Source organism: Afipia sp. P52-10 (genome assembly GCF_000516555.1).
Lineage (GTDB): Bacteria > Pseudomonadota > Alphaproteobacteria > Rhizobiales > Xanthobacteraceae > P52-10.
Genome location: NZ_AZSJ01000003.1, coordinates 2,691,254 through 2,748,924, shown reverse-complemented (window position 1 = coordinate 2,748,924; position 57,671 = coordinate 2,691,254). Strand labels below are relative to the sequence as shown.

At 60.9% G+C, this 57,671-nt stretch carries 49 protein-coding genes and 1 riboswitch (2 of these 50 running past the window's edge); of the genes, 17 read left to right on the top strand and 32 right to left on the bottom strand.

All coding sequences use genetic code 11. The features are described 5' to 3' along the window. On the bottom strand, positions 1 to 1,824 hold the 5' portion of the coding sequence (gene cyoB, locus X566_RS14170; protein WP_034467269.1) for a cytochrome o ubiquinol oxidase subunit I. 180 nt of this gene lie to the left of the window's left edge; 1,824 of the gene's 2,004 nt are visible here — the first part of the coding sequence; its start codon is at positions 1,822 to 1,824; its stop codon lies beyond the left edge, outside the window. Between the two features lie 17 nt (positions 1,825 to 1,841). After that, positions 1,842 to 3,026, bottom strand: coding sequence for a ubiquinol oxidase subunit II (gene cyoA / locus X566_RS14165; RefSeq protein WP_034468730.1), 1,185 nt, complete (start codon positions 3,024 to 3,026; stop codon positions 1,842 to 1,844). A 217-nt stretch (positions 3,027 to 3,243) separates the two neighbouring features. Between cyoA and X566_RS14160 the strand changes: the two genes are divergently transcribed. Then, positions 3,244 to 4,554 carry an MFS transporter gene (locus tag X566_RS14160; protein ID WP_034467266.1) on the top strand — a complete coding sequence of 437 codons (1,311 nt, stop codon included), beginning with the start codon at positions 3,244 to 3,246 and terminating at the stop codon, positions 4,552 to 4,554. 18 nt (positions 4,555 to 4,572) lie between these two features. Here X566_RS14160 and X566_RS14155 read toward each other — a convergent pair whose 3' ends face one another. The 12 genes from X566_RS14155 to X566_RS14095 all read right to left on the bottom strand — a co-directional run bounded on the left by X566_RS14155 (position 4,573) and on the right by X566_RS14095 (position 18,975). Next, entirely contained in the window at positions 4,573 to 5,961 is a 1,389-nt protein-coding gene (locus X566_RS14155) for an amidase family protein (protein WP_051444102.1), read from the bottom strand. Further along, positions 5,961 to 6,749, bottom strand: coding sequence for an ABC transporter permease (locus X566_RS14150; protein WP_081740190.1), 789 nt, complete (start codon positions 6,747 to 6,749; stop codon positions 5,961 to 5,963). The genes X566_RS14155 and X566_RS14150 overlap by 1 nt, the downstream gene beginning before the upstream one ends. A 49-nt stretch (positions 6,750 to 6,798) precedes the next feature. Then, positions 6,799 to 7,623 (bottom strand): ABC transporter ATP-binding protein, encoded by an 825-nt coding sequence (locus tag X566_RS14145; RefSeq protein WP_081740189.1) that lies wholly within the window; start codon positions 7,621 to 7,623, stop codon positions 6,799 to 6,801. Continuing rightward, complete coding sequence (locus X566_RS14140; protein ID WP_034467263.1) at positions 7,620 to 8,636, bottom strand: aliphatic sulfonate ABC transporter substrate-binding protein; 1,017 nt, start codon at positions 8,634 to 8,636, stop codon at positions 7,620 to 7,622. The genes X566_RS14145 and X566_RS14140 overlap by 4 nt, the downstream gene beginning before the upstream one ends. Before the next feature lie 38 nt (positions 8,637 to 8,674). Then, on the bottom strand, positions 8,675 to 9,985 hold the full coding sequence (locus X566_RS14135; RefSeq protein WP_051444216.1) for a M20 family metallopeptidase: 1,311 nt from the start codon (positions 9,983 to 9,985) through the stop codon (positions 8,675 to 8,677). Between the two features lie 229 nt (positions 9,986 to 10,214). Next, positions 10,215 to 10,958 carry a Crp/Fnr family transcriptional regulator gene (locus tag X566_RS14130; protein WP_051444101.1) on the bottom strand — a complete coding sequence of 248 codons (744 nt, stop codon included), beginning with the start codon at positions 10,956 to 10,958 and terminating at the stop codon, positions 10,215 to 10,217. A 70-nt stretch (positions 10,959 to 11,028) separates the two neighbouring features. Then, on the bottom strand, positions 11,029 to 12,783 hold the full coding sequence (locus tag X566_RS14125) for an ABC transporter ATP-binding protein/permease (RefSeq protein ID WP_160170475.1): 1,755 nt from the start codon (positions 12,781 to 12,783) through the stop codon (positions 11,029 to 11,031). Beyond that, complete coding sequence (fhuF, locus tag X566_RS14120) at positions 12,773 to 13,516, bottom strand: siderophore-iron reductase FhuF (protein WP_034467260.1); 744 nt, start codon at positions 13,514 to 13,516, stop codon at positions 12,773 to 12,775. Before fhuF ends, X566_RS14125 begins: the two co-directional genes overlap by 11 nt. 6 nt (positions 13,517 to 13,522) lie before the next feature. After that, a complete protein-coding gene (locus X566_RS14115; protein WP_160170474.1) occupies positions 13,523 to 15,625 on the bottom strand; it encodes a TonB-dependent siderophore receptor in 2,103 nt (700 codons plus the stop codon). 326 nt (positions 15,626 to 15,951) lie between these two features. Continuing rightward, positions 15,952 to 16,146: riboswitch (cobalamin riboswitch) on the bottom strand. A gap of 934 nt (positions 16,147 to 17,080) precedes the next feature. Beyond that, entirely contained in the window at positions 17,081 to 17,476 is a 396-nt protein-coding gene (locus X566_RS14105; protein WP_034467255.1) for a cupin domain-containing protein, read from the bottom strand. Between the two features lie 165 nt (positions 17,477 to 17,641). Then, complete coding sequence (locus X566_RS14100; protein ID WP_034467252.1) at positions 17,642 to 18,181, bottom strand: chromate transporter; 540 nt, start codon at positions 18,179 to 18,181, stop codon at positions 17,642 to 17,644. Between the two features lie 2 nt (positions 18,182 to 18,183). Beyond that, complete coding sequence (locus tag X566_RS14095) at positions 18,184 to 18,975, bottom strand: chromate transporter (RefSeq protein ID WP_206538696.1); 792 nt, start codon at positions 18,973 to 18,975, stop codon at positions 18,184 to 18,186. Positions 18,976 to 19,301: 326 nt separating this feature from the next. Here X566_RS14095 and X566_RS14090 point away from each other — a divergent pair, with 326 nt between their 5' ends. Next, entirely contained in the window at positions 19,302 to 21,446 is a 2,145-nt protein-coding gene (locus X566_RS14090) for a TonB-dependent siderophore receptor (protein ID WP_160170473.1), read from the top strand. A 597-nt stretch (positions 21,447 to 22,043) separates the two neighbouring features. Here X566_RS14090 and X566_RS14085 read toward each other — a convergent pair. After that, positions 22,044 to 23,201 carry an OpgC domain-containing protein gene (locus X566_RS14085; RefSeq protein ID WP_034467246.1) on the bottom strand — a complete coding sequence of 386 codons (1,158 nt, stop codon included), beginning with the start codon at positions 23,199 to 23,201 and terminating at the stop codon, positions 22,044 to 22,046. Between X566_RS14085 and X566_RS24730 the strand changes: the two genes are divergently transcribed. From X566_RS24730 to X566_RS14065, 5 genes are all read left to right on the top strand, one after another. Further along, positions 23,191 to 23,376, top strand: a complete 186-nt coding sequence (locus X566_RS24730) for a hypothetical protein (RefSeq protein ID WP_152539875.1) — start codon at positions 23,191 to 23,193, stop codon at positions 23,374 to 23,376. The two genes, X566_RS14085 and X566_RS24730, sit on opposite strands and share 11 nt — an antisense overlap. A 120-nt stretch (positions 23,377 to 23,496) precedes the next feature. Then, positions 23,497 to 24,030, top strand: coding sequence for a hypothetical protein (locus tag X566_RS14080; RefSeq protein WP_051444215.1), 534 nt, complete (start codon positions 23,497 to 23,499; stop codon positions 24,028 to 24,030). A 395-nt stretch (positions 24,031 to 24,425) separates the two neighbouring features. Then, on the top strand, positions 24,426 to 25,415 hold the full coding sequence (locus X566_RS14075; RefSeq protein ID WP_081740185.1) for a tripartite tricarboxylate transporter substrate binding protein: 990 nt from the start codon (positions 24,426 to 24,428) through the stop codon (positions 25,413 to 25,415). A 275-nt stretch (positions 25,416 to 25,690) separates the two neighbouring features. After that, a complete protein-coding gene (locus X566_RS14070) occupies positions 25,691 to 26,506 on the top strand; it encodes a nitroreductase (RefSeq protein ID WP_244434752.1) in 816 nt (271 codons plus the stop codon). Next, positions 26,503 to 27,297, top strand: a complete 795-nt coding sequence (locus tag X566_RS14065) for an enoyl-CoA hydratase/isomerase family protein (protein ID WP_034467238.1) — start codon at positions 26,503 to 26,505, stop codon at positions 27,295 to 27,297. Before X566_RS14070 ends, X566_RS14065 begins: the two co-directional genes overlap by 4 nt. Before the next feature lie 248 nt (positions 27,298 to 27,545). Here the strand turns inward: X566_RS14065 and X566_RS14060 are convergent, their stop codons facing one another. After that, the gene (locus tag X566_RS14060) at positions 27,546 to 28,745 is read right to left on the bottom strand and encodes a CaiB/BaiF CoA-transferase family protein (RefSeq protein WP_034467236.1); all 1,200 of its coding nucleotides are present in this window, start codon (positions 28,743 to 28,745) and stop codon (positions 27,546 to 27,548) included. Between the two features lie 153 nt (positions 28,746 to 28,898). Between X566_RS14060 and X566_RS14055 the strand changes: the two genes are divergently transcribed. Next, positions 28,899 to 29,078, top strand: a complete 180-nt coding sequence (locus X566_RS14055) for a hypothetical protein (RefSeq protein WP_034467234.1) — start codon at positions 28,899 to 28,901, stop codon at positions 29,076 to 29,078. 34 nt (positions 29,079 to 29,112) lie between these two features. On the opposite strand, the gene X566_RS14050 is transcribed toward X566_RS14055, so the two are convergent. Beyond that, positions 29,113 to 31,155, bottom strand: a complete 2,043-nt coding sequence (locus X566_RS14050; RefSeq protein WP_034467232.1) for a glycoside hydrolase family 113 — start codon at positions 31,153 to 31,155, stop codon at positions 29,113 to 29,115. 402 nt (positions 31,156 to 31,557) lie between these two features. Between X566_RS14050 and X566_RS14045 the strand changes: the two genes are divergently transcribed. Next, the gene (locus X566_RS14045; protein WP_343213074.1) at positions 31,558 to 32,895 is read left to right on the top strand and encodes an NADH:flavin oxidoreductase/NADH oxidase; all 1,338 of its coding nucleotides are present in this window, start codon (positions 31,558 to 31,560) and stop codon (positions 32,893 to 32,895) included. A 364-nt stretch (positions 32,896 to 33,259) separates the two neighbouring features. Then, positions 33,260 to 34,783 carry an ATP-binding protein gene (locus X566_RS14040; protein ID WP_034467226.1) on the top strand — a complete coding sequence of 508 codons (1,524 nt, stop codon included), beginning with the start codon at positions 33,260 to 33,262 and terminating at the stop codon, positions 34,781 to 34,783. Positions 34,784 to 35,033: 250 nt separating this feature from the next. Here X566_RS14040 and X566_RS14035 read toward each other — a convergent pair whose 3' ends face one another. After that, positions 35,034 to 36,833 (bottom strand): acyl-CoA dehydrogenase family protein, encoded by a 1,800-nt coding sequence (locus X566_RS14035; protein ID WP_244434751.1) that lies wholly within the window; start codon positions 36,831 to 36,833, stop codon positions 35,034 to 35,036. A 27-nt stretch (positions 36,834 to 36,860) separates the two neighbouring features. Further along, the gene (locus tag X566_RS14030; RefSeq protein ID WP_034467223.1) at positions 36,861 to 37,670 is read right to left on the bottom strand and encodes a 2-keto-4-pentenoate hydratase; all 810 of its coding nucleotides are present in this window, start codon (positions 37,668 to 37,670) and stop codon (positions 36,861 to 36,863) included. Between the two features lie 318 nt (positions 37,671 to 37,988). On the opposite strand from X566_RS14030, the gene X566_RS14025 reads away from it, so the two are divergent. After that, positions 37,989 to 38,972, top strand: coding sequence for a LysR substrate-binding domain-containing protein (locus tag X566_RS14025; protein ID WP_081740184.1), 984 nt, complete (start codon positions 37,989 to 37,991; stop codon positions 38,970 to 38,972). Positions 38,973 to 39,033: 61 nt separating this feature from the next. Here the strand turns inward: X566_RS14025 and X566_RS14020 are convergent, their stop codons facing one another. Beyond that, on the bottom strand, positions 39,034 to 40,023 hold the full coding sequence (locus X566_RS14020) for a tripartite tricarboxylate transporter substrate binding protein (protein ID WP_034467221.1): 990 nt from the start codon (positions 40,021 to 40,023) through the stop codon (positions 39,034 to 39,036). Between the two features lie 309 nt (positions 40,024 to 40,332). Here X566_RS14020 and X566_RS14015 point away from each other — a divergent pair, with 309 nt between their 5' ends. Continuing rightward, the gene (locus tag X566_RS14015; RefSeq protein WP_034467219.1) at positions 40,333 to 41,430 is read left to right on the top strand and encodes an NADH:flavin oxidoreductase; all 1,098 of its coding nucleotides are present in this window, start codon (positions 40,333 to 40,335) and stop codon (positions 41,428 to 41,430) included. Positions 41,431 to 41,712: 282 nt separating this feature from the next. Here the strand turns inward: X566_RS14015 and X566_RS25210 are convergent, their stop codons facing one another. Next, positions 41,713 to 41,997 (bottom strand): tripartite tricarboxylate transporter substrate-binding protein, encoded by a 285-nt coding sequence (locus X566_RS25210; RefSeq protein ID WP_051444096.1) that lies wholly within the window; start codon positions 41,995 to 41,997, stop codon positions 41,713 to 41,715. A gap of 316 nt (positions 41,998 to 42,313) precedes the next feature. On the opposite strand from X566_RS25210, the gene X566_RS14005 reads away from it, so the two are divergent. Both X566_RS14005 and X566_RS24725 read left to right on the top strand, forming a co-directional pair. After that, complete coding sequence (locus X566_RS14005; protein WP_051444095.1) at positions 42,314 to 43,099, top strand: IclR family transcriptional regulator; 786 nt, start codon at positions 42,314 to 42,316, stop codon at positions 43,097 to 43,099. A 286-nt stretch (positions 43,100 to 43,385) separates the two neighbouring features. Then, entirely contained in the window at positions 43,386 to 43,598 is a 213-nt protein-coding gene (locus X566_RS24725; RefSeq protein ID WP_152539874.1) for a hypothetical protein, read from the top strand. A gap of 117 nt (positions 43,599 to 43,715) precedes the next feature. Here X566_RS24725 and X566_RS14000 read toward each other — a convergent pair whose 3' ends face one another. Further along, a complete protein-coding gene (locus tag X566_RS14000; RefSeq protein ID WP_034467216.1) occupies positions 43,716 to 44,378 on the bottom strand; it encodes a Fe2+-dependent dioxygenase in 663 nt (220 codons plus the stop codon). A 97-nt stretch (positions 44,379 to 44,475) separates the two neighbouring features. On the opposite strand from X566_RS14000, the gene X566_RS13995 reads away from it, so the two are divergent. Next, the gene (locus tag X566_RS13995; protein ID WP_034467213.1) at positions 44,476 to 45,318 is read left to right on the top strand and encodes a hypothetical protein; all 843 of its coding nucleotides are present in this window, start codon (positions 44,476 to 44,478) and stop codon (positions 45,316 to 45,318) included. A gap of 200 nt (positions 45,319 to 45,518) precedes the next feature. Here the strand turns inward: X566_RS13995 and X566_RS13990 are convergent, their stop codons facing one another. Both X566_RS13990 and X566_RS13985 read right to left on the bottom strand, forming a co-directional pair. Beyond that, positions 45,519 to 47,033: a tripartite tricarboxylate transporter permease gene (locus tag X566_RS13990; RefSeq protein ID WP_034467211.1), complete on the bottom strand. Its 1,515-nt coding sequence runs from the start codon at positions 47,031 to 47,033 to the stop codon at positions 45,519 to 45,521. A 4-nt stretch (positions 47,034 to 47,037) separates the two neighbouring features. Then, entirely contained in the window at positions 47,038 to 47,487 is a 450-nt protein-coding gene (locus tag X566_RS13985; protein ID WP_034467209.1) for a tripartite tricarboxylate transporter TctB family protein, read from the bottom strand. 228 nt (positions 47,488 to 47,715) lie between these two features. Between X566_RS13985 and X566_RS13980 the strand changes: the two genes are divergently transcribed. Together X566_RS13980 and X566_RS13975 are read left to right on the top strand one after the other, a co-directional pair. After that, positions 47,716 to 48,759 carry a sensor histidine kinase KdpD gene (locus X566_RS13980; protein WP_034467207.1) on the top strand — a complete coding sequence of 348 codons (1,044 nt, stop codon included), beginning with the start codon at positions 47,716 to 47,718 and terminating at the stop codon, positions 48,757 to 48,759. Further along, positions 48,756 to 49,352, top strand: a complete 597-nt coding sequence (locus X566_RS13975) for a response regulator transcription factor (RefSeq protein ID WP_034467204.1) — start codon at positions 48,756 to 48,758, stop codon at positions 49,350 to 49,352. Before X566_RS13980 ends, X566_RS13975 begins: the two co-directional genes overlap by 4 nt. Positions 49,353 to 49,585: 233 nt before the next feature. On the opposite strand, the gene X566_RS13970 is transcribed toward X566_RS13975, so the two are convergent. The 8 genes in view from X566_RS13970 to X566_RS13935 are tightly spaced (at most 11 nt apart) and all read right to left on the bottom strand, a layout consistent with a single transcriptional unit that may run on beyond the window. Further along, the gene (locus X566_RS13970) at positions 49,586 to 50,977 is read right to left on the bottom strand and encodes a dihydroorotase family protein (protein ID WP_034467202.1); all 1,392 of its coding nucleotides are present in this window, start codon (positions 50,975 to 50,977) and stop codon (positions 49,586 to 49,588) included. A gap of 11 nt (positions 50,978 to 50,988) precedes the next feature. After that, the gene (locus X566_RS13965; RefSeq protein ID WP_051444093.1) at positions 50,989 to 52,371 is read right to left on the bottom strand and encodes an MmgE/PrpD family protein; all 1,383 of its coding nucleotides are present in this window, start codon (positions 52,369 to 52,371) and stop codon (positions 50,989 to 50,991) included. Then, complete coding sequence (locus X566_RS13960; protein WP_034467199.1) at positions 52,368 to 53,735, bottom strand: FAD-binding protein; 1,368 nt, start codon at positions 53,733 to 53,735, stop codon at positions 52,368 to 52,370. Before X566_RS13960 ends, X566_RS13965 begins: the two co-directional genes overlap by 4 nt. Beyond that, positions 53,732 to 55,138, bottom strand: a complete 1,407-nt coding sequence (locus X566_RS13955; protein ID WP_081740183.1) for an MmgE/PrpD family protein — start codon at positions 55,136 to 55,138, stop codon at positions 53,732 to 53,734. Before X566_RS13955 ends, X566_RS13960 begins: the two co-directional genes overlap by 4 nt. Continuing rightward, positions 55,138 to 55,821, bottom strand: coding sequence for an ABC transporter ATP-binding protein (locus X566_RS13950; RefSeq protein ID WP_034467196.1), 684 nt, complete (start codon positions 55,819 to 55,821; stop codon positions 55,138 to 55,140). Before X566_RS13950 ends, X566_RS13955 begins: the two co-directional genes overlap by 1 nt. A gap of 3 nt (positions 55,822 to 55,824) precedes the next feature. Further along, positions 55,825 to 56,580, bottom strand: a complete 756-nt coding sequence (locus X566_RS13945) for an ABC transporter ATP-binding protein (RefSeq protein ID WP_034467193.1) — start codon at positions 56,578 to 56,580, stop codon at positions 55,825 to 55,827. Next, positions 56,567 to 57,460, bottom strand: coding sequence for a branched-chain amino acid ABC transporter permease (locus X566_RS13940; RefSeq protein ID WP_034467190.1), 894 nt, complete (start codon positions 57,458 to 57,460; stop codon positions 56,567 to 56,569). The genes X566_RS13945 and X566_RS13940 overlap by 14 nt, the downstream gene beginning before the upstream one ends. A 2-nt stretch (positions 57,461 to 57,462) precedes the next feature. Beyond that, a protein-coding gene (locus X566_RS13935) for a branched-chain amino acid ABC transporter permease (protein ID WP_081740246.1) crosses the window boundary here: on the bottom strand, positions 57,463 to 57,671 show its 3' portion. The gene runs 730 nt beyond the window's last position; only the last 209 of its 939 coding nucleotides appear in the window; the start codon falls outside the window, past its right edge; its stop codon occupies positions 57,463 to 57,465.

Genomic DNA, 57,671 nt, shown 5'->3' with positions numbered 1-57,671 from the left:
GCTGATCGCGGCCAGCACGACGCCCGTGCCAGTGTTGCTCGGCATGTGGATCGCCTTGAAACCTTCCAGCGGGCGGCGATAACCGCGGCTCTTCATGTCCCACCACGCGTCGAGACCATGAACCACCGGCGTAAAGGCGAAATTGTAGGCAGGTGGCGGCGACGAAGTCGACCATTCGAGCGTCCGTCCACTCCAGGGGTCACCTGTCACATCCCGCAGCGCTTGGCGATTGCGGATGCTGACATAGATCTGCACCACGAACGCGAGGATGCCGAGCAGGATGAGGAAGGCACCGAAAGCCGCTATCCAGGTCCATATCTGCATGGACGGGTCGTCGAAGTGACGCAACCGGCGTGTCGCCCCCATGAAGCCCATGACATAAAGCGGCATGAAGGCGAAATAGAATCCGCTGAGCCAGAGCCAGAATGAGGTCTTGCCCCAGAATTCATCGAGCTTGAAGCCAAATGCCTTGGGGAACCAGTAGTTGATGCCAGCGAAAGCACCGAACACCACGCCGCCGATGATGACGTTGTGGAAGTGAGCAACCAGGAACAGACTGTTATGCAGCACGAAGTCGGCCGGCGGGACTGCGAGCATCACACCGGTCATGCCGCCGATCACGAACGTCAGCATGAAGCCAACGGTCCACATCATCGGCGGGTCGAAGCGGATGCGCCCGCGATACATCGTGAACAGCCAGTTGAAGATCTTTGCGCCCGTCGGAATCGAGATGATCATGGTGGTGATGCCGAAGAACGAATTGACGCTCGCGCCCGAACCCATGGTGAAGAAGTGGTGCAACCACACCAGGTAAGACAGGATCGTGATGCAGACGGTGGCGTAGACCATCGAGGTGTAGCCGAACAACCGTTTGCCGGAGAATGTCGAGGCGACTTCGGAGTAGATGCCGAACGCTGGCAACACGAGGATGTAGACCTCCGGATGCCCCCAGATCCAGATCAGGTTCACGTACATCATCGGGTTGCCGCCGAAGTCGTTCGTGAAGAAGTTGGTCCCGACGTACCGATCGAGCGTCAACAATGCCAGCACCGCCGTCAGAACCGGAAACGAGGCGACGATCAGGACGTTGGTGCAGAGCGACGTCCAGGTGAATATCGGCATTCTCATCATCGCCATGCCGGGCGCACGCATCTTGACGATCGTCGCGATCAGGTTGATGCCCGATAGCGTTGTGCCGACACCTGCGATCTGCAGGCCCCATATGTAATAGTCCACGCCGACATCTGGACTATAGGCGATGCCGGACAGCGGCGGATAAGCGAGCCAGCCGGTCCGCGCATATTCACCAATGAACAGCGAAATCATCGTCAGCACCGCGCCGCCGACGGTCATCCAGAAGCTGAAATTGTTGAGGAAGGGAAACGACACGTCGCGCGCGCCGATCTGCAGCGGCACCACATAGTTCATCAGCCCCGTGACCAGCGGCATCGCCACGAAGAAGATCATGATGACGCCGTGCGCGGTGAATATCTGATCGTAGTGATGCGCCGGCAGGTACCCCTCGGATGCCCCGAAGGCCATCGCCTGTTGCAACCGCATCATGATCGCGTCGGCAAAGCCGCGGAACAGCATGACGATGCCGAGGATCATGTACATGATGCCGATCCGCTTGTGATCGACACTGGTGAACCACTCGGTCCACAGATAACCCCATAGGCGGTAGTAGGTGACCGCACCGACGATTGCGATGCCGCCGAGTGCAACCACTGCGAAGGTGACGACGAGAATCGGCTCGTGCAGCGGAATAGCGTCCCAGGTCAGCCTGCCAAACACGGCCTTGAGGAAAGAAGGATCTGTCAGCATGTCAATCATGATTGTCTTCAGGAGTCCGACGGCAGGCGATCGAGGCGCAGCGAGAACGATGGTGTTGACGCCTTCAAGGGCGTGAAGGTCGGCAGCGGCAGTCCCGCACCTTTCAACCGCGACAGATCAAGGGCCGGTGTGGCCGTCGCGGCGACGGTCTGTTGCGCATTGCGCGCCGTGGCCTCCTCGACCGTACATAGGGTGTACACGTAAGACGGCTCCGCGCCGAACACGGCACCGCGCCGGACAACCTTATCGTAGGTCAGCGGCAGGATGTTACGAACACCCGCGAGCCCGAGACCACCCTTGGCATCGATCTCGGCCATCTCGCTCATGCACATCTTCGACGGTTCGACACACATATTGAGAATGGCATTGAACAATGCGGGATCGACGCTGGCATAACGGCGCACCGGCTCACGCTCGCTCGGCTTCTCGAGCCGCAGATAAGCGGCTCGATCGAGCCGAGAGCCTTCGGCCTTTGCCCTTTCGATCCACTTGTCGAAGTCGGCATCGGTGACGCCATGGAACGCGAAGCGCATGCCGGAAAAGCCGGCTCCGCTGTAGTTGGCGGAGAAGCCGCTATAGACGCCCGGCTTGTTGATCACCGCCTTGAGCTGGGTCTGCATGCCCGGCATCGCGTAAATCTGGCCGGCCAGCGCGGGAATGAAGAACGAGTTCATCACCGACGACGAGGTAATGTGGAAATCGATCGGCCGATCGACCGGCGCCGCAAGCTCGTTGACTGCAGCAATTCCGTATTCGGGATAGATGAAGAGCCATTTCCAATCGAGCGCGACGACCTCCACCCGCAGCGCCTTGGAATCGTCAGGAATGGGCCGCTCTGTCGCAATGCGGCCGAGTGGACGATACGGATCGAGCAAATGGGTGCCGGCCCAGGTGATGGCGCCGATGCAGATGATGATCAGCAACGGAACCGACCAAATGACGAGTTCGAGATGCGCCGAGTGATCCCAATCCGGCGAGTAGCGCGCCGACGTATTGGACTGGCGGTAGCGCCAAGCGATCACCGCAGTCGTTATCATCACCGGCACGACGATCAACAACATCAACGCCGTCGATTGCACCAGGATGTCGCGCTGCTGGGCAGCCACGTCACCGGATGGCGACAGCACCACCGCCTGACAGCTGCCCAAAGCGGCGAAGAGAGGCAGAAGGGCGAGATAACGGAACCGGCTCATCAGGTCCTGCCAAAACGGGAGTTTCATTACAACGCTCCGCCTAACGCTGTGACCCTGGAAGCGACATTGGACAATTTGCCCAATCCCTCCGTCGGGCTGCGAGTGAGAGAACGCATCATCACAAACTGCGCGCACGCTACGCGCCCGCGTGTTTCACGTTGAACAAGAGCCCAAGTTTGCAATAATGAGCACAGATATCACGGCATCTGCATCGTCGATGACAGAACACGGGCACGAAACGCGCGGCGAGAACGCTCACGATAGCGTGAATACCGGCGAAATCGCCATTGGCGTGATCATCGGACGGACATCGGAATTCTTCGATTATTTCGTTTACGCGATCGCCTCGGTGGTCGTGTTCCCGAAAATCGTGTTTCCGTACACCGATCCGCTGACCGGGACGCTCTATTCCTTCGCCATCTTCGCCCTTGCCTTCATTGCCCGGCCGATCGGCACTACGATTTTCCTGACGGTCGACCGCCTATACGGCCGCGGCGTCAAACTCACGATCGCGCTGTTCCTTCTGGGAACATCGACCGTCGCGGTCGCCTTCCTGCCGGGCTACGAGCAGATCGGCATGGCCTCCGCAGTTCTGCTCGCGATTTTGCGCATCGGTCAGGGGCTGTCACTGGGCGGAACGTGGGATGGTCTTGCTCCGCTGCTCGCGCTCAACGTTCCTCCGAAGCAGCGCGGCTGGTATGCAATGATCCCGCAACTCGCCGCACCTCTCGGCTTGATGGTCGCGAGCGCACTGTTTGCATTCTTCATCATCAAGCTATCGGCCGCGGACTTCCTCGCGTGGGGTTGGCGCTATCCGTTCTTCGTCGCATTCGCGATCAACGTCGTGGCCCTGTTCGCGCGACTGCGCATCGTCGTCACGCCCGAGTATTCGCAACTGTTCGAAAGCCGCGATCTCGAGCCAGAACCCGTGGTGCGCACGCTGCGCGCGGAAGGCCGCAACGTGCTGATCGGTACCTTCGCGCCGCTGGCGAGCTTCGCGCTGTTTCACATGGTGACCGTGTTTCCGCTTTCGTGGGTATTCCTCTTCACCCAGGAGGGGCCGGGCCGCTTCCTGATCATCGAGACAATCGCCGCCGGCTTCGGCGCATTGGCGATCGTCGCATCCGGACCGATTGCCGACCGAGTCGGACGTCGCACGCTGCTCGGCGCGTCGGCAGTGGCGATCGCCGCCTTCAGCGGCTTCGCACCGCAATTGCTCAATGGCGGCGACATCGGCGAAGCCGTCTTCATGATTCTGGGCTTCATCCTGCTCGGCATCTCGTTCGGGCAATCGTCGGGTTCGGTCGCATCGAATTTCTCGCGCGCCCATCGCTACACCGCCTCGGCGTTGACGTCCGACTTCGCATGGCTCTGCGGCGCGGGCTTTGCACCGTTCGTCGCGCTGGCGCTGTCGAGCCAGTTCGGACTGTTATCGGCCGGCGCCTACCTGCTGTCGGGGGCCGTATGCACATTGCTCGCCCTGACGATGAGCACGCGGCTCGACAGCCAGGACCAGCGCCCCGACTAGCGATAGGCCTGTCGCCCTTCAGACCCGCTCGAAGGCAAGGGCAAGCGAGCGCAGAACACTGTCCTCGCCTGCGCGGCCGGCAAAGCAGAGCGCCGAAGGCAAGCCATCGCCGCGACGCGCGCCGGGAATGGAAACTGCGCACATATCGAGCGGGTTCACGAAGTAGGTGTAGGTCCCCATGATGGTGTTGCGGGTCATCGGCTCCGCCAGCATATCCTCGATCGTGAAAATGGTCGGGATCGTCGGCACGACGAGAGCGGCAAAAGGTTCTAGCGCCATGGCGGCCAGACGCTGCAACCGCTTCAGCTCATACAGCGCCTCGAATGCCTCTCTGGCGCTATAGCCGAGGCCGGGCTCGATTGCCGCCAACACGGCCGGATGGATCGCATCGCGCCGCGTTGCGATGACCTCACCATAGTCACATAGGCGCTCCGCCACCATGGCGGATTGAAACACCAGCCTTCCGGCAGCAGCAAACGGGCTGAAGTCGATTTCAGTGAGCGCGAACCCGCATTGCTGGAGCCGCTCCAGATTTTCCGCAAAGGCAACGCGCGAATGTGTATCGCCGAAGAACTGCAGTTGGTCCTCGCGCGGGACAGCCAACATATTTCCCGGCGGCACGTGAACCGATAGATCGATTCGATCAGCATCCGCCCGACTGCACGGATCACGCGGATCGTATCCCGCGATTTGCTCCAGCACGTCGTAGGCATCGGCGGCGACCCGCGTGAACACCGGCACACAATCGAAAATGCGGCTGTTGTAGAGCAGCCCGTGCGTACTCACCAAACCGATCGTGGGCTTGAGCCCGACGATACCGTTGCACGCGGCTGGCACCCGTCCGGATCCTCCCGTATCGCTTCCAAGCGAGAAGGCGACGACGTCGCGCGCAACTGCGACGGCCGAACCGGAACTCGATCCGCCGGGGATGTAGCGACGATCGAGCGCGTTGCCGCACAGCGGCTCAGGGCTGCGCGTGCCATTCAGGCCGGTCGCGAACTGATCCATCGTATTCTTGCCGATCAGCACCGCACCCGCACGTTCCAACAATGCGACCGCATGGGCACTCTCCTGCGGCATGATCGCCAGCGCGGGGCAATTGCTGGTCGTCACCATGCCCGCCACATGGATGTTATCCTTGACCGAGAACGTCAACCCGAGCAACGGCAGCACTTCGCCGGCGCGTGCGCGCGCGTCGAATTCCTCGGCGCGGCGGATCGCCTGCTCGGCCGGAACAAGGGCCGTAAAGATTCCCTCGCCCGCAACCGCTTCCGCACGCCGGCAACTTTCAGCAACCAATGCCCTAGCACTGACACCTTGCTGACGCGCCGCCCGCACCGCCGCGAAGGTGAAGGACAACAACGGCAGATCTGTCGCAATGCGTTCGGTGGACGAGGCATTGTGCATTAGCGCTTACCTTCCCAATGAACGATGCGCCGCCCCAGATAGGCGATACCGCGGTCGGTCAAGAGTCCAATCACGCCGATCAGGACAATTCCGCCAAACAGGTAAGTCGTACGAAAGAAGCTGCTCGCATCGAGGATAACGAAGCCCAGACCCCGATCACCTCCGAGAAGCTCCGAGGCGACCAAAATCGTCAGCGCCGTTCCCATCGAAACGCGCAAGCCGGTCATGATCTGCGGCAGCGCCGACGGCAACACCACGAAACGAAAAATCTGCCAGCGACCCGCGCCCATGGATTGAGCCGCCCGCAGCGCATCGACGCTGCATGCCCGCGCGCCGGCCTGCGCATTGACCATCATGATCAGCATCACCGAAATGAAGATCAGCAGAATCTTCGAGATCTCGCCGATGCCGAACCACAGGATGAACAGCGGAATCAATCCGAGCGGCGGAATCGGCCGTACGATTTCGGATGGCACCAGCAAGAGCGCATCGATCGCCGGTACGCGTCCACGCAGAAGACCAAGCCCAGTGCCGAACACCGAGCCGGCGAGGAACGCCACCCCCACGCGCCATAGACTGGCGCCGATATGCGTCCAGATACCGATGCCAGAGTAACCGTGCTGAACCATATCCGCGAATGTCGCTACGACCTGCCACGGCGGAGGCAGGATTGTCGATGTCACCATTCCTTTCGCGGTCACAAGCGCCCAGACCAAAAGAATGGCAAGCGGCGATAGGATGGCGATAAACCAGTATCGTCGGCGCGCGCGCATCTGATCCGCATTCATACGATGGCTCCGTCCTTGGGCAATCTTGCAGCCGACAGCTTTACACCCATCAATGACGCATTCTCCGGTAGATGGCTTCACGCAGTTTCAGGAAGCTAGCGTCCAGCCGGTTGTCCGCGTTGGCCCGCGGCTGCGGCAGATCGACTGCGTATTCCTCGAACAATCCTTGCTTCAGCTCCGTCAGCAGAAAAATTCGATCACCGAGGAATACTGCCTCGTCGATACTGTGGGTGACGAACAGGATCGTACAGCCTGTGCGCTCGCGAATGCGCAGCACCTCCTCTTGCAGAACTTCGCGTGTCTGCACATCGAGCGCCGAAAACGGCTCATCCATCAGCATGATCTTCGGCTTCGCAGCGAGCACCCGCGCAAGGCCGACTCGCTGCCGCATGCCGCCGGAGAGCTGATAGGGATAAGCGTCCTCGAATCCGGAGAGCCCGACCAACGCCGCCATCTCGGCCGCCACGCGGCGGCGCTCGGCTCGCCCGGCTCCCGCACAACGCAGGCTGAAAGCGATGTTCTCCGCCACCGTCATCCAGTCGAACAGCGCGGCAGCCTGAAACACGACGCCACGATCGGGACCAGGTCCTGCGATCTCACGATGATCGACGAACGCCACGCCGGACGTCGGCTGGATGAAGCCAGCCACCAGATTGAGGATCGTCGTCTTGCCGCAGCCGGATGGCCCGAGCAGCGCAACCAACTCGCCTGGGCGCACTGCAAAGGACACATCGTTGAGAATCGCCCGGCCATCGTAACGGAAGCCGACATTCTCGAACGTCAGCATGGACCGCGCTGACGGAGCATCCAGCGCATCGGCGGAAAATCCACCCGTCCGTGCAACGACACTCAGGGCCTTGGCACGCAGGTTCATTGCTTGCTCGCGAGATAGACCTGCAACGATTTCGTGTTGAGCAGCCCCGCCCAGTCGGTTGGCGCTGCTTGGATGCGCTTCTCCGCGAGCAAGAATGCGGCGATCCCCTGCAGATGCTTGCCAAGGCGTGAGTTCGCCTCCTGGCCGGGCGGCCCCATGAAGTCGGCCGTCAAGATTTGCGCGAAGCTCGGATGCGCGACGCTTTGACCTTCCACCAGCTTTGCGAACTCCTCCGCGCTCATGTTGACGCGCTTGGCCTCATATTGCCGCACGTCAGCGGGCCTCCCCTTGTAGTCGGCCTGCGCCTGCTCCCATGCCTTGAGAAATATCTGCACGGTCTCGGGGCTACCGGAGGTGAACGCCTTGCGCGCCACCCAGACGCCGCCAGTGATCATGCCGAGGCTCTTGGTCGTGGCGATAACCTTGGCGCCCGCGCGCTCGATGGCGCCGACATTCGGCTCCCAAACGAACGCCGCATCGATTTGGCCAGCTTGATAGGCTGGCGGCATGTTGGCAGGCGTCAGATTGACCAACGTGACATCGGACGCCTTCAGATTCGCCTGCGCCAACGCTTGCAGCGTGTGGTAATGACTGGTCGAACCGATCGCCACGCCGATGCGCTTGCCTTTCAGGTCAGCAAGGCTGTTGATCTCTGCTTGCGGATTGGCGGCGAGGCGCACGTTGGTTGCATCGATCCGCTCCATGAACAGGATTTCGATCGGAAGTCCGTTGGCGTACCCCGTAACGGCAGGAAACTCCCCCATCCAGGCAAGATCGACCTCACCGGCGGCGAGCGCCGGCAGCATCGCGGGCCCGGCGGGAAACTGCGCAACTTTCACGTCGAGCCCTGCCTTCTCGAACAGCCCGGTGCCCAGCGCATAGGACAGGATGACGTTGATCTCGCCGGTCTGGAAGCCGATCTTGATGGGCTTCAGAGCCTCAGCTCCGGCCGGACCTGGCGATGCCAGAACAAGACCCAGCGCGAGCGTCATCCACCGAAACAATCCAGACATCGCTAATCTCCTTGAAACTTGGAACGGAAGCTCACGCATCATGCCGCCACTCCGAGCAGGTCAAGCACCGTGAGCGCGAGGATCTTCGTTGCCGCCACCGACTTGCTGATCTGGATGTATTCGTTGATCGGCGGCCAGCCGTCCTCGCCGGGGCCGAAGGTCACTGCGGCCTGACCGCGCTCGGCAAAGCGAATGGTGTCGTTGAATGCATTCTTGCGGTAGAGCATGGGCGCTTCACCCAGGATACGTTCGTAAGCACGGCCGAGTGCGACGGTGGGATTGGCGCCGCCATCCTGCTCCTGTGTGCCGTCAACGAACAGCGCGCCCGGATAAGGCCGCGCCGTCGCTTGCAGTGTAGGATCGGCGGCGGTCTGCGCATCGATCACCATCTGGATGTCCGCCATCACGCTCGTAGGCGTCATGCCCGGCAGGATACCGACGACCGCCAGCACCGCCCGCGCAACATCCGGCGTGAACTGCATCTCCCGCTTCTCCCCACCCTGCACGCGAATGATTGCCACCATCGGCGGCGTTCCGCCCGCGAGCGGCGCCGGCATATGCGTGAAGGTCATGGTTTCGAACGCGGTCAGCAAACGCGCCATTTTCGCCACCGCGTTGACGCCGGTATCCGGCCGCCAGAGATGACTCTTCACTCCACGCGTTTCGATCTCGATCAGGAAGTTGCCGCCATTGGCGACCGCAATGCCCATGCCCGAATGGCCGTCCGGTCTGGTCCAGCCGGTCGGCTCGCAGACGATGGTGTAATCGGCATCCAGCCCGCACTCATCGAGCAGGAAGATCGAGCCGTCTGGACCATTCTTCTCCTCATCCGCGGTGTAGACGCACTTCAGCGTCCCGTTCAGCTTTACGCCGCTGTCGCGAATGGCCTTCACCGCAAGCAATGTGCAGGCGAGATTTCCGCGGGTATCCGACGTGCCGCGAGCATAAAGCCTGTCACCATGGCGCGTCGGGCGAAACGGATGTCCGCCGGTCATCGTCCAGGCGCTCCAGTCGCCCGCCGGATAGGTGTCCAGATGATCGTTCAGGATCAGCGACGGACCATCGCCGGCGCCCTCGAGAATGCCGACGACGTTCGGCCTGCCCTCGCGCTTGGTCGGCAAGCTGACGTCAAAACCCATCGCCCTCAGCTTGTCGGCGACGAACAGCGCGGCGCCCTCCTCGCGCGCCGGCGGCTCGTCCGGATCGAGCGGATTTTCCGCGTCCGGCTGCCCCGCTGGAACAAGCTCACAGGTCAGATCGAGCCACGCCTGCTCGGTAATTCGATCCAGCACGTGCCGCTCCAGTTCCGTCAGATCGTCGCACTCCGCAGTCGTCAACAAATCTTGCATGGTCACTCCGAGGCCGTTCTTCCTCGGATGAGCAAGCCACGTGCCACTCGCGCGACGGAACGGCAGGCGCACGGCAAACATAAGTAATTAATTGCAACTAAAGGACAAAAGCGGCGCACGACACGCGCCGATGGCCTTTGTCAGAAAATTTCATTCGTCCGAGCAAAGCCGACGCATTGCGCATCCTCAGCTCAAACTGGCGAAGCAGCCAACCCCGCTCGTCGCGACACTAACCGTCCTCGGCTGCGAGTTCCGCCGACAACAGGTCGATCCGCTTGATCACCAGCAGTCCCCGCCTTTGGCGGAGAACGCCCGCCTTCTGCAGACGATTGAGACCGATCGTTACCCACTGACGCGTCGCGCCGATCAGATTCGCGATCTCCGCATGAGTGAACGCGGCAGCGACGACAATCCCGCCGTCGGTTTCTGATTCATCAAATCCATACGTCTGGGCGAGATGCAGTAACACATGTGCGAGCCGTTGCGACAACGAGCGCGTTCCGAGCATTTGCGCGAGCGATGAATAGCAACGCGCCTTGAACGACAGCGCCTCGATGATCGCGAGCGCGAAGTCCGGCAGCTCGCGAGCAAGATTGCGAAGCTCCAAGCCTGGCAGACATGTAACGACGCTTTGCCTCGCCGCCACCGCCGACCACATATGCGGGCGGCCGTCGAAGATTTCCGGGCCGCCGACGAAATTGCCCGGCAACCAATAGGCAAGTGTAATCTCCCGTCCGGCCGGCGCGGTGTAGAAGCTGCGGATGAGGCCGCTCTCGATGACGACGATCCCATCATGCGGATCGCCCTGGCTGAACAGAGTCTCACCACGCCGATACGATCGGACTTCACCGTAGGCCTTGATTCGCGTCCTCGCCTCCGGCGGCAAACGATCGATCAAACTTGCCTGGCGCGGAACAGTATGGTCGGTCTCCGACAACAGGATGCCAGCTGTTTTCGCTCCGACACTCGCCATGCTTCACCGGGACTGGATACTTTGGCGCGCTACAGTTCCCGGTTTTCTGCGCCGACGCAACCCGCAACAGTTACGAGCGTAGCCGACGACGAGGTTCCTCAGCAGTTTCCAGAACCAGCGGCGCACCATAGATGGCAACCAGCGCCGGATTATGGCTCACGGCAATGATGATCGCCGACGGCAGACGCCTGCGCAGCAGCCGATGCAACGCCTCTTCACTGGTAGCATCCAGTGCGGAAGTCGCTTCATCCAACAGCAGAAGATCAGGCCGCAGCAGCAATGCGCGCGCCAGCGAAAGCCGCTGCTTCTCGCCATCCGACAGGCGCCGATTCCAATCCACCGCGAAATCCTGCTGAGAAGCCAGCGCTCCAAGACCGACGTCGTCGAGCACCGCCTGTATTGCAGCATCCGAACAGGCTTCGACCGCTTGCGGAAATGCGAGCGCCTGCCGCAATGACCCGAGCGGCAGATAGGCGCGCTGCGACAGCGCCAACGGACGCGCGGCCGCCACGCGCAAGTCCCCATCCTTGAAAGGCCAGATGCCGGCAATGGTACGCATCACGCTGGTCTTGCCCGCACCGGAGATACCGGTGATCAGCAGGCTATCGCTTGCCTTCAGAGCGATTTGTTCGAGGGTTGCAACCACGCGTCCATCCGGCAGCCGTACGGTCAGCGCGTCCACTGTCACACCCACTGGCGCGTGATCGTCCGGACTGCCGTCGTCCCGGCTGCGCTCGGCCTCGAACGCAAGCTGCGCCGCCTCGGTGGCATCCATGAATCCCGACACGCGCTGCACAGTGGCCGCGAACTCGGCCAGCTTGAGATAAGACTCCACGAGATAGGAGAACGCGGATCGCACCTCGTTGAAGGCCGAGCCCGCCTGCATCAGCGCGCCAAGCTGCATGCCGCCGCCGAAATAGAGCGGAGCCATGACGAGATAAGGGAAGTAACGCGAGTAGTGGCGGTAGGTCGCGGTGAAGAAGGAGACGACCTTCTGCCGCCACATCAGCCGATACCAGTTGGCGGCGATCGCCTGGAACCGCACCAACAAGCCTTGCTGCTCGGCCCGTTCGCCGCGTTGCAGGGCTACCGGCTCGGCATTTTCACGCAGCCGCACCAGCGCGAAACGGAAATCCGCCTCCCGCTTCTCCTGTTCGTAATCCAGCGCGATCAGCGGCCGGCCGATCCAATGGGTGACGATTGTACCGACGACGGCATAGGCTAGCGCCGCCCAGACCAGATACCCGGGAATGATCCAGCTCTGGCCAAACAGCACCAGCGGCACCAGGCTGGACAGCGTCCACAGGATTGCCACGAACGATACGAGCTTCGCCACCGCCGCGAACAGACCGACGCTCAGCGCGAGGACCTGTTCGATGAAATTGCGGATGTCTTCTGACAGGCGCTGGTCGGGATTGTCGATCCCATCGGCGGCGAGAGACGCGCGATAATGCACGGCCCCGTCGAGCCAATGCGCCAGCAGACGCGCCGTCAACCACTGCCGCCAGCGGATCGTCAGCCACTGCGCGAAATAGCGCTGATAGACCCCACCCAGCACGAAGCCAATGCCAAGGACGCAGAATACCCAGAACTGATAGATAAACGCATCCCAGTTCCGCTCCTGCAGCGCCTGGAAGAATGCGTTGCGCCAGTAATTCTCAACCACGGCAACGGCCACCAAGAGAAGCTGTGCCGCAATCACGCAGGCAAGCAGCCCCCACGCGACCCAGCGTTCGCTGGAGCGGAAGTACAGCGCCGCAATCTTCGCAGCCTCGCGCAACAGCGGAAGCACGGCACGATATGCAGGTGCCGAGTCAGCAGCCAACAGCGGCCTCCCGCGCATCCTCGATCGGGCAAGCCTTGCAGAAGCGGCGATCCGGCAGGCGATATTGCAGGCAGCAGACCTTGCGCCGCCGGTGCTCGTGGCTGCGCTCCTCGTCAATGTAATGTACGGCCCGGAAGATCGGGTTGAGACGGCCGTCCGGCCAGCAAGGCGCCGCCAGCAGGTGATCCGCTGCCACAAGTCGCTTCGAACCGCCGGAAACCTCCTCGATCCGCCGCAGCATCGCTTCGAACGTGTTGCCGACATTGCTCCACAGCACACGTTTCGTCAGCCCCGTGCGTGCGGCCAGCAGCGCCACGAACGGCGTGAAGTGTCCGAACACAAGCTGCTCGAAGCGTGCGAACGGATCGGCAGTCACGCACGGGCACCCGCCGCCTCCGCACTTCAGCGCCACGGTTCTGACGTCGTCGCCGATGACGAAACGGACTTCACCCAACGCCAGCGGCAAGCGCCACGCCAACAGCACGTCCGCCAGCAGAAGCGGCGGCAGCACCACATTGAGGTGCCACTTCATCCAGATCGACAACGTTGCCCGGCGATCGAAACGGGCAAACCGCTTGGCGAAACGATCATGGATCGCCCCCTGCATTTCGGCATCCAGCAGCGCGGTGGCAGGCACTGACGGACGGTCATCGTCGGGACCAGCGAGATAGCCAGCGAAGGGAGCATAAGCCCCCTTCGTCAAGACCTCTATCTCGCCGAATACATCCCGCATGATGCCTCAGAAGCGCACGCGCACGGCGCCTTCGATGATGCGCCCTGCCCCGTAGTAGCAGTTCAATGCATCCTCGCACACACCGACATAACGCTTGTCGGCAATGTTCTTGGCGTTGATCGAGACATCCCAGCCAGCCAGCGACGCCGTGAGCACGCCAAGCTGATAGCGAAGCGTCGCATCGAACAACGTAAACGACGGCACCGCAAACGTATTCAGCGCATCGCCGAACGAGGCACCGACATAACGGACGCCGCCGCCGACAGTCAGGCCCTTCAACGTGGTGGCGTCATCGAACGTGTACGTGCCCCACAGCGATGCCTGATGCCGCGCCATGCCTGCCGGATCCTTGCCGACACCACCCGCGGTGTTGGTCTTGGTCACGGTCGGATCGAGGTAAATGTAACCAGCGACGACATTGAACCCATGCAGGTTCGTGGTCTTGAACTCGATCTCCGCCCCCCGCGCACGGATTTCCTGGGTCTGCACGGCAAATCCGGGATTCTTCAGGTCTACGGTCAAAAGATTGCGCTGGGTGATATCGAACACCGCACCGCTGACGAGCAGGTTCAAGTGCGGTGGCAGATACCGGATACCGGCCTCGATTTGCTCGCCGGTGCTCGGATCGAACGGCTTACCCGTGACGTCCGCACCGGAGACCGGTGCAAACGATTCCGAGTAGCTCACATAGGGGGCCACTCCGGACTGAAACGCGTAAATAAGACCGCCATGAACAGTCGAGGCGCGGTCGCGTTTCGGCGTCCAGTCCGGTTCACTGAACTGGCCGGTGGCCGTGTTCAGCACCTTCGTCTTTTGGTCGAGGCTGGCCCAGTCCCCGCGTACGCCGCCGATCACCGTGAAGCCGCCGACCTCGATTCGATCCTGCACATAGATGCCAGTCTGACGCTGCACCTGATAGCGCTTCTGGGTGAGCGAATTGGCAGCGAGCGGTTGACCGTAGACGGGGTCATAGAGGTTCAGGAGATATTGCGAGGCACGATTGACCGCCGTGCCCTGGTCGTTCGGCGAGAGCGAGTAATCGACGCCGAACAGCATGTGATGCCGGAACGGCCCGGTGTTGAAGTCCGCCTTCAGCCGGTTATCGACCTGGAACAGATCGATCTGGTACGGCTGATAGGTCATCTGCCTCACCACACTGTTGCCAACCAGCGCGCCGCGGCTCTGCACCTCCTTGAGCTGAATGTCGATGTTCTGATAGGCTAGATTCTGCTGGAACGAGAACACCTCATTGAAGCGATGATTGAACTCGTAGCCGATCCGGGCCGTTTCCTTCGAGGTGTTGTGATAGGCCGGTTCACCCAGGAACAACTTGCGCGAAATGTATTGACCATTCGCACCGGGCAGAATGGTGCCGACCCGCGGCAAGGGCTGCAGCACCGTCAGCTTCGGATCGTACTGGTAGTGCGCGAGAATGGTGAGGCTGGTCTGGTCGTTGCGCACCGTCACCGATGGCGCAAAATAGACCCGCTCGTTGCGGGTGTAATCGATCTGACCGTCGCCGAACCGGCCAAGCCCCACCAGCCGATATAGCACCGATTTATCTGCATTCACCGGCCCGCCGACGTCGAAACCACCTTCGAGACGTCCGTAGCTGCCGGTGCGCAGCATGAACTCGCGAAACGGTGTATCGGTCGGCCGCTTGCTGGTGAGATTGATCAGGCCGCCGGGGCTGCCCTGGCCATACAGGGTGGAGGCCGGTCCCTTCAGCACATCGACGCGCTCCAAGCCGTAAACCTCATAACCCCAGCTGCTGTCATGCAGCTTCAGCCCGTCGAGAAACTGAAACGCCTCGAACCCGCGCACGCGATTGTATTCGCGCGTGAGATTGCCTTGGCGAAAATAGGTGCTCACGCCCGCAGTGTAATTCAACGCCTCCTGCACCGTCTGCGCACCGCGGTCCTCAACCTCTTTCGCGGTCACAGTGGAGACCGACCGCGGCAGCTTCAACAGCGGCGTATCGGTCTTGGTTGCCGTGTCGGTGCGGCGGACGACATAGCCCTTGCTGTCGTCACGAACCGCATCGCTATCAACCACCAGCGGCGGCAACTGTTCGCTCGCGCGCTGCGCCAGCACTGGACTCGTGAGCATGGCCGCCAGCGCTGCCGACGTTAGCATGCGCGAAGTAACGCCCCGCAAACCCACAGGTCTCTTACAACTCATTGATCTTCCAACCCCAAGCGCACAACCTGCGTCAGACGGCCCTTACGTCAGACAGGTTCCGCGATCCTCTCCGCGCATGGCTCAACCCACACGCGGACACCGCAAGACGGACAACCATTCATGTTCGTGCAAACAAACGAGACAAGGCCCACCCGCGGCAAACGTGACACGTCACCGCGAGAGGCCGTCTTCCAGGCATACACAAATGCCGAAGAGAGAAAGCCCGCATCGATTCACCCCGACCGATACGCCCGCGCGCGACCATGGCTGACGGCAGGTCTCCTGGCTCGCGGGTCGTCGCTCCTGCCGCCTTCCCGGATGAAATCCAGTGGCATTCAAGGCAAGACACTCGCCGCTTACAGTTGCGGGGGCAGCCGCGGCTTTGGAGGCAAGCTCCGCACCGCATTCCCGATTAATCCCTTGCGGGAACCGTCGGTTTGCACAGTACGTAGCCGCTGCATGGCTTGTCAATCGACAGGCCAGCGGCCTGTGGGACAAAGTCGGGATAGCCCCTTGCGACTATCAGCAGCCGCGGCCGATGCTCTTGAGCTTGCTCGAAAGTAGGCTGTCGAATTCTTCGGACGACGGCTGCGTGTATGGGCCGTTGCCGTGGCGACCGCCGCTCCGCCCTGCATGCGCGCCATGACCGGCTGTCGCATGCAAGGACGCCATCCCATGATCGCGGTCACCGCGAGCCAGCGCCGGATCAAAGGCGGCGAACACAAGCGCTGCGCCGAACGATAACCAAAGACATCGATCGCAACATTGTCATCCTTATCCGCTCCAGGACCGAGCACACCACGCGGACGACACCCATGCGGCACCGCACCCCGTCACTTCAGCATAGACCGGCGACGAACGCGCTAGCGATTGGCAAGCATCAAATATAGATGAGTCCAACCAGGCAAACGCGCTTCACGATAAGTTGGCTTTGCGGCACGGATGGCTTCGCCGTTTCGACACAGTAGAGGACCACCTTCAATGCGCCTCGATCAAGGCTTCTCTTCGAACGGACGGAGGTCACCATGCTCACGCCAATCCCGATGCCACGGCTATTGTTTGCCGGCATGACAATATCAGCGCTTTTGGGCGGTCCTGCGATAGCCCAGACATCATCGTCAACGGGTGTGGTACAGCCGATCCCGCTGCCCCAACCCTCTCCGCTGTCACAGCCGTCACCGCAAACGCAGATCGTCAGTCCGACGCCAAATGTCGTCGCCCAACCGAACCTGGATTCGTTCAGCGAGCGGACTATACAGTGCCTCAATCAAGGCTCCGCGATGGCTCTCGATCCGAACAGCCTGTCATCATATACGCGCGGGTGCGCAAACTGATCGACGAATGCCTCGGCATCCCCGCTGGAGGCTCGGCGCATGAGCGCGATCAGCGCCGGTATTGCTCGTCGCTGACCTTGTCCAGCCAATCGACGTTCTTGCCGTCGAGGGTTTCATGAATGGCGACATGCGTCATCGCCGTCGTCGGCGTCGCACCGTGCCAGTGTTTCTCGCCAGGCGGAAACCAGACCACGTCGCCTGGCCGGACCTCTTCCACTGGACCGCCTTCACGCTGGACCCAGCCGCAACCGGCTGTGACGATCAAGGTCTGCCCGAGCGGATGGGTGTGCCAAGCAGTGCGCGCGCCAGGCTCAAACGTTACGTTCGCACCACCGACCCGCGCGGGAGCCGCAGCCTGGAACAGCGGATCGATCCGCACCGTGCCGGTGAAGTATTCCGCCGGCCCCTTGCGCGACGGCTGCGAACCATTTCGCGTGATCTCCATGGTGTGGCTTCCTTCCTCTGTTCCAGCCGCAGGCCGCTGCGCGGCTGTGATTCTAGCTAGCGCGATCATGACAAGGCCGCCAGTCGCGGCAAGCGCATGGCGGCCGCGCGAGCCGCAATCAACACGCCGAGAGACCCATCCGTTCCAGTCCTTGCGTTATTCAGCTCAGACCATGGGCATGAGCGTCTGTACTGCAACAAACGTCAAGCCGCCGCCGAAGAGCAGGAGCAGCGGATTGACCGGGGTCGCCAGCAGGATGGCGGTGGACGCAAGCGCAATCGCCTTCGCAAGCCACCCGCCATCGAGCGCTTGCAACAGCACGTACACGGACGCGAGAATCGTGCCGACCGCGATCGGCCGCAAACCGGCCTCCACGATGACCTGCCACCTGGCGCCGCGCGTGCGCTGCCAGATCCGGGCGATACAGAATGTCATGATCGCGGTCGGAGTGAAGATCGCGAAGGTGGCGACGATCGCACCTGCCAATCCCGAGACTTGCCAGCCGATCAGCGTCACCAGCAGCGACCCCGGCCCCGGCGCCATCCGCGAGATCGCGAACAGGTCGAGAAACTGCGAGGCCGTCATCCAGTGATGGACATCGACGACCTGACGATGCACGTCGGCAACGATGGTTTGGCCACCGCCGATCGTCACGAACGACAAGGGCACGAAGATCAGCAGCAGGCTCGTGAGAAGCGACGGCATTGTCAGGACTGATGGAGCAGAAAGGTAAGAGCAATGCTGACGGATCCGGCCAGCAGTACCACCCAGATCAGCGGAAGATGAAATACGCCAATCGCCGCAAACGTCGCAGCGGAGATCGATAACGGCACCACCTTGCGGGGAAGCCGCCGAGCGGCTGTGATCCCCATCGACAGCGACAACCCGATCGCCGCCGCTGACGCGCCCACCAGCGCCGCATGAAACAACGGGATCTCGGTCAGCGAGGAGAACACCACCGCCAGAAGGATGATCAGGATTGCCGGAGGAACGATGATGCCAATCAGACTAGCGATTGCCCCGGTGGCTCCCAGCAGCCTGTAGCCGATCCAGATCGCCATATTCGAAACATTGATGCCCGGAAGCGTCTGGCAGATCGCCAGGCCGCTCAAGAACTCCTCTTCGGAGATCCAGCGCCGGGCCTGAACGAACTCTCTGAACAACCAGCCGCTGAGCCCACCGCCAAAGCTCGTCAAGCCAATCCGCATGAAGATCAAAAACAGCTCGGTCGCGGTCGGCCTGCTTGTGGAACTGTCCATGCCCTGCTGATGCCTCGGCGTTTCAGATCGGCGCGGCGCAGCGGGCTGCACGCGTCTGTTATTATGGATGATGCGATCATCAGCTTTGCGGCGAGCACCGCATACGCGATGATTCCCGGCCACGAACGCAGTAAAGCGTACCAGCGCGCCATACACGCCACAAGAACCAACGCAATAGCGCAGCGTTGCAGCCCTTTTTTGAGCGCGCGAAATCGTGGAAACAGCGTGTGTCGTCAGCACGCGTCAAACACCGCCGTCGAAAGATATGGACCGAGGGGGCATCCTGACAGAACCGATAGCAAATGGAATGCGTGCCGCTCCCATCGGAAACCGATGACCGCAAGACATTCCGGACTCCTATGGACCCGCCTTGAAGACAGCCGGCCGTTCTTTTTCTTTATTCTTACTCTAAGATACTGAATACATGTGGTTTTTTCTTGCTCTGTGTCTGCCAGCATCTGCATAAGGCCCGCTCCAATGAAAGGGCTCTGATGCGGACAATGGAATACATTCAAGCCAAGACGACGTTGCGAGCGCCTACGCGCGTAAGATTCACCGAGCTGTTGGTGACGACTGCGCTCGTCACTTCGCTGATGACCATCAATCATATGGCGAGCGCACAAAGCACACCCGACGAGCTGCCGACCGTCAACGTACAAGCGGCCCGCTCGAAACCGCAACGGCCAGCCCAGGCGCCACGCCGCGCCGTTCGCACGGCCCGCCCTGTCGCACCAGCCACCGCCCCTTCCGCTCCGGCTGCTGCAACCGACGTGACGACGCAGAGCGGCTACGTCACCACGGCGGAGCGCAGCGCCAACAAAACCAGCACGCCGCTCGTGGAAACACCGCAGTCGGTTTCCACCGTGACGCAAACGCAGCTCGAGCAGCGCAAGCCAACCTCTCTGATCGAAAGCGTCAGCTACACGCCCGGTGTGCAGGTCGGCGCCTTCGGATTCGACCCCCGATACGATTCATTCATGATCCGCGGCGTCGATGTGACCTATTCCGGCATCTTCCGCGACGGGCTGCGGCAGGCGAACAGTCCGAACGGCCTGTTCCGGCTTGAGCCTTATGGTCTCGAATCGATCACCGTCCTACGCGGGCCGGCGGCCGCAATTTACGGCGCCAGCAGCACCGGCGGCATCGTCGATTTGATCTCGAAGCGTCCCACCGCCGTTCCTTTCCATGAGGTCGAACTTCAGACCGGATCCTACAACCGCGTGCAGGGCAATTTCGATCTTTCAGGTCCGGTCAATGCCGACCAGACGCTGCTCTATCGTCTGACTGGCCTGGTACGCGATGCAAATACCAACCTCGGCAGCGCCGTGAAGGACAACCGCACGTTCATCGCGCCGGCGCTGACGTGGCGGCCGAACGCCGACACCAAGTTCACCTTGCTCAGCGAGTACATGGACTCGACCACCGGCGGCACGGTTGCCTACATCAATAACTACGGGCCCGATGGCCGCTCGATCGGCGCGACCAAGCAATTCGCTGGCGACGGGCGTTACAACGCGTTCGAGCAAAAGCAATGGCGACTCGGATACGAATTCGAGCACACCTTCAGCGACATGTTCACGCTGCGCCAGCGCGCACGCTATTCCGATCTGTCGCAGCGCGAACCCTATTGGTTCGGCGGCGGTGCCGGGCTGGTGCGCGAAACCAATTCAGGCACATTGGTCGATACGATGCTGGAAACGCGGTTGCGCACCGGAGCAATCGAACACACGCTGCTCACCGGCATCGACTTCAATCATCTCGGATACCGCTCTGCCGACGGCTTCGGAGTCGTTCCCGTCGGGCAAGATCCCGCCTTCCAGAACTGGTATCGCCAGACAATGACGACGATGGGGCTCTACACCCAGGATCAAATGAAGTGGCAGAACTGGCGGCTGACTGTCGGCGGACGCTACGATTGGCTGAGCAGCGATTACAATCGCACCGGCTCAAGTCCGCTGGAAGTCCACAGCAAGGACGGCCAGGCAACCGGCCGCGCTGCCCTCGCCTATGTGAGTGCGCTCGGCATCGTTCCTTACATCAGCTACGGCACGTCCTTTGTTCCTAATCCCGGGACACTGCTCGACGGCAATGTCGCAGCACCGACCAAAGGCAAGCAAGGCGAGATCGGCGTCAAGTATAACCTACCAGGTCAGAACGCATCGATCCGTGCGGCGGTGTTCGATCTTCGGCAGGACGATGCCGTCGTGTACGAGGTGGTCGAAGGCATCAACAAGCAGACACAGCTCGGCCTCCGTTCAAAGGGCTTCGAGATCGAAGGCGTGGCGTCGCTTGCCAATGGCCTCAGCGTGCAGGCGTCGTACTCCTACAACGATGCGCGGATCGCACGACTGACGCCGGACACGATCGGCAACCGATTGACCAGTGTGCCATATCACACGGCCTCGTTCTGGCTTGACTATACCGTGCAAGATGGCTGGGCACGCGGCCTCGGGCTTGGTGCCGGCGTTCGCTATGTCGGTGCCAGCATGGGAGACAATCTGAACCGACCGATTCTGGATAACGTTCCGCGCACCTTCGTCGATGGCTCGGTCCGTTACGACCTTGAGAACATCAATGCGCAGCTCAAGGGCATGCGCATCCAGGTCAGCGCGCAAAATCTACTCAACGAAATCAATCAGACCTGCAGCGCAGGCTATTGCTATTTCGACCAGGGCCGGAAGGTGATCGCCAGCGTGCGGTATCGTTGGTAGCCGCGGAGGAGAAAGCTTGGCCACGGGTCTCAGCCCGCCTCCTCCCCCAGATGGGTGAGGCGAGGTCACCCGAATGCTGGCAAGCTAAGGCACCCGTGCAGGGAGGCTGGGGAAATACAGCCCGATTTCAATTGCGCGGCAGGGCCTGCAGGTTGTTTTGCAGTCGAGATCTGCAGGCCCGCGCCTTTGCGAGCCGCTACTCGGAAAGCATTCTCAGCATCCGGCAGGGATGACGGAGATCTCGAAACGGCTGGACCGGAAGCGGTCCAGCCAGCGAGCCTATTAAGTCCGCTCAGCGACAGCTCTTCTGTTGTTTCCAGTCATCCCAGAAGAACCCGCACTTCGTGCACCCGCCCATTGTCGAGGCAAGGGCGAACACGCAAAACACCAGGGCGAACTTCTTACGCACGTACCGCTCCATCCGCTAGCCGGTCCAGACCGCAGTAGAGCATCATTGCTAGACAATGAACATCGTAAAGCAGCCGCACGCTTGTTGGACTTGTGATCCCGTCCAACAGGAGCCTCCGGCTGAACCGCGGTCATTCCTTTGGTACTGACCCTCTGCCCCGATCCCGTATGTTTTATCCGGCGCGACCATCATCCAGGAGCGCGTTCAGTGTCGGCAGGCTTCTTGACCGGCGCCTTCTCCACCCGCTTGGACCAGGATCGATAGTAGGCAAGCACCGTCATCAATGCGATCCCGACCACGCTGACCAGAATCTGCATCCCGACGCTGCTCGACACCTCGACGAGGATCAGGTGAGCAATGACTGCGAGGAAGATACCTGCGCAGAACACCTCGAGCGATTGTTGGCCACAGACGATGACAGGTCGGAATACAGGCCACTGCAGCCCCGACCAGTCGCGTGGCATGAAGCGCGTGATCAGGAATGCCAGGATCATGAAATGCAGCAGGCGATAGGGCGCGAGATTGGTCTTGTCGTTCGGATTGAACGCATCGTACAGCCACGTCGGCATCAGACCTGCGAGTTCGGGAAAGCGGCCCGCCATCGTCATGACCAGTGCGAAGACGAGATAGAGGGTCGCGAACACGAGTAAACCGCGGGAGCGGATCAATGGCATCAGCGTGCCGGCTCCGCCGAGCGCGAACCAGCCACCAAAGATGAAGTAGAACTGCCAGCAGAATGGATTGAAATACCAGCTTCCGCTTGGATACGCGGCAAGATTCCAGCCATAGTGGCGCGCTGCAAGATACAGCAGGAACGATGCAGCGAGCGTCAGGTTCGGCCGCCGCAACATCACCCACAACACCACCGGATAGAGCGCCATCAGGAGAATGTAGAGCGGCAACACATCCATATTGACCGGCTTGAACGCCAGGATAAGCCCCTCGAACAACGTCTGCGACGGGTTGTCCAAAAAGCCCGCGACATTGAATTCATTCTGGAGATTGGGATCCCGATAACGCTGTGCGAGATAACCGATCTCAGCGATATAGATCACGAAAAGAACAATGTGGGCGACATAGATCTGCCAGGCGCGCTTGATCAGACGCGTCCCGCCGACAATGAAGCCGCGGTCGAGCATCATGCGCGCATATACAAACGAGGCCGTGTATCCGGAGATGAAGACGAACATGTCGGCGGCGTCGCTGAATCCATAGTTGCGCTGAGTCAGCCAGTTGACGATGTTATTCGGGATATGATCGAGAAAGATCGCCCAGTTCGCGAACCCTCGCAGCAGGTCTAGCCGATAGTCGCGGACTTTCGGCGGCAGCACGGCCTTGATCGTCATCGCTTCCCCCTGCCGTCCGTCTTCGTCGATCGGCGGCGCCCTTCTTGAGTCTATCAACCAAGACCATGCCATGCCGACGTCGCGAGGAAAAGCACAACGGACGAGCCGCAACAATGACGAGTTCGATTGGGATGAAAGCGGCACCAACAGCGGACAACAGCTTTCGCTTTCTTGAGTTTTCAGGCAGATGCCGTTCATATGAACAGATCCGATAGATCAAAGCTGGAACTGGCAGTTGGAACAGAAGATCGCCGCGATCCACGACGTTTTCCCGCACGTCCGTATCGTCATCGGAATGATCATCGGCCTCGGCGTCACACGGCTTCTGTCTGGCGCGGCCCGCATCGTCCAGCACCCGACACAGTACAAGCTCTATGCCGTTCATCTCGCATGGGTCGCATTCACGCTGCTCATGCTCGTGCATTTTTGGTGGTGGGAATTCGGCCTCTACCGAATCGAGAGCTGGACCTTCGGCAAGTACGTTTTTCTGATCGGCTACTCGATCATCCTCTTTCTTCTATGTGCAATGCTCTTCCCGGAATCGATGCAGGGCTATCACAGCTACGAAGATTACTTCTACTCACGCCGTGCGTGGTTCTTCGGCCTGCTGGCCGTGGTCTACCTGCTCGATGTCATCGACACGCTATTGAAGGGGAAAGCTCATTTCGCACACTTCGGCAACGAGTACCTGATCCGAACACCCTTGCTCGTCGCAGCCAGCATCGCGGCAATCTTCGTCAGCGACCGGAGATTTCACGTCGCCTTCGTTGCATTGGCGCTGATCTATCAGATCGTATGGATCCTCCGGCTGTTCGATACGATCATGTGAACTAGCGCTGAACGGACGACACGGTGAATCTTGCAAGCTCTTTGATCGCCGCAGCCTACAGCCAATTCTGCCCAGCACCGATACGACAGAAGTGATGCAGATTGCTTCGCAAACATCGAAACTCGCCCGCGACGATGCGCTGTGAACACTTGAATACTGCGCTCTCGCAAATCCGAGATACGCTCATATAGGCACGAGCGTTATGCTTTTGCGCTTTCCTCTTGCGTCTTCGATGAAGTCGCGGGCAATTTCCCTGACGCTCCACCCCGGAAAATCGGTTGAAGATGGAACCTAACTTGCTTACCATATAGCAATAATGCTCGCCATCCAGGCGTGCTTGCAAAAGACTAGCGAAAGATCTGCCGCGGCGTCGCCCTGGTAGGATTTCAGGGAGGATGTCTATGTCTCGATTGACACGCCGCAGATTCATGGCCGCAACTGCGAGCGCTATCGCGCTCCCCGCGCTGCGCACTCACGCCTGGGCGCAAGGCTGGCCAACCAAGCCGATCCGCCTGATCGTGCCGTATCCGGTTGGCGGACAGACCGATCTGATTGCCCGCACCTTTGGCGATTTCCTATCGCGTAATATCGGGCAGCCCGTGGTCGTCGAGAACAAGGGCGGCGGCGGCGGCATTCTTGGCGTGACTGAAGTCAAACGTGCGGCACCCGATGGCTACACGCTGCTCTGTACGATCTCTTCATCGCTGATTCAGAACCGGGTTACGGTCAAGGATCTGCCCTACGCTCCCGAGCAGGATTTCATCTATCTGACGACGATCAGCGGCCTGGGCGGACCACTGGTTGCGGCCGAAAAAACCGGCGCGACCAATCTGAAAGAGTTCGTCGATTATGCAAAGAAGCTCGACAAGCTGAACTTCGGTGGATATGGCGTCGGCTCCACCCCACACCTGCTGATCGAAACGCTCAGCCGCCAATACGGGCTGAAGGTCGAAATGGTTCACTATCGCGGTGAAGCGCCGATGTGGGCGGACGTCGCGAGCCAGACGCTCGACGCCGCAGCCGGCAGCTACGCTGCGGCCCTACCGGTGCTTCAATCCGGACGGGGTAAACTCATCGGCGTGACCGGCGATCGGCTGCCGCCGCATCCGGATGTGGCGACGTTGGTTGAACAAGGTGCTCGCGGCAAGTACCTTGGCGTCCGTGCGTTCACGGCCTTCGCGGTGCCGACCGGAACGCCACCGGAGATCGTCAAGAAATTTTCCGACCTCCTCTACCAGGCGCGCGAAGATGCCAAGGTCAAGCAGGTTCTGGCTACATATTTCCTGCAATCGCCAAGCACGTTCGACGCAGCGCAGACTCGCTTCAAGAACGATACGCAAGTGCTCTTGGAGCTGCTCCATGAGCTCGGTGTAAAACCTGAATGATCACCCGCCGACCTCAGATCGGCGACGTCCGTTGACGGCATCACGGCAGCCAGCACCCGATGCGATCACTCGGCACGACGACCATTACAAGATGAGCATGGTGGCCTTCGCGCCACCATGCTTGTTCGCTAGAGCTTGCGACGGAGCAGCGTTCATCAATCAGTGTCCCGACACAAGCTCGACACTCGGCATGCGTGTCGGCGACTATCGTATTCCTCGTATGAGATTCTCGGAGCTGGCGGATCAATCGTTGCGCACCGAGAACCCGCCTGCGCATGCGTGAGGTTTCGGTCGGCTCGTCGTGGTGCGCTCATGGACCGCGAGATATTGATCCTGCAGCAAAGCGCCTGCACATTGCATTCTCGATCCTCGCATCCTGCTCGGCTCGCATCCTCGACTGTCATGGGCTAGATTCAATGAATGTGACCGAAGCTGTTCTGAAACGTCAAGCCATTCGGGCCTTCCGGCCCGATCCCGTATCCGGCGACGTCGTTCGTTCACTGCTGGAGACTGCAAGGCACGCGCCCTCCGGCGGCAATCTGCAACCTTGGCGAATCTATGTTCTCAGTGGCGCGCCACTTAATGCGTTTGTCGCGGAGATCGCCGACAAGTTGTCCCGCAACGAACGCGAGACCCCCGAATATGATATCTACCCGCGCAATCTGTGGGAGCCTTTGCGCAGCCGCCGCAGCAAGGCAGGCGAGCAACGCTATCACGCTCTTGGCATCGGCCGCGAAGCAAACGGCCAAGCCATCCTTGAAGAACACAATTTCCGCTTCTTCGGCGCCCCGGCCGGATTATTCTTCTGCCTCGACCGCCGTGTCGGACCGCCACAATGGTCCGATGTCGGTATGTACATGCAGACATTGATGCTTCTCGCGACCGAGCGGGGACTTGCAACCTGCCCGCAGGAGGTCTGGGCCTATTGGCCGAAAACCATTCGACGCTTCCTCGAACTACCTGATGACCTCATGCTGTTCGCCGGAATGTCGCTCGGTTACGCTGACGAAACGTCTCCCATGAACGGATATAGAACCAGCCGGGAAGACCTCGACACGTTTGCCACGATGATAGGATTCGACGGGCTATGAACGATACAGCCAACAACGTTATCGGCACCTTGGAGAACGGCGTCGCCGTTCTCACCTTGAATGCTCCGGCGCGAAAGAATGCGCTTTCCACCGAAATCCGGTTTGGATTGCGGGCCGCATTCGAGAAGTATCTCGCCAACCCGGCATGCCGGGCGATCGTACTGACGGGAGCGGCGCAGACGTTCTGCGCCGGTGGCGACATCTCGCAGATGAAACCGCCTCCAGGCATCACGCCACGCGAATATTCCCTCACGCGAATGAAGGCTTTGCACGATTCGGTTCGTTTCATTGCGGCAGGTCCGAAGCCCGTGGTCGCGGCCGTCGAGGGCCATGCGGCGGGGGCCGGCATGTCGCTAGCGGCCGCGTGCGACTATGTCATCGCTGCGGACGACGCTCGTTTTGTTGCATCCTTCGGCAAGATCGGCCTTGCCGCCGATTGCGGGCTGCTGTGGTCATTGCCCCATCGTGTCGGCCATGCCAAAGCGCGCGACTTGCTGCTGACAGCGCGCACCGTTTCAGCCGAAGAAGCGCACCACATCGGGCTTGCCGATGAGGTTGTCGCCAAAGGAGCCACATTGGCGCGGGCCATCGAGAAAGCGCAAAGCTACGCCACAACAGCTCCACTGGCGATCGCGCTGACCAAACGCGTGATGGCTGGTGAACTTGACGATCTCAATCTCGCCCTCGAGAATGAAATCGAGTGGCAGGCCGAATTACGGGCGACCTCCGATCATCAGGAAGCGCGCGACGCGTTCCTGCAGAAGCGGAAACCGAACTTTCAGGGACGGTGAGAGCTGGTCGCGATGCGGCACGTCATCCCTCACCGGAGGGACGATCGCGATGCTGCGAATATCGCGCCCGATCATGCCTGCAGCCGTCTTACGACCAATCCATCGAACAGCATGAGCACGAAGCCTGCCTGCGTCCATGGCATCGCCGAATGCTCATGACGGCCAACACAATATCAGCATGCGCATCAATTTGTTCGACCATCAATGCTGCCGGCCATCCAGACCGCATGGAGCAGCGCTTTGCCGAGCTATTCCGCAGTCCGCGCGACACCCCTCGCGAGCAGGGCATCGATTTCGCTCGCGCTGTAGCCACATTCGGTGAGTACGGCGCGGGTATCGGCACCCAACGGCGGAGCCAGATTCCCGACCCGCGGCGGCGTTTCCGACATCCACACCGCCGGCCGCGGAATGGTCATCTTGCCCTCGGTCGGGTGATCGTAGCGACCGAAGAAGCCGACATCCTGCAGATGCGGATCATCGTACAGATCTTCCAGCGCCATCACCGGCCCGCAGGGAATGTCGGCCTTGGTCAACAGATCGAGCCATTCCGCCGTGGTCTTCGTCTCCAGCGCCTTGGCTAATAGCGCAAGCGCCTCCTCGATGTTCTGCGCCCGCGCGCTTGCCGTGGCAAAACGCGGATCGCTACCATACTGCGGCTCGAGACCTGCGACCTCGAAGAACGACTTCCAATGCTTGTCGACGCCGGGCAATACGCAAATCGCGCCGTCTTTGGTCGGATACGGCCTACGGTTCGGTGATAATGCGCGGACGTTGCCCATCGGGGCTGCGGGAGGATCGAACAAGTGCCCGCTCATATGGTCGCCGAGCATAAACTCGATGAGATTTTCGAACATTGGAATTTCCAGCGCCTGCCCCTGACCGGTGCGCTCACGGTGGAACAAGGCCGCGAGAATGGCGTGAACGGCGGTCACGCCGGTCAGTCGGTCGACGATGTTCATCGGCACGTAGCGCGGCGGCCCGCCGCTACGCGAAAACAGCGATGCAAAACCACTGGTCGCCTGGATCAGATCGTCATAGGCCGGGCGATCCCGGTAACGGCCGCCGCGACCGAAACCGATGATGCCTGCGTGGATCAGCTTTGGATTGATCGTCTTACACGCCTCATAGTCGAGGCCGGCCCGTTTCAGCGCGTCAGGCCGCATATTATGTGCGAGCACATCGGCTCCGGCGATCAGCTTCCGCATCACGTCCATCGCCTGGGGCGACTTGAGGTCGAGTGCGATCGACCGCTTGTTGCGATTGAGATTCAGATACAGGGCGCCCATCTGCTGGCTGCGCGACGGCGATGACGCGCGCAATACGTCTCCCGTCGGCGACTCGATCTTGATGACGTCCGCGCCGTACTCGGCAAGCGTCCGCGTACCCAACGGACCCGCGATCACCGCTGTCAGATCGATGACGCGGACGCCTGTCAATGCACGATTCATGGGTCAGTTGCTCCTATGCGCCATCAGCTCGTAGCCTGCGGAATTTATCCGAGATTCGCCAAGCAAATACGAGCAGGTAAACACGCGCAAGTAAACACGAGATCGCAGCGTTTGTCCGCTAGCTGGCAATCACATGTCCTGAGCCTCGTATCAATGGGTGCCGGCGTATCGCTCCTTCCACACTCGCTCGCCGCCGCTGGATTTTCGGGCGTCACCTTCCTCGACATCATCGGCGATGCTCCCGACATCGAACTTGTTGTGAAGTGGAATCCCAACAATCAGTCTGCTGCGTTGGTCAATGCCCCGAAGCGCCTCAAGTTACCCGAACCCTGATAGCATCGAATTTGCCTCCGAATGCATTCGATACCTAAACGAACAAGAAATCGTCGGCCCCCATTTGCGCCAGCGTCACCCGCTGAAGTTCAACGGAGTCGCCATTCTCTGCCATTATGAAAACGCTTGCTCCGACCTGAACCATTCGCTCCTGCACCTCGGCGAAATCCGCAAAGATCGTCCGATCGAATTGGATCGTATCCTCCGTCCCTGCGCCGTCGTGAAACTGGCCGATAATGTCGGCCCCGAACCCGGGCTCAAAGACGAATGTATCCGATCCATTACCGCCGTGCAGATAGTCGTTTCCAGGACCGCCATTCAAAGTATCATCGCCATTCAATCCGAACAGGTAGTCATTTCCCTCGCCTCCGATCACGACATCGTTGCCGTCATCGCCATAGAGTTTGTCGCTTCCTGTGCCGCCATCGATCCAATCATCGCCAATCCCGCCATAGACCGTATCATTTCCGATACCTCCGCCAATTCTGTCGTTGCCAGCCCCTCCGCGTATCAGGTCGTTGCCCGGGCCTCCGTCGATAACATCGTTATCTGTACTCGCGCCGAAGAACAGGGACTGCCTCTGGCTCATGTCGTAATCGATGGATGCGTTATGATAGAGATTCCAAGTTCCGGGCGAACTCGTGTTCACACTATCGGTGGCGCTCAAATGCTGACCGTTAACGACGATGTCCTTGATATAAAGATTACGATCACCTCCCTTGTTGCTTTCGTCATTGATGAACGCGAGCCTGAGACTGGAGATCTCAGATGGATTCTCAAAGGTGATATCGAACGTCTGATAGTCGGAAGGCCCGGCGGCTGAACGAAATTCAATGACATCGCCAACCGGCTGATCGTTCACCAGCAATTGCATTCGGGCGCCGATCCCATCGAGCACTGAGCCGAAGCCGGTCACCGTGACCGTCGAACTCTCGAGCCTCGGGATCGAATCCGGTCCTCCGACGATTGTATCGTTGCCGGCACCACCGCGGATCATGTCGTCGCCGAGCCCGCCAGAGAGATTGTCATCGCCTCGCCCAACGTCGATCAGATCGGCATCAGGCGAGCCGGCCACGGTCCGAGGCGGTGTCCCGATCTCGCCGGCGAACCAATCTGTGATCAGCGCCTCTGCGGGTTTATCCATCGGAGAGTAACCCGTAGGAGAGTACGCATTCGTCGGATCCCAGTTCCAGATATGGAATCCATTGAACCAGCTCCCCTCCGAACTCCAAACTTGAAACAGCGCGTCGAATGCGTCGCGCTGTTCCCCCACATCCTGCGGGCCATCGACATTCCAGCCGCCCGGCCGAATGTTGGTGCCGTCCATGCTGCGATACCCCACCTCGGTAAACAGCACCGGCTTGTCGTACTCCATCGCCAGCGAATGGAAAAAATCCACAGGCGACATATGATCCATCGCAGCCGCCCAATAATCGTTGGCGGATACACTGCGCCATGCGGCAACCATCTCGTCGACGGTCGGAGCCGTGTCAGCGGTGAGCGGCGGGTAGGCATTGACGCCGATTTCATCGACGGCATCCCAAAAGCTGACGTGGTTCGCCTCGTCTGTGGCCGCAGCATAAGTAATCGTTCCGGAGTAAACCTCGCGAACCGCATTGATGATGCCGATCCAATGATCGCGGTACGGCGCCCCGGACAGAGAACTCATCTCGTTTCCGATCGAAAACGAATCCACGCCGGTCGCCTGGGCGACCTCGGCGAACGCGACAATCATCGCCTGGTATGAGGCAAAGAATTGATCGACATCCGTCGGCGCCAGGGACATCTGCCCGCTCCCATCGAGCGGCGTCAGCGCTGGCTTGAAAAGCACGGACAGACCGAGTGCGTGCGCATCGGCCACTGCGGCTGCAAGGTTCTCGTTGCTTTCAGTTTTATCGGGATGGGAGAAAACCTGGTTGGAACTTGCCTGTTCCGTAAAAATGCGCGGCACGATCGAAATGGAATTGGCGTGGGTGGAAGCGATCCGATTCAGCGCTTCGTGCGCATCGTTTGTAACCAGTTGTCCGTTCCAATCGGATTGAAAACCAAAGCCCTGCACATTGAAGATCGCCGTCATCGAGCACCTCACCTCAACGCCGCAAACGAGGGCGGCCTCACGAACAGTCCTTATCGCGCTCGACATTGAAGGGATAATTGGCCGAACGTTTGACGATCCGACAAAGATAGCGCCAACGCTTTCGATTGGATCGATGCGGCGTGTGTTCCGCCTACGATCAACACTAATCGATCAAATTGGCCAAAGCTCGATCCGACAAGCACTCAAAGGAGTGCATCAAATGAAGAGCAAATTGGAGCAGTCTGGCTCCTGCGATCACTTGTGCAGTAGGAGGTCCGCGTCACCGTAAATCCATCGCAACCGGCCTTGAAGCAGAGCCGAGCAGCACCGCAGTGGAGTACGTGCGCGAGTACACTATCACCGGTTCAAGAACCAGCCACGGGCTTGCACGGGCGACTCACGATGGCGTGCTGGCTGTTTACGCGTCAGCCCGCGAGCGGATTTTACATCCATGAAAGTAGCTGCCGTCTGCAATGGCCGGATGTTCACGGCACGAGAGCTCCAGCATCATTCATTTTGAGAGATATCAAGCCCGACGGGGAATGGACACCAACGATGAGCGCACTTTTCAGCCCACGGAAAGTAGGAGGCCTCAACCTCGCCAATCGGATCGTGGTGTCTCCGATGTGCCAGTATAGCGCGATTGATGGCATCGCGCAGCCATGGCATCTGATTCACGTCGGCAACCTGATGATGTCCGGTGCGGGTCTCGTCATCATGGAGGCGAGCGCGGTCAACGAGGTCGGCCGCGGGACCCACGGATGCCTTGGCTTATACAGCGACGCCCATGAACACGCGCTGGGCAATCTGGCTCGCGAAGCGAAGAAACTATCCGGCGCCAAGCTTGGCATTCAACTCACGCATTCGGGCCGCAAGTCGTCGACCCGCACAATTCCCGAGCGATGGAAAGGTGAGCCTCTGCCGCCGGAAGAAGGCGCATGGATTCCCGTCGCCCCCTCACCGTTGGCGTTCGACCGTCATTGGCAGACACCGACGTCACTCGACGCCGCAGGGATCGAGCAGATTACGGATGATTTTGCGAATGCGGCCTCACGCGCCGCACGCGCAGGCTTTGACCTGGTCGAGATTCACGGTGCGCACGGCTATTTGTTGCATAACTTTCTCTCGCCCTTGTCCAACCAGCGCACGGATCAGTGGGGCGGGTCGCTCGAAAATCGGATGCGTTTCCCGCTTGCGGTCGCTCGCGCTGTCCGCGCCGTATGGCCGTCGTCGCGCGCCTTGGGCTTTCGTCTGAACAGCACCGATTGGCATCCGGATGGGTTCACGCTGGTGGATGCCGTCCTGTTTGCCAAGGAACTCGCATCCGCGGGGATCGACTATGTCGTCATGTCATCGGGAAATATCGCACCGGGTATTTCGATTCCGCCCGCGTCACCCGGCCACCAGGTTCCGTTTGCCACCGCAGTTAAACGACGCACCGGCCTCATCGCCATGGCCGTGGGCATGATCGCTCGTCCCGAGCAGGCCGAGGCAATCATCGCAGCCGATGAAGCCGATTTCGTCGCGATTGGCCGGCCGATGCTCGACAATCCACGCTGGGGTGTTCACGCTGCAGCGGCGCTTGGCGTCGATATCGATTATCCGCCGCAATATTTGCGCGCACGCCCCAACAATTGGCTCGGCTTCTCCTACGTGCATCCCAACGCCAAGCCGCCGGCGACGTCTCGGCAGCTCGACCGACCGCCGAGCGTTGCATGGGATCGACCCAAAGGCGGTTAGCCCTCCCGCGCCAGCATTGGCTGCGGCGGTCCGTTCGTAAATCAATCTGGACCGAAAGCCCTCGATCCGCTTTACGACGGCCTCAAAGGAGGCCCGACAGTGGCGGACCGATTCTCGGTTATTTTGGGCTTGTCCCCAGCATTGATCGAGGCATCCAGACCTTCGACCATACGCTTGGTCATCTTTCGAAGAGCCTCCAGTTTCATTGCGCCATTCGGTCGATCAACGGGACACTTTGGACTGTTTTGGATTGAGCGACCAGCCGGCTCCATCGGCTTGCCGCCATGACTCGCGCGGTGCGGGGCGCTCGACGGGGTGCGATCAGGTTGATAAGCCCTCTCCGCAAGGAGACTTGAGTCGAGACATGACCGTTGCGATTGAGATGGGACACACCACCGCCGGCGCCCCGGTGGCCCTGGACCTCGAAGAACTGCTGGCGACCCGGCTCCTCGTGCAGGGAAATTCAGGCTCCGGCAAGTCTCATCTACTGCGCAGGCTGCTGGAACAGAGCGCACCCTGGGTACAGCAAACCGTCATCGATCCTGAGGGTGACTTTGTCGAGCTGGCCGATCGCTTCGGTCATCTCGTCATCGATGCCGAAGAGCATACCGAGCGAGGCTTGCAGGTCGCAGGCGAACGTGCGCGCATGCATCGCGTCTCCGCGGTGCTCAATCTCGAGGGCCTCGATGCTGAGAACCAGATGCGGCGTGCAGCCGCGTTTCTCGGCGGACTCTTCGAGGTTCCACGCGATCACTGGTATCCCATGCTCGTTGTGGTGGACGAAGCGCAGCTTTTCGCGCCAGCCATTGCCGGAGAAGTTTCGGACGAGGCGCGCAAGCTCTCTCTCGGCGCTATGACCAACTTGATGTGCCGCGGCCGTAAGCGCGGACTTGCGGGGGTTATTGCGACACAACGTCTGGCGAAGCTCGCCAAGAACGTCGCGGCAGAGGCCTCCAATTTTCTGATGGGGCGTACCTTTCTGGATATCGACATGGCCCGTGCCGCCGACCTCTTGGGCATGGAGCGACGACAGGCGGATTCGTTTCGAGACCTGGAGCGCGGGCAATTCATGGCGCTTGGCCCGGCCCTCTCCCGTCGTCCGCTGGGGCTTCGTATCGGCCCAACCGACACCCGGCCCCGCAATGCAACCCCACGGCTGATGCCGCTGCCGGAGGCCACATTGGAGGATGCACGCGCCGTCATCCTGGCTGCGCCGCCACCGGAGAGCACCCGGCCGCAACGCCGGCCACCGCCGGACCTCCTCGGCCAACTGATAGCGGCCAGAATCGCAGCGCCGGAGGTTCCGCCCGAAACCGTCGAGCAGCCGCTCAGCACTGAAGAACTGACAAAACAGCGCGAGCGCGTGGACCGGATTCTGCGCGCGATTCTGGCAGATCCCGACGCGGGGTTCCGGGCGGTCAGCGTCCTTTATCAGGAATTCGTCGTCCGCTGCCGCATCGAGGGGCTCGGGTCGGCCGTGCCAGACCTGGGCGACTTCCGCCGCATGTTGACCCACGCACGCGCAGGCCTCGATTCCGATATGGCCGAGGACGCCGCATGGCAGGATGTTTCAATTCGCGCCTCGATTCTGCCCGAAGACATGCGGGGTGTTTTCATGATGGTTGCGCGCGCCGCGAAGGAAAGCTTACCTTGCCCGAGTGATGCGGCGATTGCCCGGGCCTATGGCACACATTCGCTGCGCCGGGCCCGGCACCTGCTGACCTACATCGAGGAACAAGGCCTCATCGTCTGCCAGCTCGACGGTACGGGCCGGCGGATCGTGACGATGGTCGAACTGGCCTGGGCGACGGCTCCGGGGGACCCTCAAGCCGACGAATTGGCGGCAGAGACCGAAGCCGAACCCGGCTGTGGCGGACCGGCGGACTGATGCGACCTGCTAACCGACGCAGCCGATCACGATCGAGAACAGAGAAAGACCTCGCGCCGTCGTTGAGCCGCGCCCTGTTTAACGGCGCAGCTCCCCTCCAACGTTTCTGAGGCTGACGTCAGGCCGAGGCTCGACATCCGTTCAACCAGATCGGCGCGGCCTTGCCATCGTCGGCTATGGCGCGCATCCAGGATTCCGCACTCATTGATGCGGAGGCCCCCGATGCTTCCTTGTGGCGAAAGCCATTCCGCTAGGCTCGCAAGCACTCCTCCGCCGCGCTCAGCGAGACCTTGTCCTGGCTGAGGACGAACGAGATCGCTTCTTCCTCCCATCGATAAGCCTCGAGATTCAGCGCGGCAGCCCGATCGAAACGGTGCTCCAGAACGAACCGCGAGAGCAGAAGCCTACGGGCATCCAGCCCTTCGCGAGCTGCCCGCATGCCCTCCACTGCGAGGACAACGGCCGTGGTCGCATGGTAGAGCTTTCCAGCAGCCACGCGGGCGAACCGCTCGTTCTCGCTCGACCCAGCGACTTCTTCTGCGAATCTGATTGCACTCTGAACGGCCCCGTACAGCCGTGTCTTGAATTGCCCCGGCAGATCCGCAGCGTTCAACCGCTTGTTCAACTCCGCCTCAAGCGCACGATGAGCCTGCTCCTTTCTGACCGTGCGTTGAATGACATCAAGCGCGTTGATGTTGCTCGTCCCATCCCACAGCACCCCAAGATGCGCGTCCCGCACGAGCTTCGCGTTTGGCCAATCTTCAATGTACCCGTTCCCGCCGCGCGCCTCCATCGCCGACGTCGCGACGGTGATGTTATCACGGCAGGCCCGATACTTCGAAAGGGCCGTCATGATCCGCAAAATCTTCCCATCGTACTCGTCAACTGGGGTTGCGAAGGTACCCGTGAACATCAATGCCGACAGGCTCTGCTCCGTCGGCACAATCATTTTCATGAGTTGACGGCGCATGAGGGGGTGATCGATCACGGCCTTGCCGAAGGCATCCCGGTGGGCTGCCGCGGCCAAAGCCTCGTTGACACAGCGGCGCATCATTCCAGCGGCGCGGGCAAGATGGGAGAGACGGCTTGAGTTGACCATCTCCAACATATGGCGAAGCCCCTTGTCGAGATCGCCAAGCTGATAGGCAACAGCGCCCTGGAGGAGCACCTCGCCGCTGGCCATCGACTTGCTGCCGAGCTTGTCCTTGATGCGCATGATCCGATATGCGTTACGCGTTCCGTCGCCGAGCACCTTCGGCATGAAGAAAAGGCCGAGTCCCTTTCCGCCGGCGACCGCTCCCTCAGGTCGTGCCAGCAGCACCACGACGTCCGCATCGACATTCGAGCAGAACCATTTCTCTCCCCATAAACGCCAGGCGCTCCCCTCCCGCACGGCCAGGAGATCAGCCTGACCGACATCGGAGCCGCCGGCCTTCTCGGTCATGAACTGAGCACTGCGAAGCAGTTCGTCCATGTTCTGGGTCAGCATGCGATCGAGGAACGTCTTGCGCAGCTCCTCGCTGCCATACTTGCGCAGTAGCTCCGAGGCGCTCCCCGCCATATTGACCGGGCATAGCAGACCGAACTCCGTCTGCGCGAACAGGTACTGAAACACATACTTCGCAATCGGTGGCATCTTCGACGGCCAACCGAGGACACCGTCGCGGTGGCCGATCGCATGAATACCGAAACGGCCATAGGCCAGCGCCTCCATGGCGCGATAGGCGGGGTGAAATTCGATCCATTCGTCGTCACGACCGAAGCGATCGCGATAGTTCAGCTTGGGAGAATGACGCTCGGCTTGGTCCGACAGTTCAGCCAGCTCCTTGCCAAGGAGGCTTCCGAGCTCAAGGAAATGCGGCCTCAGAAATGAAAGCAGCTCGGGGTCAAGGTACTGCGGAAGCAGTTGCTTCAAGCTGTGATCGTGCTCGAAGAAATTCACTCCCTCCGCCGTCGGCGCGAGGGTCTGCGATCGCTTCGCGGTTGCCGCCCGCGAGACGAGCGAAGCAGGGTCATTCGTGTGCGATATTCTCATCATCTGATAGTTCATGGCAATCTCCGGAATTGAACGCGCCATTCAGTCATAAAAGTCGATTGCGACAGTGCTCTCTCCGCCGAACGTGGCTTTCACCGACCGCGCCTTGCGCACCGGCAACATGCCCGTCATCGATCCGGTGCTGATCGTCTCCCTGGCACGAAGGCCGTCTCCCCATCGTCGCCGCTCCTCAGCGAGCCACAGAAGCGGAATCAGCGGGTCTCCCATGACATCGCTTCCTCTCCCTTGGCGCTTGACCTGACCATCAACCTCCAGGATGACGTCCAGAGCTGCAAGCCCGCTGCGCCAGCCAAGAATCTGTGAGCCGAAAACGTAACGCCCCGACGCACTGCCGTCTGCGAGCACCGCCGGGAGCGGCGGCAACGCTGATGATGGAAAGCGGCATTCGGCGATTTCGATGCCCGCGTGCACACAATCAATGGCCTCGACAATGTCCTCCATTGTCCACGGCTGTTGACGTGCTGGAATATCCTTTGCGAGCGTCACAAAGAACTCGCACTCGATCAAAGGATCGAGCAGCTCGCCTCGCGCGAACCGGGCGGGCGACTGAGCCTGGAACATCTTGAATGTCCGCCCATAGATAGGCGTGTCGATGTTCAGCTTTTCGCGCACGAACGCCGTCGTCCCCGCGATCTTCCAACCAAGCGGCTCCCACCCCAGTCGATCCGCGACGAGGCGATTCACGAAGTATGCATCGTCGGTTGTGGCAGGCACGAGGTCGCCGGATAAGCTGGCAATTTGCTTCTGCGTGCGACGCGCTTCGGCGAGCTTCTCCGCGAGAGCATTCAGTTGCGGAGAGAGATTGGCCGGAGGCCTGCGAACGATAGACATTGTCTCGCCTGCTTGAATTCTTGAGTCATGCGGATCGGCGGGTTCTTTCCGATGACGTCTCGTCATCGGCTTTCGCGGCGGCGACGGCAAAGCCTGCGTCCGATGCAGCAACACATGCGCCAAGACCAGATGCCCCGCGGATGACCTTATACAAAGCAGCGTTCCTACCTTACGATCTCGTTTTGTCGGGTGCAGAGATGCAGCCGGAGCCGGCAACACTCTGAGGAACGTTAGGAATTGATCAAAGCATCGATACAGTCCAATACTGATTTTGGCAGAATTGATACATGTATTGTCTCAATAGAAGCGGGGCCGAAGATGGACGCACGCAAACTCAGATATTTCACCGTCGTCGCCGAAGAGAAGCACTTCGGGCGCGCGGCGCGACGCCTGTCACTATCGCAGCCGCCGCTAAGCTATGCCATCAAGCAACTGGAGTTCGAAGTCGGCTCCGCACTCTTCAAGCGGAACACCCGTAAGGTCGAGCTGACCCCCGCAGGCGCGGGCTTTCTTCGCGAGGCGCAGATCCTCTTGAGAAGAATGGATGAAGCGAAGCGGCTGGTGAGATCGATCGCCGAAGGCAGAAGCGGTCAGCTTCGCATCAGCTTTGGCGGCTCGATGCTCTATCGCGGCCTTCCCGGCATCGTAGATGATGTCCGGAAGACGTTTCCAAGCATAGACCTCGTGCTGCGCGAACTTGTTTCGAATGACCAGATCGAAGCCCTGCTGCGAGACGAGATCGATATCGGGTTCATCCACGGCCGCGCAATGCCTGAAGGCCTGGCCGGGTTCTGCTATCATGCAGAGCCATTCGTCGCCTGCGTGGCGCAGCAGCACCGGCTTGCAGCAGCAACCCGAATACGCCTTTCGCAACTTCGACACGACGAGTTCGTGCTGTTCTCTCGAAAGAGCTCGCCCGATTACTTCGAGAGCATTGTCAGCACCTGCCTGTCGGCGGGCTTCTTACCCAAAGTGCGGCACGAGGTTGCGCATTGGCTCAGCGTCGTGTCATTTGTCGCCAACGGAATGGGAACGGCCTTGGTCCCCCGCACGTTGCAGAACTCCCAACTTCGCGGGGCTCGTTTCATACCATTGAAGGAGCCGACAATCCTGTCGGAGACGTGGTGCGTTTGGAAGTCTCCAAGTTCAAGTTCCGCCTTAGACAACGCGTTGCAACTCATTCAGCTGCGCTCGTCATCCATCCGACAGCGCTCGCAGGCTCGTAACAGCAGGGTACGCGGTTCTGCAACTCCATCACAGGCGCACGATACGCCGAAGCGTCAGATCCGCCGCGGCAAGTAGCGACCGCGATCTGGGCCAACGCGGCGCGTATCGGCAGCGCTAGCCCGCCAAGCGATGGGACTCACTCGGGCTGAATGCCAAGCTGCTTCAGGGCAGCAATGAGAGCCGTCGAATCATTGGCAAATCTCTTCCTTGCTTCCGCAGCGGGAATGGCAGGATCGAGATGAAACTGTTCGGTCGCCTGCAGAACGCGCGGATCTTTGCCGCCCAGGACCAATGCCTCAGAGAGCCTTTCCAAGATATCTTCGGGTGTATGGGCAGGCGCCCAGAACCCCACATAACCACGAATATGCGACGCCTGCGATTTGAGACCCTGCTCGGCCAAGGTTGGGACTTCGGGAAAGGCGCGGTTTCGCGTTCCCACCGAAGCAATCAGCTTGCCTCGCCCTGTTTGCAAGACCGGCAATGTCGGCGCCGTGCTGCCGACCCCGATGTCCGTTGAGCCCGCCATGAAATCCGCCCACATCGGCGCTTCGCCGCGATAATGAATCGGCTCTATTCTCAAGCCGTACTGCTGATTGAGCTCTGAGGCCACCAAGTGCGGCGTCGAGCCGATGGCGTAGGTTGCCATGCTCAGCTTGTTAGCCTTCCTTGCGAACTCAACGAATTCTTGCAGATTGGTGACGCCGGTGTTCGGCTGAACCACGACCAGGCTGCCGCTGCCGGCGACGATCGTCACGATCTCAAAATCCTTTTCAGGATCGTAGGACAGGTTCTTCATCGTCACACGATTCTGGATCATCGTCGTCGAGATGGTGGCCATCAGGGTGTAGCCGTCGGGACGCGCCTGCTTGACATCGAGAGCGCCAACGGTTCCTGAGCCACCGCCCTTGTTCTCGACAACAAAGGGTTGACCGAAGTGCCGGCTGAGAAACTCCGAATACGCCCTTGCGACCACGTCGGTCGAACCACCTGGAGGATAACCGCACACGACCCGGACAGGCTTTGCTGGCCATGCCGCTTGCCCGAAGGCTCGCCCGCCGAGCAAAGCCGAACTGGCGACTGCGGTTCCTGTTCTGAGAAAAGCCCTGCGGTTCACGCGCTTAGCCATTTTGCGAATCCTCCGTCTTCTTTTTTGATGCTCGATGATAGGCGGTGCAGCTACGACAACTCAAGTAACCCGCGACATGCTCCTGAAGCAGGTCGAAACGGCAGCACCCCGTCGTCCAGCCGGCTTATCGCGGCGTGTCAGCACCAGCACCGCATGAATCGGAGGTATACTTGGGCACGATCGGGCGCAGCTCCGTGCAGCTCACATGCCGCCCATGAGCGCGCCAGCATGTTGCGGTCCATCGTTTTATGAGCGACATTAGTCGCCCATTTCCAAACGCAGCCTGCGCGCGAATTCTCGGAACTCCCCATGTCCTTCATCGACAAGCTCTTTCAGCCGATGCCTCTTGCTCGCGGCCCAGCCATGAAGAACCGCTTCATGCTGGCGCCCCTAACCAATCAACAGAGTCATGCCGACGGCCGTCTGTCGGATGAAGAATTCCGATGGCTGACGATGCGCGCCAAGGGCGCGTTCGCCCTCACCATGACCTGCGCTGCACATGTCCAATCAATCGGCCAAGGCTTTCCCGGGCAACTCGGCATCTTCGGCGACCAGCACCTTGAAGGACTTGGCCGCCTTGCCTCAGAAATCAAAGCGCAAGGTTCGGTCTCGTCGGTGCAGCTGCATCATGCCGGCAATCGCTCACCGAAAGACCTGGTCGGGACACCGGTGGCGCCGTCCGCTGATACCAAAAGCGGCGCACGCGCGCTCACGCTTGCCGAAGTCGAGCAACTGCGCGACGACTTTATCATCGCCGCCAAGCGTGCCGAGAGAGCAGGTTTCGACGGTGTCGAAATCCACGGCGCGCACGGCTATATCCTGGCGCAGTTCCTGTCATCGGAGGTCAACAAACGCGACGACCGTTACGGTGGCAGTCTCGAGAACCGCTCGCGCATCATCTTCGAGATCATCGACGGCATTCGCGCACAAACTCGGCCAGACTTCCAGGTCGGACTGCGTCTTTCGCCCGAACGGTTCGGCCTGAAGCTTGCTGAAATCAGAAGCGTCGCCGCAGAGGTGCTCCGGCAAGACAAGATCGACTATCTCGACATGTCGCTGTGGGATTGCGCGAAGGAGCCAATCGAAGAAGACTTCCAGGGGCGCACATTGATGAGCTATTTCACCGACCTGCCGCGCGGCAATGTCCGGCTCGGTGCGGCTGGCAAGATTATGAGCGCCGAGCAGGCTGCGGCCGTGCTCGAGCAGGGTTGCGACTTCGTGCTGATCGGTCGTGCAGCAATCTTGCGGCACGATTTCCCCGAACAAGTCCGCCGCAACCCTGCTTATCAATCTCCGGCTCTCCCGGTAACGGCGCAGCATCTGCGCGACGAGGGGCTCAGCCCGACATTCATCAAGTATATGGGCAATTGGCCGGGCTTTGTCGCCGCCGAGGAAGCTGCGATTTAACTCGCGCCCCTGCACGATGGCGGACCGAACATGGCTTGGCTGCGTTCGTCGCCATGCACGGTCGCAGTCGGAGCCCGCGGGCCATCGAACCTGCACGCCGACCGCGCTGACATTCTGTCGAAGCGCCCGCGTGGTCGCGCGAGATGAACTTGGCTTGCCACGAACAGCCGCGTGGCCCGAGTGGCGTCTGGAATGCGACAGACCGCACGTACGACCAAATCCCACGCGATCACGACGACGCCATCGACGGCCACAGCTCCCTGCCTTTCCGGCAAAACGACGTCAGGGGCCTGGCTCCGCCTTAGCAATATCGAGGACATCCTTGACACTTTTCAAACGGCTGTCCGGCTTAACAACCAGAACATTGAATGAGCGCCCGATCAGAATCATCGGCGCAGATTCCTTGTCCGTGACATAAGGCAGCTTCGGCTGCATGCTGGGATTGATCGCATGCGCGAATGTTGCGACCAGCAGCGTGTATCCATCGGGTGGACTTTTTGCGACAGTTTCGGAGCCGACGATGGTGCCATCGCCCGGCTTGTTATCGCTGATGACAAGGCTGGCCAAGCTCGGTGGAGAGTCCCGCGGCGAGCGTACGTGCGATCAGATCGGTCCCGCGCCCGGGGCGAAGGGAACGACCAAGCGCACAGGCTTCTCGGGAAAAGAAGCCGTCGACGTGAACGCCGTTCCCGACCAGAAGAGCGATGCCAAGCGCAATCGCCGTAAGGACCGGACGAGGCGTAACGGCACTTTTGATCGAGCGTTGTGACGGCTCATTGCGGTTTCCTCGCCTGCTTTGATGATACGCAGCCATGGATCATTGCCTCCGGTCTGACACCATGCTAATTCCACCAGGTGGAAATGAAGAGCCTCTGAGAGAGGTATGATGCAGCAAGCTCAACGCCGCAGCCGCTTTGGACAATCCGAATCCAACCGCTCCTTGGTCCGTGGTGTTGAAATCTTGCGAACGTTTCGTCCCGGAATCGATCTGCTTGGGAATGGCGAGATCTCCGAAAGAACCGGCCTTTCCAAGTCCACAACCAGCAGGCTGACACAGACCCTCGTCCACACCGGCCTGTTGGACCACGATGTGAAGCGCCGGGGATATCGATTGTCCGCGCTGACATTGGCTTTGGCACATGCCATGCGCGTTGGCTCGCCGGCGATCGCGTTGGCCGCTCCGAGAATGAAAGCTGCCTCGGAAAGGCTGCACCTCAATGTCGGACTTGCAGTGGCCGACCGAGACGCGATGGTCTATCTGGAATCCGTCCGGTATAATCCGAAAGCATCCCTTCGCAGTATTGCGGCTGGCCAACGTGTTCCCATTGAGCTCACGTCATTGGGGCGCGCTTACATTTCCACGCTGCTGGATGCGGACAGACACGCGCTCATCAACCTCGTCCGGTCGTATCGCCCTTCCGGATGGAAATGGCCAACACGCGAGATCGAGGCCGCCGTTGCTGGAGTCCGAAAACACGGATACTGCGCAGCCGCATGGCAACCGGGCGTGGTTGCCGTGGCGACGCCGCTGCAGCTTTCCAACTGGCCGACATATGTGCTGAATATGAGCACAAGCGCCCATGCGCCCCCGGCCATCGTCGCACGCAAGATGAGGGATGATCTCTTGGCTTTGCGGCAGGACCTGCTTGAGGTGATGAAGGGTCTCTAACAGCTCTTCCGAACTATCAGGCCCGCTATTGCCTATGTAGCGCCTGCTGTGCAGCTTCATTCTGCCACAGGACTTCGCCGAGCAGCAGGATTGTTAGATACAGCACCAGCTGATCGCAATACAGCCAGCAACCGGGCTCTTCCGATGTCATGCTGATCCGCTGGACGCTTCTCGGCCAAAACTCACTCCGGCTTTGTCCTAGCAGCAGGGATCGCCCAGCGAGCAACCTGCGTGAGTTGTTTCGAGCTCGATCAATGGCCGCATGACGCGAGGTGCGCGACTGCGAGTGCTTGATCAACTGGCGGCGGAAATGCGTGGATCAAGAGCAAAATTTGATCACGGGCGCCGCAGAGTTTTTGATCTGTATACGAAGCTGATCCAAAACGGCATTGATGCTGGTGAACTCCGCTCGGTTGATGCCCGTCGCCCTGGCGATGTTGGGAATAGCAAGTTTTTGCGGCGCCCGTCCGAGACCATCGCTGCAACCCCGATGATTTAGATGGGTTCTAGTCCGCAGCGGCTTTCAGCCGGAGCAATCGGAAGCCGGCTATGCTAAATTGCAGAAACGGTTCAAAGCCAGCCTTGGCATCCTCTGTCTATATCCGCCTCTCTATCCTCAATCGTCGACCCACATTCTCAGCAGGTTGGCGAGGGACTTGGAGAGCAGATCGAACTCCACTGTCTTTCCCTCGCGGTTGTAAAGCGTGCGTCGTGCTGTTTCCAGATCGAACAGCAGTTCGCGTTGAGGCGCGGATCGGACAAAGCTGCGAATCCAGCCAACGACAACATATCGCTCGCCCCTACTCACGGGAGCAACGCGATGAAGCGTCGTTGCCTCGTAAACAACCATCGACCCCGCCGCGAGCTTCACGGCATCCTCGCCCGCTGTTGACTCGATGACCAGTTCCCCGCCGTCATAGTCCGCCGGCTCATTTAGAAACAATGTAAAAGCAACATCGGTTCTCATCCCCTGCATCAAGGCGTCGTCGACGTGCGTGCCGTATTCCATCCCCGGCTCGTAACGTGAAAGCAACAACGGACTGATTTTCTTCGGACGGGCGGCCGCGCGAAACAGATCGTTTTCGTTGAGACGTTTTGTCACCAGTGACTTGATCGCATGAGTCGTCGTATCCGTTGCATCCGCCTGCTCGTTGATCTTGACTTGGCGAGCGGCGAACCCAGCTGTCTTGCGGCCATCCACAAATCTCACAGAAGATATGGACTCTCGGATGCTCTGTAGATCGCTCGGCGTGAGTACGTTGCTGATAATGATACGCATTGCATGTGGTCGCGGCTGGAAGGGAACGCTTGTTGCGCGGATTACTTGCATTCCATGATGGCAGGATCAACGGATGAGAAAAAGCATAAAGATTTGGATGGGTGTCGGTGCGTTCATCCTTACGGGTACGGCCACCGCTCGTGCCGGCGAACAGTCACCGCTTGATCTTGCGACAGACGTCGATGCCCAGCGACTGACCATCGAACAGGCCGCGCAGTTCAAAGCCGAGTTGATCAATGCCTGGGCTCAAGGCGGCGAAGGTGGAGAAGGCGGCGAAGGCGGCGAAGGCGGCATCAATCCTGAGACGGTCGGAGACGATCCAGCGGAGTATGCAATCGCCTTGCAGGTGATTGCGGCGCACTTCGATGCTGGCCTTGCGGCCTATGCTGGAGGAGAACGGGAGGCCGGAGCACAAATGTTCGCGCACGGCCACTCTGAGATCTATGCGATCATGGATGAGCTGTTCAAGAAGCTTGGCGTGACGACACTTGGCTCGCGGCTTGAGGCGGCGGTTGCGGCCGCCGCCGACGGCAAACCCCTCTCTGAGATCGAACGCCACGTCGAAGATGTCCGAAACGCGCTGCATGACGCAGGCCTCCGTGGACCGCAGGCCTCCTCTCCTCCGCGATTGCGGGCGCATATCCTCGGCGAACTGATCGAGCGCGCGGCTGCTCAGTACGCCGTGCTTCAAGGCGACACCACATTGGAGCCGTATCTTGATGGACTTGGATTTACGATCGCTGCCCGTCGTGAGGCGGAAACAGTCCTACCCTCGCTCCGAAAATCGGATAAGCTGGCGGCAGATGCGCTGTCGAACGCGTTACAGCTGCTGCAGCAGGTTTATCCGGGTCTCAAGCGGCCAGCAAAAGCATCGGTGTCGGAGTCTCAATTGCTGGTGGCGGCCTCTCGCGCGAGGCTTTCCGTCTCAGCGTATCGATGAACCGGGCCCGCCCAAGACATCACTGAACTGCTACGGCTACCGGTGGCTGCGTCGCAATTTGCGCGATAGACGCAAGCGCGACCGCCGCCTGTCATCCGCATCCGTTACGGTCAGATCGGCAAGGAGGTTGCCGACTGCGTATCATGATGCCGATCTCCGCCCCATTGATCACGGGGCGGAGAAGACAGATCTCGGTATGCTCAGGAGGCGGTCAGCGCAAGGCGCGCCTTGCGGCTCGTGCGATATGCATCCCACAGCCCCCAGGCCAGCAAGGCCGCCGTCACGACGAGGAAGGACAGGCTGAGCGGTCGTGTCACGAAGGTTTCGAAACTGCCGCGTGAGATCAGCATGGCGCGGCGGAAGTTCTCTTCCATCAACGGCCCGAGGACGTAACCGAGCAGTAGCGGTGCGGCAGGAAAGCCCAGCGTTCGCATGCCATAACCCAGCGCACCGAAGACGATCACCGTCATGACGTCGAAGGCGGTATTGTTGACCGTATACACCCCGATACAGACGAACATGATGATGGTGGGATAGAGGATATGGTACGGAATCGTCAGCACCCGCACCCATAGGCCAATGAGTGGAACGTTCAGGATCACGAGCAAGACGTTGCCGATCCAGAAGCTCATCACCAGTCCCCAGAACAAGTCCGGTTTGTTGACGATGAGCTGCGGGCCCGGAGAAATACCGTGAATCATCAGCACGCCGAGGATCAGCGCCATCGTCGCGGTGCCGGGAATGCCTAACGTCATCGTCGGAATGAAGGAGGTCTGATCGGTCGCGTTGTTGGCCGTCTCCGGCGCCATGATGCCCTCGATCGCCCCCTTGCCGAAGCGGGATGGATCCTTGGCCAACTTCTTTTCCACCGCATAGGCCATGAAGGCAGCGACGGTCGGCCCGGTCCCCGGCAGGATGCCAAAAAAGGAGCCGATGCTCGACCCACGCACCATCGGCATCCACGAGCGGCGCATCTCGTCTCGCGTCGGCAGCATCGATTTCATGCTGATCGACCTGTCAACATTGCTGGTCTCGACCGTGCGAATGCTGCTGACGACCTCGGCAATGCCGAACAGTCCCATGGCCAGTGCAACCAGGCTGACGCCATCCATCAATTCGGGAACACCGAACGAAAAACGCTGCTGGCCGGTCTCGATGTCGGTGCCGACCGTGCCGATCAGCAATCCAAGCGCCACCATGGCAATGCCCTTGATCGCAGAACCGTCGGAGATGACGGAAGCCGCGACAAGACCCAACACCATCATCGAGAAATACTCGGGTGGGCCGAACTGCAAGGCGAAGGCCACGATCACAGGCGACAGCAGCATCATCAGCACGATGCCGACACTGGCCCCGAAGAACGATGCAACGGTCGTCATGAACAGGGCTACGCCCGCGCGTCCCTGCTTCGACATCGGATATCCGTCGAGACAGGTCACGGCGTTTGCAGGCGTCCCTGGCAAGTTGAGCAAGATCGACGCCGTCGAGCCGCCATAGGTCGTGCCGTACCAGATTCCCGCCAGCATGATCACGGCCGCGGTCGGATCGAGATGGAAGGTGATCGGAAACAGCATCGACATCGCGGCGAGCGTTCCGAACCCGGGAATGACACCAATGAACGTCCCCAGCGTGACACCAACCACACAGTAGAGCAGATTGTTGAACGAGATAGCCGTCGCAAGCCCGAGCGCCAGATTGTCGTATAAGCCGGTCATTGCATCACCAAGGCCAATTTACGGTAGCAACAGGTGCGCCGAGGCCGACTTTAAAGATCAGCGCGGCACCCGACGCCACGCAAGCGGCGAGCACCGTTGCCCCAAACAATGACAGCTTGCTGTCGGCCCGGCTCGCAATCAGCGTTTGCGCAACGATCGCAGGCACCATGCCGAAGGGTCGGATCATCAGCGCAAATGCCAAGATGGACGCGAGAATCGTCAGGAACGAACGCCAATCAATGGCTGGAAACTCGCCCGAGCGAAACAGGGCCGGCAATAGAATCGCAACACCGAGCACAGCGAGGATGCAACCCACGGCCGCCGGGAACATGCCCGGTCCCATGCGCACGATGTTTCCAACGTCGAGCGCTGTCGTCGCATAGAGCGCGGCGCTAGCGCCGAGTACGGCGAGGAACCCACCACCACAAATATCTCGATAGTCTCGCGCACGCATACAATGTTTCCCCCGAAGGTGTTCGGTTTTTTCGCGCAGGCTCGATGCCTGCAACGGCCGCAGCACATGCGATGGAATGTTAGGGAACCTTCGAAGCCGGAAAACCTGTCTACTCCGACAGGCTCCACATTGTCGCAGGACTCTTGAAGATGTGGCGCACCGCACCTATCGAGTCTGGATCAAACACACGCCAGCGGCGATACATTGGATCAGCGTTATACAGCAATCATGCAGGCGAGCCCGCTGCGCGAGACCGGCCTGTCGATCGGAATAGGTCTTTCGATTCTCGCGATCTTCGTGTTCGATATCATCGTCGCGCCCGACGACGTGTCGATTGCGTTCATGTACACGATCCCCATCTTCGCTTCGATCATCGCGCCTCACCGCAGCATCTATGGATTTGCCATGCTGACGACTGCACTCTCGTTGGCTGGCCTCGTGACCATGCCGCCCGACGCGGGCATCAGCTTGTACGTCAACCGGACGATCGCCATCCTGATGCAATGGATTGCCGCCGCGCTGGTGACATCGCGCCGCAACACCGAGCAGCTTCTGCACCAGAACCTGCATGCGGAGCAGCTGAAGACCGAGCGCCAGCGACGTTTCCTCGACATCGCCTCGCATGAGATCGGCACCTCACTGACGACCATCGACGGCCAGGCCTTCCGTCTCGCACGCCGCAGGGCGGTGATCGCCCCCGCCGAGATGAGCGAGCGCAGCGGCAAAATTCGCGGCGCCGTGCGCCACATCCAGGCGCTGATCCGGCACATTCAGCTTGTCGCCGAGGTCGAAGACGAAGCCTTCCGCCTGCAACACACTGACGTTTCGCTGGCTGCGGTGATCGACAATTGTGTCGCACACGTCAAGGAAACCTATCCGCAGGCCGCCATCACCGTCGACACGGCAGCGCTACCCGCGACGCTGAAACTCGACTCGTTCATGATCTGCCAGATCATCGAGAACATCGTTTCAAATGCGGCGAAGTACTCGCCGCCCGGAGCCTCGATCAGCATCGCCGGCTCGACGGATGGCGACCACGCCATTCTCATCGTCACCGACAAGGGACGGGGTATTCCGGCCGACGACCTGGAGAACGTGTTCGCCGTTTACTACCGGGCGCAGAACAGCCACGACGTCCATGGGACCGGCGTCGGACTTTATGTGGCCGAGCGATTTACAACTGCGCACGGCGGAACCATCGCTATCGACAGCCAGCTCGGCGTCGGTACCAAGCTTACACTACGCCTCCCGCTCATGGAGATACCCCTGTGAGCTCGGAGATCGTCCTGTGCATCGAAGACAATCCAGAGATCAGCGAACTGATCGTGGAGGTTCTCGAAGAGGAAGGCTTCAAGGTCTCGGTCGTCGCCAACGGCGCCGAAGCGCTGAAGGCCTTGCAGCCGCCGCCCAGCCTCGTCCTGTGCGATCTCGATCTGCCTGGCCTTTCCGGATTCGAGGTGCTGGAGCGAGCGCGCAGAGACAACCTCCTGCCGCTCTCAGTGCCGTTCATTTTCGTGACGGCTTATGCCCAGCGCGCCAACCAATTGCAGGCGCGCAGCCTTGGCTGCGATGATTTCCTGAGCAAACCGATCGACTTCGAGATGCTGGTACTGATCATCCGCCACCGCCTGACGCTCGCGCGTGAGCTGACCCCGGCAAAGCCGAATTTTGCGTTGACCGAGCGGGAAACGGAGATTCTCACCTGGATCGCACGCGGCAAGTCGTCTTCCGCCATCGCCATCATTCTCGGCGTCACCGAGCGAACGGTGCAGTTCCACGTGAACAATGTGATCCAAAAGACCGGCACGGCGACGCGCGCGCAGGCCGCGGCGCAATGCGCCCAGCTGGGAATCATCAAACCCTGACCTCGACCGAGCGTGCCTATCAGCACCACTTGGTAGTCAGGATTAACACAACATAGGGATTTGCCGCAGAATCAACCGATGAGGAGAACCCGGCTCAGGCCGCTGCAATATGGGTGCGGCGGCCGGTAACCGGACTGGGCTCATGGTTGTATCGAGAAGTCGATCCGCGCAGCCATCCTCAGCGCAGTATCGTCGCGCGCGGCCACCTTCAATCGCTTCTGGCTTTAATTATGTCAGGACAACACTCGGCGAACGTACCGGCCAAAGCCGCGCGAACCGTCCACGAGCGCACCGTCCCGGAATGAGAACCGACCGCGGACGAGCGTGTGGCGAATTCGGCCCTTGAACCGCCAGCCATCGTAGATCGAATAGCCGGCGCTGGAGAGAATATCGTCCCGGCCCAGCGTCCATTCCGCGTTGAGATCGATGAAGGTGAGGTCGGCATCAAGGCCGACTGCGACGGCGCCCTTGCGATCGCCCAATCCCATGATGCGCGCCGGATTCGTGGACGTGATCGCTGCGATGCGTTCGAGCGGGATGCCACGCTTATGGTATCCCTCACTGAGCATGACCGGCAGCATCGTCTCCAAGCCTGGACAGCCCGGCGAGGCCGCCCAGATCCCCCCATCCTTGGAGGAGAGATCGCGGTGAATGTGATCCGTACCGATCGTATCGACCTCGCCATTCGAAACCCCCTGCCAGAGTCGTTCGCGGTCGGCCGCCTGGCGCAGCGGTGGGTTGATCTTGCCGATATCGCCCTTCTCCCAACTGATGTCATGGGTCAGATAGTGCGGGCACGTCTCGATATGGACGGCTGCGCCGGCTCGGCGATGCCGCAGCGCCGCCTCGATCGCTTCCGTGGATGACGTATGCACCACGTAAAGCGGAGCACCAGCGACGTGAGCGACATAGGCCGCCCGTTGCACCGCGTCGGCCTCGACGAAGGGCGGACGCGAGGCATTCCAGGTGGCAAGTCCCCCCTTCCCGTTCGGATCCTCGGCCTTCATGCGATCACGCAGCACCCAGGCGAGTTCGATCGTCTCCGGATGCGGACAGACCATGCCGCCATGTCGCGCGGCCGCTTCACTGAGCCGAAGCAGGAAACCGTCATCGATATCCGGCAGACCGAGGCGCGCGCCCTCGCCGCCGCGGTTATTCATGAAGATCTTGAAACTCGGCGCACCATAGTCGGAAATATAACGCGGCACGCCGGCGAGTTGGGCCTCCGTCGAGATCACAAAGTGATAGCCGAAGTCGATACGTGCCCCCGCCTCGGTGACTGCGACCACCTCGTCAAACAGCGTCTCGAACGGCTCGGTCGCCATCAGATAAGGAATGAAGGTCGTGACCCCGCCGGCAACTGCCGCCGCCGTTTCGCGATCGGCATCGTCCGCGACGCGGGGGCGGGAGATGTCCTTGCCGTGGCCGAGATGGAGATGGACATCGATCGCACCCGGCATGACCAGGAGCCCCGTTGCCGAAATATCCTCGCTTGCGGATGCGGCTGCCCCCGGCGCCAGGATCGCAGCGATGCGGCCGTCCTTGATGGCAATGTCGCAGGCGGTCAGGCCGGTGCCGGGTAGGACCGCCTCGCCACCGCGAATGACCAGATCGAATGCTGCCATCGGATTCCTCCTCAGTTTTCAGCGCGGCCCCGCAACGCAGCCGTGAGTTCCGTCAGATCGTGAGCGCGCTCGAGCCGTGACATTGCGGTCTCCAACGCGAAGACTGATGCTGCGGGCAGCGAGCGTTCGGCATTGGCACGGAACTTCGCCAACACGGCGGCAGGGTCTGCCGGTCGGCTCCGATTGCCATAGACATCGTCGACGCGCACATGCTGCTCGTCACCATTGTGCAGATGACAGACAATTTCGGCCTCGAAGCGTCGCGGGAAATCTGCGCCAGGCAACGGCTCCCACTCGAGCCGCTTTGCGAGCGCGCGAACGGCGGCCGATACCGGCGTCTCAAAGGTATCGAGGTCGATCTTGCCGTCGATCAGCCGAGCCGCGACGGCAATTGGCAGGCTCCAGCGCGCCGCATGCCCCGAAGCCGGAGCACGCTTGGCAGCCCACGGCTCGCAAATAATCCCGGCAGCCCCTTCCGGCACGCGACAGACCAGTTTTTCGATCGAAGCAGCCATGACGCCACGTTCCGCCAGTTGTCCGGCCGCCTCGATGAAGGGATGCAGATAATGGCAACAGGGATAGAACTTGAAGGCGGCATCGGTCAGGTGCCAGACGTCACCGAGCGTTGCGATGTCAGCATCCAGCCGATCAGGCGCGGCCTCATCGCGGGCGAAGCCGCGAAACAGGCCGAAACGACCTTCAAGGCTCGTCTCGGGACCGGTGAGGCCAGCTTCGGCAAGACCTGCGGCGACAATGCCGGCGTGGGCAGCCCAACCGGGATGCAATGACTTCACAGTCGCGCCATTGCTCAGGAATTCAAACACGCCCGACGCCTGACTGAGGGCAATACCAACGGCCGCGACGGTCTTATCATTGTCGAGCCGCATGAGCCGCGCCGCGATCAGCGCCGCCACCAGTGCTCCGCCGACTGACGTGATCTGGAAACCCACTGCCTGAAAGCTGCCAGGTGCGGCCTGACCGAAGCGGATCAGCACATCCCAGCCGAGCGCATAGGCACGCAGCACATCGGCACCCGTCGCTGCATAAGCCTCGCCCGCAGCGAGCGCCGTTGCCGCCAGCACGGCGCTGCCGTGGACGATGGAGGCGGTATGCGTATCGTCATATTCGAGGCTATGGATTAGTCCGCCATTGAGCATCGCCGCATCTGCCGGACCAGTACCCTCGTTCCGACCGAAAACGCTGGCCGGGCCGAACGCAACGCGGCGATCCGCGTAAGCCTGATAGGGCGAACCGATCGCGCTTCCCGCCGATGCGAGACCGACACCGATCGCGTCAAGCAAGTGCATCCGCGCCGCTTCAGCAACACCATCAGGCAACGGCTGGGCCTCACACTCCGCCCAGCGTGTGACGATCTTGCGTGCGAGGGTGCTCACGCTTCGCTCCTGATTTCGCGAGCCGCCGCGAGCGCGGCCAGCCGGCCAAGCGCGATCGCCGAAAGCAGGCCGTTGCCGGATGCGTAACCTAATGCACCGGAACGGCCGCTGATGCCGGCGGCTGCGCCGCCACCGGCGAACAAATTCGGTACCGGCACACCCTTCGTCGTGAGCACGCGAGCATCGCCGTCGATCCGCAGACCGCCCTGCGTGTGGAAGAGACCCGGCACAGTGCGGCAGCCATAGAAGGGAGCAACAAGCGGGCCAAGGCCAAAGTCCTTGCGACCAAAGCGATCCTTCTGCTCGCCAGAAGCAGCCGCGTTGTAGCGCTCCAATTCCTCGGTCAGTGCGGCCGGATCTAGCCCATAGGGTTCGGCGAGTTCGGCAACGCTGTCGGCCTTCTTGACGCCGCCATAACGCGCGAGTTCGGCAAACTCCTCCTCTTGTGCCGCGATGTCGAATATCTTCTGGTCGAAGATTGCGAAGGAATACTCGCCCTGGCCGAGCACAATCCGCGCGTAGCCGGAATAACCAAGGCTTTCGTCACCGAAACGACGACCATCGGCGCCGACCAGGAAGCCGCCTTTCTCGATCGTCGTCCAGGACAGCAGACTGCCATGCGGATGCGCGACGGCAGCGTAGCCTTGATATGCCGCCATGTTCGCAAGGCCGGCCCCGAGCGCTTCGCCCCAGCGAATGGCTTCGCCGGTGGAGCCGCGCGCTCCAAAATACTGTGCGCCAGCAATTTCCGGGCAGAAGCGTCGCACGAGATCGGGATCTCCAGCAAAGCCGTTGACCGCAAGCACCGTCTTGCGCGCGACGATCCGCGAAAGGCCATCGCTGCTGTCGATCACCGCGCCGCGTACGGCGCCGTCTTCGACGATCAGCCCCTTGACCGCATTGCCGACGGCAATCGGAATGTCACGCCGCCCGGCGGCTGCAATCAGATCATCGACAAGGTCCTGGCCCCGACGGGAGACCGGAGCATGCAGGCGCGGCACGGAGTGGCCGATATGCTTATAGGCAGTGATGAGCTGCATGCGCGCGCCGACCGTATCGACGAGCCATTCCACGGTCTCTGCCGAGACTTCGGTCAGGCGCTTCACCAACGCGAAATCATCGGTCTCCTTGGCGATCCCCATCAGATCACGCGCATAGGTTTCGGGATCATCGTTGATCCCCGCCTCGCGCTGAAAGCGACTGTTGGCGGCCGGCACTGAACCAGTGGAGAGCGAGGAGTTGCCGCCCGGACGATCCAGCTTCTCGACAACGGCCGTCGAGAGACCCGCATCATGACCGGCAATGGCGGCGGCCAGGCCACAACCGCCGGCGCCGATCACCAGAAGGTCGACATCCGCGCTCATGATGAATTCTCCATCAGCATCGCCGCCAGCATCTCGCGCCAGCGGCGCTCACCCCAACTATCCTCGTTGCGCACCAGCGCCGCGAGCGGCGCGGCCATCGCCGGGAATACTCTAGAGGTGCTCTCGCCGAGCTTGGCGATCATCGCCTCCTCCGAAAACGGTTGATCGGCACCGCCACGCGCGCTGGCGCAATCAGCACTCCAGCTCACCCCATCGGCGAAACGCCACGTCACCCGCGCCGGACGATCGTGCGGCGGAGAACCGATCGCCGGATGAGGTGCGAGGGTCACCTTGCGCCGCAACGTCGCGATCGCGGGATCGCTCAGCGTCTCAGCGGTGAACGCCGCCTGCCCGCCTGTACCGAGCCACGCACCAGCAGCGACCGCATGCGGCATCGAGAACTTGGCGCCAAGCACCGTCGCGGGTTCGACCGTGACGAGGGACATCCCCTTCGGATGCGTTTCCACCACGATCTCCGCGAGATCGGTCACCGAGCGTCCATCCTTCGCGGCACGCGCGCCGAGTTCCAGCGTCGCCTCGAGTGCCGAATGGGCGTATTGACAGCAGGCGAAGATCTTGTGGTAGCCGTCTTCGACGGCCCAACGCTCGCCGAGGCCATTGGTCATCGCCTCCGGCGCGCTACCGGTCCCGAAAACAGTGACAAAGACATCGTAGGGCGTGCTGGCGAGACCCGCGATGCCATGCGCGGTCCAATCGGCGGCGCGGAGGCCGATCCAGGCGCCGGCGGCCGTCCAGGCATTGCGCACCAGCGCACCATCTGGCGCGATGCCGAACGGGCCGGCGAACGTCATGCTTGCAGCGGCGGACACCGCATCAGCGAGCTTCGCTCCATCAAGGCCGCGCATGATGCCCGCACCGGCCGCAGCACCCACCGTCGCGAAGGCAGCATGCGGATGCACCGTCATCGTGGCGAAAGGAAAAGCCAATGCCAGCCGCGCCGTCAGTTCATAGGCACGCGCCAGTCCTGACAGCACCTCGACGACGGACGCGTCACGAGCCTCGGCCTCCACCAGCAGCGCTGGCAACAGATAGGCACCGGCGTGACAGGGGGCGAGGCGAAAGCCCTCGTCCAACTCGCACCACGCAGCCGCCATGCCGTTGGCTGCCGCGGCGGCGTACCGATCCAACCGGCGAGTGCCGGGAGCGAACACCGTCGCCTCGGCAGTCGCCGAGGACGATGCCGCGAAGCCTTCAACGGCGGCGGAAACCTGAGGCTCGGCCGACGCCGCGACCATCGCGCCGAGATCGTCGGCGAGGATCAGCGCGGCGCGACGACGCACGGCCTCGGGCAACGGCCGGGATGCTGCGGCCGCCGACCAATCGCAGAGCGCCCGAAAAGCCTCTGCGGAACGCGTCCGCTCCCCGGACGAACCAGCCGCCATTAGAACCACTCCCACAGGTCAGGCTTGGCCTGAAGTTCGGCGGCAGCTCCCTGGAATACGGCCTGGCCGGACTTCAGGATCAGCGCGCTATCGACCAGTTTGAGCGTCGCTGGCACGTTCTGCTCGACCACGATCAATCCGGTACCGAAGGCTTCGTTGACCTTGCGCATCTGCGCCATCACGTTACGGACGATGACGGGAGCGAGCCCGGTCGAGGGCTCGTCGAGCAAGAGCCATTTCGGCTGCGTCATCAGCGCCATGCCGAGGGCAAGCATCTGCTGCTCGCCGCCGGACATCGATCCCGCGCGCTGCGCCTTGCGCTCTTCCAGAACCGGGAAGACCTTCAGCACCTCGGAGATGAACGACTGATCAAACAGCAGGCCTGCAACATGCAGGTTGCGCTCGACCGACAAAGTCGGAAAGACGTTGTGCCCCTGCGGCACGAACGCGATCCCGCGACGGACCGTCTCGGGCACCTTGCCCGGTTCAATGGGCCTGCCGTCGAACGTCACCGATCCGACGGCCGGCGCGTGCGCGCCAACGATACAGCGCAGCAGCGTCGTCTTGCCCGCGCCGTTGTGGCCGAAGACACCGAGCCGCGCGCCCGGCTCAAGCGACAGGGATATCCCGTGCAGCGCCGTGAGCGTCCCGAAACGCGCGCTTAGCTTGTCGATCTCGAGCATGGCTTAGGTCCCGAAATAGAGCTCGGTGAGACGCGGATCTGCGATCAGCACCTCGACAGGGCCGCGCGCCAAGACCTTGCCCGCGAACATAAAGACACCCTCATCGCAGAGATCGCGGATGAACGCGACGTTGTGCTCGACGACGCAGACTGCGACGCCGGAAGCGGCGATATCGCGCACCACCTTCTGAATCGTCTGGTACGCCTGTCCCTCGACGCCTGCCATAGGCTCGTCGAGCAGCAGGCAGCGGCAGTCGTTCATCAACGCTCGAGCAACGCCAACCAGCTTCTGCTGACCGAAAGTGAGGTCTGAGGCCGGGCGCTGCGCAACCGATGCCAATCCGGTGCGCTCGAGCACATCCAGTGCCTTACGGTGATCTTTCTTCTCCGCCGCGCGCACCGATCCGGGCGTGAACATCAGCCGCAGCAGGCTCTCGCCGGCATAGTGGCGGGGCGCAACCAGTAAGTTGTCGAGCACAGTGAGCGATGGAAAGAGCCGCAGGTTTTGCCAGGTTCGGCTCAGGCCAAGACGGGCACGTTCATAGGGCTTGCGCCCCTTCAGCGACTGACCATCGAGTGTGATCGAGCCCGAATCCGGCGGGAAGATGCCGGAGACCAGATTGAACAGCGAGGTTTTTCCGGCCCCATTCGGGCCGATCAGTCCGACGATCCGGCCAGCCTCGAGCGTCAGATCAATGCCGTCGGCGACGATGATACCATCGAAACTCTTGTTGAGCTGCGCGATCTCAAGAACGGGCATGCTCGGATCCCTTGCGTGTGGCGGACCAGACCTCGCCCGCCGAAACCAACCCCTGCGGCCGCACGAACATGAAGACGAGCACGAGGCCGGTGAACAGCAATCCCTGCAGCGGACCAAGCACGGCTGGCGGCAGATTGAGGAAGGTGATGGCCTGCGGCAATGCCTGGAGAAGCACAGCTCCGACGACAGGTCCCCAAGTGGAGCGAATACCGCCGACGACAACCATCGTCAGAACCACCGAGGATTGCAGAATGTCGAACTGCTCCGGCGCGACGAATCGAAAGTAGTGGGCATAGAGCGCTCCGGCGAACCCGGCCAGCGCCGAACCCAACGCGAAGGTTCCCACCTTCATTGCCACGGCATTGCGACCCAGCGCCGAAAACGCAACTTCATCATCGCGCATCGCCGCCATAGCCCGGCCGTAGGGGCCGTGGGCGATCGCACGCACCAACAGCGCGGCGAGCGCCGCCACCACGACGACGATCGCGACATAGACCTCACGCGGTACCGAGGCTGACAGAGCCGCTGGAATGTTGGTGAAACCGCCGGCGCCACCGGTCCACGACGCGTTCTTGAACACCTCGATCAGACCGAGCTGGAAGCCGATTGACGCGATCAACAGATAGTCGCCGGATACCCTGAGCGATGGCAATGCTACCATGATCGACGCTACAAGCGCGATGAGCGTGCCGGCCAACATGGCGAGCGGAATGGGAAAACCATAGTCGCGCGACAGAATAGCCGATGCATAGGCACCAATCGCATAGAAGATCGGATGAGCGATCGAGATCAGTCCGCCGTAGCCGATGATGAGATTGAAGCTCGCGGCAAGGACGATGTAGAGGCCGATCAGGATCACGACCGCATAGACATATTCCACGATCAGCTCTCCTGGCTGCCGGCGCCAACGAGATCGGGCGCAACGGTCTTGCGGGTTAGGCGGCGGCGCGCCGGCAGCTTGACTCCATTCGGCAGGAAGACGATGGCCACGAACAGGAAGAGATAAAGCAGGAAGCCCTGCCACTCCGACGGAATGAACAGCACGCTCGAATTCTGAACGACCCCGAGGACGACGGCCGTGAGAGCCGCGC

What these genes read in the sequence shown, in the direction of transcription:
- cyoA (WP_034468730.1), bottom strand. Translation starts at nt 3,026, where the DNA reads ATGAGCCGGTTCCGTTATCTCGCCCTTCTGCCTCTCTTCGCCGCTTTG.
- X566_RS14160 (WP_034467266.1), top strand. Translation starts at nt 3,244, where the DNA reads ATGACAGAACACGGGCACGAAACGCGCGGCGAGAACGCTCACGATAGC.
- X566_RS14155 (WP_051444102.1), bottom strand. Translation starts at nt 5,961, where the DNA reads ATGCACAATGCCTCGTCCACCGAACGCATTGCGACAGATCTGCCGTTG.
- X566_RS14150 (WP_081740190.1), bottom strand. Translation starts at nt 6,749, where the DNA reads ATGAATGCGGATCAGATGCGCGCGCGCCGACGATACTGGTTTATCGCC.
- X566_RS14145 (WP_081740189.1), bottom strand. Translation starts at nt 7,623, where the DNA reads ATGAACCTGCGTGCCAAGGCCCTGAGTGTCGTTGCACGGACGGGTGGA.
- X566_RS14140 (WP_034467263.1), bottom strand. Translation starts at nt 8,636, where the DNA reads ATGTCTGGATTGTTTCGGTGGATGACGCTCGCGCTGGGTCTTGTTCTG.
- X566_RS14135 (WP_051444216.1), bottom strand. Translation starts at nt 9,985, where the DNA reads ATGCAAGATTTGTTGACGACTGCGGAGTGCGACGATCTGACGGAACTG.
- X566_RS14130 (WP_051444101.1), bottom strand. Translation starts at nt 10,958, where the DNA reads ATGGCGAGTGTCGGAGCGAAAACAGCTGGCATCCTGTTGTCGGAGACC.
- fhuF (WP_034467260.1), bottom strand. Translation starts at nt 13,516, where the DNA reads ATGCGGGATGTATTCGGCGAGATAGAGGTCTTGACGAAGGGGGCTTAT.
- X566_RS14115 (WP_160170474.1), bottom strand. Translation starts at nt 15,625, where the DNA reads ATGCTCACGAGTCCAGTGCTGGCGCAGCGCGCGAGCGAACAGTTGCCG.
- X566_RS14105 (WP_034467255.1), bottom strand. Translation starts at nt 17,476, where the DNA reads ATGGAGATCACGCGAAATGGTTCGCAGCCGTCGCGCAAGGGGCCGGCG.
- X566_RS14100 (WP_034467252.1), bottom strand. Translation starts at nt 18,181, where the DNA reads ATGCCGTCGCTTCTCACGAGCCTGCTGCTGATCTTCGTGCCCTTGTCG.
- X566_RS14085 (WP_034467246.1), bottom strand. Translation starts at nt 23,201, where the DNA reads ATGACGATCAAGGCCGTGCTGCCGCCGAAAGTCCGCGACTATCGGCTA.
- X566_RS14080 (WP_051444215.1), top strand. Translation starts at nt 23,497, where the DNA reads ATGATCATCGGCCTCGGCGTCACACGGCTTCTGTCTGGCGCGGCCCGC.
- X566_RS14075 (WP_081740185.1), top strand. Translation starts at nt 24,426, where the DNA reads ATGTCTATGTCTCGATTGACACGCCGCAGATTCATGGCCGCAACTGCG.
- X566_RS14070 (WP_244434752.1), top strand. Translation starts at nt 25,691, where the DNA reads ATGCGTGAGGTTTCGGTCGGCTCGTCGTGGTGCGCTCATGGACCGCGA.
- X566_RS14065 (WP_034467238.1), top strand. Translation starts at nt 26,503, where the DNA reads ATGAACGATACAGCCAACAACGTTATCGGCACCTTGGAGAACGGCGTC.
- X566_RS14060 (WP_034467236.1), bottom strand. Translation starts at nt 28,745, where the DNA reads ATGAATCGTGCATTGACAGGCGTCCGCGTCATCGATCTGACAGCGGTG.
- X566_RS14055 (WP_034467234.1), top strand. Translation starts at nt 28,899, where the DNA reads ATGGGTGCCGGCGTATCGCTCCTTCCACACTCGCTCGCCGCCGCTGGA.
- X566_RS14050 (WP_034467232.1), bottom strand. Translation starts at nt 31,155, where the DNA reads ATGACGGCGATCTTCAATGTGCAGGGCTTTGGTTTTCAATCCGATTGG.
- X566_RS14045 (WP_343213074.1), top strand. Translation starts at nt 31,558, where the DNA reads ATGGCGTGCTGGCTGTTTACGCGTCAGCCCGCGAGCGGATTTTACATC.
- X566_RS14040 (WP_034467226.1), top strand. Translation starts at nt 33,260, where the DNA reads ATGACCGTTGCGATTGAGATGGGACACACCACCGCCGGCGCCCCGGTG.
- X566_RS14035 (WP_244434751.1), bottom strand. Translation starts at nt 36,833, where the DNA reads ATGAACTATCAGATGATGAGAATATCGCACACGAATGACCCTGCTTCG.
- X566_RS14030 (WP_034467223.1), bottom strand. Translation starts at nt 37,670, where the DNA reads ATGTCTATCGTTCGCAGGCCTCCGGCCAATCTCTCTCCGCAACTGAAT.
- X566_RS14025 (WP_081740184.1), top strand. Translation starts at nt 37,989, where the DNA reads ATGGACGCACGCAAACTCAGATATTTCACCGTCGTCGCCGAAGAGAAG.
- X566_RS14020 (WP_034467221.1), bottom strand. Translation starts at nt 40,023, where the DNA reads ATGGCTAAGCGCGTGAACCGCAGGGCTTTTCTCAGAACAGGAACCGCA.
- X566_RS14015 (WP_034467219.1), top strand. Translation starts at nt 40,333, where the DNA reads ATGTCCTTCATCGACAAGCTCTTTCAGCCGATGCCTCTTGCTCGCGGC.
- X566_RS14005 (WP_051444095.1), top strand. Translation starts at nt 42,314, where the DNA reads ATGATGCAGCAAGCTCAACGCCGCAGCCGCTTTGGACAATCCGAATCC.
- X566_RS14000 (WP_034467216.1), bottom strand. Translation starts at nt 44,378, where the DNA reads ATGCGTATCATTATCAGCAACGTACTCACGCCGAGCGATCTACAGAGC.
- X566_RS13995 (WP_034467213.1), top strand. Translation starts at nt 44,476, where the DNA reads ATGGGTGTCGGTGCGTTCATCCTTACGGGTACGGCCACCGCTCGTGCC.
- X566_RS13990 (WP_034467211.1), bottom strand. Translation starts at nt 47,033, where the DNA reads ATGACCGGCTTATACGACAATCTGGCGCTCGGGCTTGCGACGGCTATC.
- X566_RS13985 (WP_034467209.1), bottom strand. Translation starts at nt 47,487, where the DNA reads ATGCGTGCGCGAGACTATCGAGATATTTGTGGTGGTGGGTTCCTCGCC.
- X566_RS13980 (WP_034467207.1), top strand. Translation starts at nt 47,716, where the DNA reads ATGCAGGCGAGCCCGCTGCGCGAGACCGGCCTGTCGATCGGAATAGGT.
- X566_RS13970 (WP_034467202.1), bottom strand. Translation starts at nt 50,977, where the DNA reads ATGGCAGCATTCGATCTGGTCATTCGCGGTGGCGAGGCGGTCCTACCC.
- X566_RS13960 (WP_034467199.1), bottom strand. Translation starts at nt 53,735, where the DNA reads ATGAGCGCGGATGTCGACCTTCTGGTGATCGGCGCCGGCGGTTGTGGC.
- X566_RS13955 (WP_081740183.1), bottom strand. Translation starts at nt 55,138, where the DNA reads ATGGCGGCTGGTTCGTCCGGGGAGCGGACGCGTTCCGCAGAGGCTTTT.
- X566_RS13950 (WP_034467196.1), bottom strand. Translation starts at nt 55,821, where the DNA reads ATGCTCGAGATCGACAAGCTAAGCGCGCGTTTCGGGACGCTCACGGCG.
- X566_RS13945 (WP_034467193.1), bottom strand. Translation starts at nt 56,580, where the DNA reads ATGCCCGTTCTTGAGATCGCGCAGCTCAACAAGAGTTTCGATGGTATC.